This is a genomic window from Microcoleus sp. Pol1C5 (genome assembly GCF_036701115.1).
In the GTDB taxonomy this organism is placed as follows: domain Bacteria; phylum Cyanobacteriota; class Cyanobacteriia; order Cyanobacteriales; family Microcoleaceae; genus Microcoleus.
This window is the reverse complement of record NZ_JAUBQE010000006.1, coordinates 68,228-125,898: the sequence shown is the minus strand read 5'-3', so window position 1 is coordinate 125,898 and position 57,671 is coordinate 68,228. Positions and strand designations below refer to the sequence as shown.

The following is a 57,671-nucleotide window of genomic DNA, read 5'->3' as shown; positions in this document are numbered from 1 at the left end:
AGAGCACTTAGCCGATACCAGTTTGCCTGCGATCGCATGGCCGGTAACTGCGATCGTTTCTTCAAAAGCTTTTTTTGAGGTGTCACTCAAGTTTATTGATATAGATTCTTGATTAATCTGAAATTATTAAAAGTTAAATTATCAATTTTGGCAAGCAGTTATTCATAATTCTTTTGAAAAAAATTGCTCGACAGTCATAAGTTTTATGCTGACTAACAACGGACTAATGCAATCTAGCAACCAATTTTAGAGCTATTCACAGCTTAAAACGAGGGGAACTCCAACAGCGCCCCTAACTCGCCGGCAGTCCGCCAGTGCTGTTTTGCAAAAACCCAAGAAACTTTATCAATAAAAAAATCAATATTTGCTTGACATTAGCAGCAAACATATTTTATTTTGATGAGGCTACTGCAAATAATTAGTGATAAATCACTGGATTGTTGACCGCGACCCGAGTGCATCGTCCCTCATGTCAGGAAACTAGATTGAAACTACGACTACAGATAGCTGCGCCTGTGAGTAACAGGCTTAGTTTCGCTGTTTGTCTAGGTAGGTTTTCAACAGAGTACAAGTGACGGGAGTGCAGCTCAATCGGTGCATTCACTCTTACAGATGGTGTAGCATCTCAAGTTTTTTTAAGTGTGTGGTGTGAAAATGAAACTGTGTCTGCCGTTTTTTTGTGTTGCGCTGCTAAGCGTTGGTATCATGCCAGTAGCAGCAGTTGGGCCAAGGAGTTTCTCTGACGGCGTTAACCCAGACTCTGGTGAAACTGCGCCTGAGAGCGCCCCCGATCCGAGTTCAATAAATCCCTCAAAAGAGGACGATCGCACTCAATGGTGGGCGATCGCTTCTGCCATCGAGCCCCAAAAACCCATCGAAGAAAAGCCCTCATCTGAAAGCGAGGAGTTAGAAGTCAAGCTACCTGTAGAAAACCTAGACCAAAAACCCAATTCTGACTTGACAGTTGCTCCCAAGCAGGCTAGCGATCGCCCTTCTCCTACTCCTAATATTGAACTGGCGACAGCGCAAGCAAAAGTGCCAACAGCAGTAATTCCGCGACTTGACGAAATAGAGAAGCCCAATACCAGTGCCGATCTGCTGTTACATCCGTCGAGAGCAAGTTTGACCAACTTTTCAGATGTTGCGCAAATATCTCAATCAGTCGTACAAGTAACAGGGGTGCGATTGAACCCAACACAGGCAGGTTTAGAAGTCATTTTAGAAACAGCAGATGGGCAAGTCTTGCAAGCGAATACAAGGACTGAGGAAAAAACTTTAATTGCGGATATTGCCAATGCTCAATTAGCCTTACCTGATGGTCAGGAATTTAGGGCGCAAAATCCATTTGAGGGAATTAATTTAGTCACGGTGACTCAGGTTGATGGCAATAGTATCCGCATCAGCATCACGGGTCAAGAAAATTTGCCAACAGCAGGTGTAGTCAGAAGCACCAGCGGTTTAATTCTGAGTGTCAGCACAGAAAAAATTAATATCATTGTCACCGCCGATCAGCAAACTCCCTATCTACAGCCCAACGCTTCCTCCGCCACCCGCACAGACACCCCAATTCGAGATATTCCTCAATCGATTCAAGTAGTACCTCAAGAAGTGCTCGAAGATCAACAAGTCACCCGCTTAGATGAAGCACTCCGCAACGTTAGCGGTGTCGCATTGGGATCACCGCTGACAGGGCGGGGCACCACCTTCGGGCTTCGGGGTTTTGACAATGCCCCTGTCTTGCGAGATGGTTTCAGGCGATATGGTACTTATCAGTCTTTTCCAGAAGTCGCCAACCTCGATCGCGTTGAAGTTCTGAAAGGGCCAGCTTCAATTTTGTACGGCGAGATTCAACCAGGGGGTTTAATTAACTTAGTATCAAAACAACCGCTGTCAGAACCTTTCTACGAAGCAGAACTGCAACTGGGAAACCAGACTTTTGTCCGGCCCCGGTTTGACATCTCCGGTCCCTTAACCTCAGATCGCAGCCTGCTTTACCGCGTCAACGGATTGTACCAAACAAGTGATAGTTATCGGGGCTTTAACCAAGACAATCAGCGGTTCTTTATTGGACCGACGCTGACCTGGAAAATTAGCAATCGCGCCGACTTGACAGTTTCTCTGGAATACACCAACGATCGGCGTGCTGCTGATAATGGATTGCCTGCAATTGGCAATCGAGTGGTTGACGTTCCGCGCGATCGCGTTGGCGGCGAACCCGAGGATAGAGTAGAAACCCAATACTTGAATGTTGGCTACAATTTCGACTACCGTTTCAGTGAAAACTGGAATCTACGCAATGCCTTTCGCTATTCATCCTACGACTACGATTTCAATGTAATCGCTCTGCAACTTGGCTTTGATGATGAAACTGGCACCGTCGATCGCTTCTTTGCTTCTCAAGACGGCCAAGATAAAAACTACGCCTTCCAAACAAACATCGTAGGTGAGTTTGCTACAGGTTCAGTCCAACACACCCTGATCTTCGGTGCAGACATTAGCTACAACAATGAAAGAATTTTCACAGTAGCTGATTTTGAAACACCGACCTCCCTCAATATTTTCAATCCGGTTTACGGACAAATTCCCAGACCAGATGAGGATACACTACCTGGTTTTGGAGGAAATAGGGTAAAGACAAGCCGATATGGTTTCTACGTGCAAGATCAAATTTCAATCTTCGAGAGTTTAAAGCTATTAGCAGGTCTTCGCTATGACACCGCAGAGCAAAAAAACAAAGATCTTCCGGGTGATTCCAGCTCAGAAGAAAGCGAAACAACTCAAAATTACGATGCTTTTACTCCCCGTCTAGGGATTGTTTATCAACCCATCCCAGAACTTTCCCTTTATGCGAGTTATTCGCGCTCGTTTAATCCAGGTTCGGCAACAACAGCCGGCGGCAATATCATCGAGCCCGAAACCGGAAAAGGCTACGAAGTTGGTATCAAAGCGGAGTTGCTTGACAGAAGGCTTGCTGCTACTTTGGCATATTTTGACATTACAAAACAAAACGTTGCCGTCACCGATCCGAATAATTCTTTATTCTCAATAGCCAGTGGAGAACAGCGGAGTCGAGGGCTTGAACTAGATATTTCGGGACAAATTTTGCCTGGTTGGAATATTATTGGTGGTTACGCCTACACTGACGCGGAAGTTACAGCAGATTCTAACCGCGATTTGGTTGGCAACAGATTGTTTAATGCTCCCAAACATAGCGCTAGTCTGTGGACAACTTATCAAATTCAAAGCGGGGAGTTGCAGGGTTTAGGCTTTGGGGTTGGGTTCAATTATGTTGGAGAGAGAGAAGGGGATCTGGAAAACAGCTTTGAAGCAGATAGTTATTTCCTAAGCAATGCCGCAATTTTTTATGAGCGGGATAATTGGCGGTTTGGTATCAACATCAAAAATCTGTTCAATATCAACTACATCCAAGCTGTCACGGGTAGCCGAGCGTTTGGCAATCAGCCTGGTGAACCATTGACAGTAATTGGTTCATTTGCCATAAAGTTTTGAGAATTTTTCATAATTTGGAAACAACTCAATCATGTTCTGAATTTTTCAATGGGGAGATATCCATGAACAATACTCCGGACAGTTTTTGAAACCGAGGCTGAAACCCTCATTCTACCGTTAGCATTTGACCTCACTGAGAAGGCCCAAACCCGAATTCTGCTGTCAGTGATTGAAAACTGTCCGGACTATTGCATGAAACAATTTCAACTTAATGCAATTCTCGTTCTAACTGGGGTAGTAGCGCAGGGCGAACGCATCTAAATTTCATGGGGAGCGTGTCACTTTTGCGATAAGTATAAATTCTCAATAAGAGTAAAATAGTGGCTTGGAGCCATTGTTTAGCAAAATAGGCGAGAATAATAGTGTCTTATTAATGGCGACTGAACCATGACCCCAGAACAGCAATAGGCGATTCAAACACATGTAGAAGCTATTTCTGCAATCCTGTATGCGGATTGTGAACCTGAATCGTTAAAGACATTAGAAGATATCGAGCTAGCAGTAAAAGAAAAAGTGTTAACTCATGTCACACCACAGATCGGAATTTTTTTTATCTACTCAGCTAGCGGGACAAAAGCAGGAAGGATAAAGAAATTAAAAAGTACATTAGGTGATTTAAGTATCACCGAGAAGCAAGCGGAGCTACTAGGGTGTGGTACGGGAAGCAGATTAAGTCCGCATTTAGAAAACTGCTGTTTAAGACTGAGTGGTAATGTTGCTTATGAAAGTGCATCAAAAGATATTAAATACATAACTGGAGTTACTGTACCATCGAAAACACAACTCATATTAGTACATTATCAAGAATTTAATAAACCAGTAGCAACATTAGATATTACTGAACTAAGTGTAGATGGTGGCAAATCTCGGTTAATCACACCTTTCATGAGAAAAATATGATTGGAAAGACTATAAAGCAATTGTTTCAGAGGCGAGAATAGTAGCTAGTTTCGACAAAAATAGTATGATTATTGATTGGGCAAATCAACAACCACTAGCAAACCCAGTAACTTGTCTAGGTGATGGACATGATGGAGTCTGGAATATATTCAAGGAAATTAGTTGTGAACAGAACAGAAGAGAAATCTTAGACTGGTATCATCTGAATGAAAATCTTCAGAAGGTGGGTGGTTCAATTAAGCGGTTAAAGCAAGCCGAAACATATTTATGGCAAGGAAATGTCCCAAGTGCAATAGCACTATTCACAGAGTTAAAGAAAAAATCAGCAATTAACTTCTGTAAGTATTTAGAAAAGCATCAGGAAACAATACTCGGGACAGTTTTTAAGCAGCCAAAGTACCATAAGACAAGACTGAAGGAAGATTAGGGTGATTTAAAATCCAATCCCGGTCTAAATCTAACTTATCAATAAAGGTACAAAGTAGATGCTTATTGAATTCCAGCCGTTTATAAGAGGCCATAGAAAATACAAACGACTTGGCAGATGAATGACAACTAGAGAGTTCATGTTTAGCTAAGTTTAAGGCAATAAGACTGGCATTAAAATGAAAATCAAGCCGTGGTAAATGACGAGCTTGACAATCTGACAATCCCGTAAATTGCTTGGCATCACGAAAAATAAATTCGATCTGGAAGCGAGCCTGATAATATTCAATAATTTGCTCAGGTGGTAGGTGAATATCAGTGCTAAACAATAAAGCATTTTTGATTTTGCCGTTGGCTTGAACCTCAGAGATACAAACCAAACAAATTGGGCAATTTAAACAACAACGACCCACCTGCAATGTATATAAGGAAACTCCCGGTTTTAGGTTTTTAACAAAATTAAGACGACTCAAATCATGGCAGTCAACCTTACCATCATATTTACGTGGAGTTCCCCGTTTCTTTTGTTCACCTGTATAGAAATAGCGCAGGTTAGCATCACTTCTTAACTTGCCAATAAAGTCTAAATTTAAGTCCCGCACAGCATCCCAGAATTGAGAGCGATAGTAATAGCCATCAGCCACCAAATAACGTACAGAAGTTGGGAAGTAACAACGAGTATTCTTTAGATGTTGTGCTCCCGTCATCAACTCTTGTGATGTCAGGCGTTGAGCTTTGAGGCTCCGGTTTTTTGCGAGATTTCTTAGACCAGCAATTCTTCGGATTTTGTGGCAGTTTTTTAACCCGCGTTATGGGAGGACGTGACGGAGTTTGTTGTACGCTTAAGCTATAAGATAAGCGAGTCTCAATTTCGACAATAGAAATCACAGAAATTTCCAACCCCTGTTCCGATTTACCAGCTACACCATTATAAAAGTAAGCTTTACCGTCATTTTTTTTGCCACTTTTTCTTAAAAAAGAACAATCAATAACAGCAATGAGTGTGTTCAGGATTTAAGGCTTTTTCGAGGAAATAGTGATTTAATAGTGAAAAGTTAAATGTTTTGAGAAAGTGACGACGATAAGTTTTTTCACTCAAACAACTATAACGACTGAGATTCGTGAAGTTGATTTTGCCATAGCTCAGTAAAATAGTTGAGAATAAAGTGATTAAAAACTTCTTTTGGGGTTGACTAATCCCCGGCATTTGTTGTAAAATGGATTCAATAATCTTCATAAGGCAATCTGTTAAGCTTGTGTGTTTTTATAGCTTAACCTAAAAAATCGCCTTTTTTTCTGTTCATTTTGGGTTCAGATTGCACTCACTTTTTTCGCTTCTGTGATTTATTGCGTAAGCGTTGCTTGCCGAAGCCATCGCATCTCTCTTGAAAAACGATCCGGAGTATTGTGATATAAAAAAATAAAATTGAAAGTTTTGGTTTTCTTCCTCAACCTAATCTACAATATTAATAATTTGTGTAAGGGGAATGTTTATTACTAACTCTTATTATTCACGACACGGAAGTTACGGAAATACGGATCACTGTTGTTTTTCTGAGTCCTTCTTCTTTCAATGTCCCAATTCCTCGTTACTAATTCCCAAATGACTCGCTTAGCCACAACAATAGAAGCCATACTTTACTTAAAAGGTCAGCCAGTGTCGATCGCAGAAATTGCCGAGATTGCTAAGTGCGATCGAGCCGAAGCCGAAGACGCCATCATCGAACTCATGTCTGACTCGTCCCACCGCGACAGTGCATTAGAAGTCGTCGAAACCCCCACAGGATACAGCCTGCAACTCAGAGAAGAGTTTGCCAGTTTAATGCAAACTTTAATACCTCCAGAATTAGGTGTGGGAGCTTTGCGGACGCTGGCTGCGATCGCCCTCAAAGGCGGCATCGCTCAGCCAGATTTAGTTAACTTGCGAGGTTCAGGAGCTTACCAACAAGTGCAGGAACTTGTAGAAATGGGTTTCGTCCGCAAACGGCGGCCGGCTGAGGGGCGGTCGTATTGGTTACAAGTTACCGAGAAATTTCATCGGTACTTTCAAGTAGACCAACTGCCAAAACAATTGCAAATTGACTTTCAGGCAAATTTGTACCCAAGCAATGACGAGTAGTTTGAAGTAGAATGTAACCAGCCAGAAATTAAGAATCGCCAAATGGTTTTTCACCCTGACTTTGACACATCCAATGCTCAACAAACCGCAGTCAATCCACTGCTGAAGTACCTCCAACACCAATCCCCGGAGGTTCTAGCCCGCGTCGCCAAGTCCGTCAGCCCCGACATCAGAGAAATTATCTCTCATAACGTTCAAGGACTGGTCGGCGTTTTGCCTTCAGAAAATTTTAACGTCGAAATTACCACTGACCGCGAAAACTTAGCAGGTTTGCTAGCTTCAGCGATGATGACAGGCTATTTTTTGAGGCAAATGGAGCAGAGGATGCACCTAGAAGAAAATTTAGCAAGCACCAGCTCGATTCAACCAAACTCGCCCAAAGACAAGTAAAAAGATCAAGGGGTTGGGGAAGCCAGAAAGATGAAAGTTGTTCAGAAAAATCCATAATCCTGAATCATGGAGGCACAGGGAATTAAGAAACCGGGCTGTTAACCGGGTATCCCTCGCCCTACACGAAGGATTTTGGTAAAAAACCCGGTTGCTGCGTCCAGGACTATAAAGCATCAGATTTATCTTTCATCCTCCACCGTTTGCAACTAATAGCAGTTTCCCAAAAGAAAGCAACTGTAGGTAAGCTCCAAATCCTTATCCCGTAAGTCATTCCCAATTTTGTAATCGAAAATCTCAAATGGTATTACCCACCGGCGGAGCTACCCGATAGGGGAAAAGCACCCGGACGTACTTTTATATTCTGAACTTGACCCACACGGTTAATTTCCAGTTCGAGTTCTTTGCCCACAACCGTGTTTTCCACCCGTTCTTGCACGTCACCGGGAGTGTTAACCGCAATTCCGTCAACTTTTTGAATGACATCTCCGGGGCGCAAGTCGGCTTTTTGAGCGGGGGAATTTTCCACGACTCGCGTCACGGCTACGCCTTGATCGAGGGTAATTTTATTATTATCTAGCTGTTTGTTGAGTTCTGCCTTGGTGGCGGCAGTCAAGCTGACCATTTGAATGCCGAGATAGGGATGTTCGGCTTTACCTTTGGCGAATAGCTGATCGGAAACTCGTTTGGCGGTTTCGATCGGAATTGCAAATCCCAAGCCCTGAGCGTCGGCGCGAATGGCGGTATTGATGCCAATTACTTCCCCTTGGTCATTGAGCAGGGGGCCACCAGAATTGCCGGGGTTGATGGCGGCGTCGGTTTGGATGAAGCGGACTCGCTTGTCGGGGATGCCGACTTGGGAACTCGATCGACCCGTAGCGCTGATAATGCCCACAGTCACGGTATTGTCGAGACCTAAAGGATTGCCGATCGCGATCGCCCACTGTCCCGGTACAATATTGTCCGATCGACCCAAAGCCACCTGCGGCAGTTCCTTAGCATTAATCTTAACCACGGCAACATCCGTCAGCGGATCGACTCCCTGCACCTTACCCTCAAACTCGCGGCCGTCTTTGAGCGTCACCTTGACAGTATCCGTCCCGGAGACAACGTGAGCATTAGTAACGATGCGGCCGTCAGGAGTGAGAATAAACCCGGAACCGGTACCTCTCTTGATTCGTTCTTCCGGCTGCGGCAAATTCTCCCCAAAAAACCGGCGAAACAAAGGATTTTTGAAAGCTTCCGGCACTTGATTCGCCACCTTGCTTGATGCGTCAATCCGCACTACAGCCGGGCCAACTTTTTCGGCTGCTTCAGCAATAAAATTGGGATTGCTGCGATCTACCGCCCGATTTTCCAGAACAGGAGGAGAGGGATAGGGGGGGATTTGCTGGCGTACTACTGGCAAAACCAATCCGGTTTCCAGATTGTTTGAGCCTTGCAGATAGCGATTTCCCAACCATCCCATACCTCCGCCGATTGAGAGCAAAGTCACATACAGGGTCGTTTGCTTAAAAGATAAACTCATTTAATAACTCCCGCTAGATACCTCATCCCCGCAGACACGTTCGGAATCAACAAGCGTTTTTGTCTTGGTGACGGGAAGGAAGCGGGGCGGGGCGTACCGCTTCCTCAAGAACATAGCTGTTAACTGGCTGGCGCTGACGGGCATCACAGGCAATTTTGCCGGATTTGCCAAGAGCGACTCTAACTAATAATTCTCATCCTAACTTGGCTTAGGCTGGGATTTACAGTCTGGGGGGTGGCTAGAGGTTGTAAATATGAAGCTTCACAGGATTTTAAAATTGTCAACTGTCCCAAATGAATACTTTTTTCTGTAGATAATGAGGTTTAAACGCTTATTTCCGGTGATTTCTGCACTAATTTGGTCGATCGCACCCGTTGGGAAAACGGCGGCAAATACCGAGATCCCACCTGCAAATCTTCCTTCAGGTATACCTGTAGAAAACCCTGACCCCGCCCGCGATTGCCCGAGTCCGGCTATGTCTCGGTTGCGCCGCCATACTGTGGCCCAGGGCGAAACCATAGAAAGCATCGCGCGCCAGTACAATGTGATTCCTGCGGCGCTGATCGGGATAAATCCGACTTTGCGGGGCGGTGAAGTATCTGCTGGAAGTGCGATCGTCATTCCTCCGTACAGTGGCATCGAGGTAGAAGTGCCTGCGGGCTGGAATTGGCAAAAACTGGCAGAAGCTTACAAAGTGCGCGCAGATTTGCTATTTGAGGCGAACGGGTGCAGGCCTTTGGGGAAAACGGTGTTTGTGCCTGCGGTGAATAGGTCGATCGGGCCTTCTATCAATCCCGATGCAACGCCATCGGTGCAAGGATTTCCGCTGCCCGCCCCTGCTGTGGAAGCTTTGCGTTACGGGCGGCAATTGCATCCGGCGCGGCGCGAATTTTTTTTCCACAGCGGCGTAGATTTTTTGGCGTCGGAGGGTACGCAGGTTTTGGCGGCGGGGGAGGGGACTGTCGCCTTTGCTGGGCCGCAGGGGGATTACGGGAATTTAGTGGTGGTGAACCATCAAGCGGGGAAGCAAACGCGCTACGCTCATTTGAAAGATATTGCGGTAAAAGTCGGTCAAAAAGTGCAGTCTGGAGAAGTTTTGGGAACTGTGGGGACGACTGGAAAACGCGACATTCCGCCATCTCATTTGCATTTTGAAGTTCGGTACAATTCGGGTTTGGGTTGGGTTGCTGAAGACCCGCTGCTTTATTTGCAAGTTACTGTTAAAAAATAGGATTTTTAGTTTGCTTAAAGGGTGACAACCCTCGCCAAATCCATACAGGGCAAGGATTGAGCTGTGTTATGGTAAAAAAAGATAGGCAGCATAATTGTTACACGTTTGCCTATCCAAAAAAATATGTTACCAACATTTGACCAGACTCACTTACAAAAACAAATGACGCAACTCAAGTTATTTTACTCACAATTTTTTTGAAGCTGATACAATCCGAGAAACAAGTAACGATCGCACTAATCGGATTCCCATTAATCACTTATTGGTGAACAACTTATTGCCCGATCGCACATTCCTCTCAAAATCGATCGCCCGATCAACAAAAAACCCGATGTCACATTTCTCTCAAAATCGATCGCCCGATCAACAAAAAACCCGATCGCCCATAAACCCAAAAATCCGATCGTCCCAATCAACACAAAAATTCGATCGCACATTTCTCTCAAATTCGATCGCCCATCCACAAAAATTCGATCGCACATTTCTCTCAAATTCGATCGCCCGATCAACCAAAAACCCGATCGCCCATCCATAAAAAACCCGGGGTTTCAACCGCCGAGGATTTCAAATTAGATCGCCCGAATCGACCCAAAAATCCGATTATCGATCGCCACTAACTCCCTCCAATCGCAGGAAATGCACCCGGCCCGATCGATCGCCCGCTAAAACTGTCACTCCATCAGGGGCGATCGCACAGCAATCAAACCCAGCTTCTCCGCTGAAACTAGCAACCTCTTCACCGCTAAGCAAATCCCAGATTTTCAGGGTGTTATCGTCTGAAGCGGAAATCGCTGTTTTACCGTCTGGTGCGATCGCCACTGCTAGTACCTTGTTACTATGACCCGTGAGAGTTTTCAGTTCCCTGCCTGTCTCGGTGTCCCAGATTTTCAGGGTATGATCGTCGGAAGCGGAAATCGCTGTTTTACCGTCGCGTCCGATCGCCACTGCTAGTACCGCGTTACTATGGCCCGTGAGAGTTTTCAGTTCCCGGCCTGTCTCGGTATCCCAGATTTTCAGGGTATTATCCCATGAAGCCGAAATCGCTGTTTTTCCGTCGGGTGCGATCGCCACTGCCCATACCGAGTTACTATGACCGGTGAGAGTTTTCAGTTCCCTGCCTGTCTCGGTGTCCCAGATTTTCAGGGTTTCATCGTTGGAAGCGGAAATCGCTGTTTTGCCGTCGGGTGCGATCGCCACTGCATTTACATAGTTACTATGACCCGTGAGAGTTGTCAGTTCCCTACCTGTCTCGGTGTCCCAGATTTTCAGGGTATGATCGTAGGAAGCGGAAATCGCTGTTTTACCGTCGCGTCCGATCGCCACTGCATTTACCGCGTTACTATGACCCGTGAGAGTTTTCAATTCCCGGCCTGTCTCGGTGTCCCAGATTTTCAGGGTATGATCCCTTGAAGCCGAAATCGCTGTTTTTCCGTCGGGTGCGATCGCCACTGCATTTACCGAGTCAGTATGACCGACAAGCGTCCGCAGCGCACCTTCCCCAGGCTGCTCTAAATTAGCCTTCAAAGGCCGCAACCAAGGACGATCTTTCGACTGCTTTGCTTGTTCCAGCATCCCCTGACTCTGGGGCATTTCAAAATCCAACAACCTCGCCAACAAATGCCCTGCAAGCTGTGTTTTATCCTCTTCCAAAACGTGCGCCGACTTGCGAATTGCCCCCTGAATCAACCGCAAAGTTTCCGTTTGCCCCTCCGACAGCAACACATCAGAAACTCTCGCCAAATCGTAATCCTCAATTAACGCTTGCACCCCCAACAATTTCAACTTTGCCTCAATAAAACCAAAATCCGTCACCCAACGATAATAACGATCGAACTCTCCCGAAGTTTCCACAAAATCCCTGGGTTGATACTTCAAAAAATATTCTCGATCCGATCGACTTTGCTGCGACAACCACACACCCAAATCGCTCATAGCGGCGCTCCTTTTAACCTGTTATCCATACCTTGCCGGTTGAGCTTTTCAACGTCAATCCCCGCCGCTTGCACCGTTTCATTTTTTGCCAAAAAGTCGCGAAAACTGTTGTGATAGATGCTGTAGCGAATTTCGCCATCAACTTGCTGCTGCCGCAAAAACGACTCCCATTTCTTCAACACCTGCTGCACTTTAAAATCCGTTTCCCCTACCGATTTCGCAATCCAGCCGCGAGAAACAGCTTCCCGCGCTTTCGAGAGCACATAGATAATCTTAACCCTCATCTCCAGCAGCGGATCGTCTTCTTTCCGTCCCATCATTTGCATCCAATGCTTGTCATAATATCCTTCCAACTCCCTCGGCAAATCTTGCAAATTCACATCGCTGTACTTGCCGCTATCGATATCATTCAACACATAGCGCAGGTACATAAAATTATACTGGCTTTTTTCCGCCACCGCCGCCACAAACTGTTCGCGCTGCAAATTTTGACGGTTAATCCAACTCTGAATTGACGCGCTGTGGCTGGTGCGTTTGTCAATATAAAGGTTGACATCCGCCAAACTTTTTGTACTGTACTGCATCAAATCAAAATCCTGATGATTTGGCAAAGGCAGAGATTCCCGTCGCTTCGAGACAATAAAATAAACATTATCAGGCAAAGCATCTGGCAAATACAGGACATTGCTGCCGCGCCCCTGCAAACTCGAATCCACTTCATCCAGGGCATCCACCACCACAATCAACTTTTTGCCGCCCAATTTAGCGCTGACTTCCCCCAACAATCGACTGAGAAAGTTGCCATCTCTGGTCGCATTTTCCGGCAGTTGCGGATAATTTAGTTGATAGCCTCGAATTAACTGAGTGCAGGCATTTTCCAGAAATTGTTCGGCGCGGACAATGCCTTGAGATTGCGAGTTAAAATGCGCGACGCAGCGCCGCTTCAGCAGCAGCACTAACTTTGCCATAATTGAACTTTTACCGACTCCCGGATCTGCTTCTAAAACAAAATAGCCTTTGCGATTGTTCTGCAAAAATTCGGCAATTGCTGCAAACACAAATTGGCGACCGGTAAAGTCTTGAGTCCGATCGGCAATAATCGTTTCGCACTCGTAGGGAAGTGGCAATCGGGGCGCGGAAGTATCAACAAATCGTTCCAGCAAATTCTGAACTTGCGCCAAATCGGATCGGATGCCAATTTCTATGGCTTCCAATTTACCCATCACTTGACAAATCTGCTGCCCAGTCGCCACGGCCTCCAATTTGTGCAGAATTTCCCCATTTTGCAGCCCCAAATCTTTGAGTTCGGCCAAAGCAATTTGGTGCAGATTCAACAGCATCGCGGCAAACTTTTCTCCTCCCTTCGCCGCATCCAGTTTCAGCACTTCGCGGTACGCTTTCGGAAAAGTTGCGTACAGTTTGCCCGCGACAAATTCCACAATTTCCGCATCGAAGGATTTCCCCTCGCGCCGGGCGAATTCGTTGACGAAAGTTGCCCAATCTGCCGTTGTCAATCCGGTAACTCGATCGAACTCCTCGGCATCGGCAGAAAAAATCTTGGTTAACTGGTCTTCGGAAATATTTAAACCCCTTGACAAATCGGCGGTATTAGTGTTAATATCCAGCCAGTATTCAGGAGTTTTCTCGGCTAATTGACAGAGTGCTGTTTCTGGATAAGGCAAATTTTTGGTTTCGGCGATCGCAATTAGGCGATCGGACTTGGCAACCTCTCTCAAAGTATAGCCGATCGCCTCACCAGCCGCCTTAATCAAATCGTGATTATCGAGAATCCTCGGATTTTTGCTCAACCGTTCGGTCATCCGATTTCCGAGGTCATTAGCCGCAATATTCCCCGCTATACCACTAGCAATCGCCGCTAAGATAGAAACTCCCCCAACTGCGATCGGGCCGCCCATCATACCCGCTGCTGCTTGAGTTGCCGGATTGGCGATCGCATTTGAAATAACTTGTCCAATAGCCATCACCGCACTGCATCCAATAACCCTAGTTTTAAAATTAGCTAAGTCCATTAGCGGCATAAAATAAACATTCCTCTTTTAAATAGTTGGTAGTAATTATATCTGGCCGGCTGCCGTTTAGTCCCTTACTGCGAAATTTTCAAGTTGATTTAGAGATTGTCGATCGCGACTAACCCTAGGATATAAAGTAAAATATAATTAATTATCTCGAAGTTCTTTTTCTTGCAAAATTTGGGTAGCCCAAACCCGATCTTCTTCTGATAGAGACGGTACGGGTTCTCGATCGTAATCGATCCGATAATCATAGCCAGCGCGATCGTAAACACCTGCAAATAATTCTGGTAAATTAACAATAGGTTCTACATCTTCCTCTCGCAAGGGAAGCGGAAATATAGGTAAAGAATCGCGGAGATTAAAAGCATAAAGTTCGGCAAACGGACGGCGCTCGCTGGAACTGACTAAAATCCGATAATCGCTTTGAATAGAATTGTTAAGGATGGGCATAGATTCCCATTTTCGTAGTAAATCGATTTCGACTAAATTGGTTAAGCTACCTAAAATAGTCTGGCGTTTTTTGAGATAAGTAATTCTTCCTTCTCCACTACGTTTGTTGACAGGAGAAAGAATTTCAACTGCGGTAACAACTTGTTTCGTTGCCATTTCTCGCACTTCCAGGTAAGTCTGTTTAATTTTTTCAGGAGCAGGCACTTTAACGGTAGTCGGAAGTGTTATACTTACAGTGGCAACTGAACCTGTAGGAATACTCGGGTTATTAGATTGACGCTTAATCGCGACATCGGGGATACCTACTAAAAGGGAGTCGCTGTTACTGTCATTTGGATCGGTAATTTCATAGATGCGTTTGTCGATTGCAACCTCATATTTAGGGCGAATTTGAGGGACTAAGGATGCCGCGATCGCAGAAATTAACCAATGATGAGTTTCCTGCCAGAAATCGGGGTGTTCTAAGTAGGGGTCCATTCCAGGAAAAGGTGAAGGCATAGGACTGTTCTCTGATGTATTGACTTTCAAATCATTTTAGCATTTTTAATTTTGTAGGGTGCGTCGCTGCGAGATTTTCGAGTGTCCCTACAAGACTGACGCACCCTACGGTATCTACAACAATGTCGTAAATATTAACTACAAAACAGCAGCAACACTTGCCATCAACAACCCTTGAAACAATTTCACTCCATCAGTTTCGCCCAACATCGGATCGGAGGCTCGTTCAGGATGCGGCATCATTCCTAATACATTGCCTTGGCGGTTGCAAATACCGGCAATATTATTTAACGAACCGTTGGGATTGCCAGCATCGCTAATTTTGCCCGCCGGAGTACAGTAGCGAAACAGGACTTGCTTGTGCTCTTCTAACTCGGCTAAAGTATCCGCATCAGCATAATAGTTTCCTTCACCGTGAGCGATCGGCAAATCGATGATTTCACCCGTAGTATAAGCCGCAGTCCAACGAGTATTACCCCGCTCGACTTTCAAAGAAGCGCGATCGCAAATAAAATTCAATCCCGCATTCCGCACCAGAGCACCGGGCAACAAACCAGCTTCAGTCAACACCTGAAAACCGTTACAGATGCCTAATACAAGCTTTCCTTGTTTCGCGTGTTCCGCAGTAGCCCGCATCGCCGGAGAAAAACGGGCGATCGCGCCGCACCGCAAATAATCTCCGTAACTGAAACCGCCGGGAATTACAATGATATCAATATCCGAAATATCGGTATCTTCGTGCCAAATCATCCGCGTCGGTTGGTGGAGTAACCCTTGAGTCACCCATACCACATCGCGATCGCAATTTGAACCAGGAAAAACAATAACTCCAAATTTCATAAGCTGAAGGAAAAAGGAAGAAGGAAGAAGGAAGAGGGAAGAAGGAAGAAGGAAGAGGTGTCAACTTAAGACTAAAATCTTAGGTTTCTCTCGCTTGTATCAAAGTCTAGATCCCCCTAAATCCCCCTTAAGAAGGGGGACTTTGAGTGGTTCTAGTTCTTGTGTTTTTAACAAAGACTTTGAAGACTTTTGTCCTCGCCTTTTGAATAGATACTGTGAACACTCTTGTCCCCCCCTTATTAAGGGGGGTTAGGGGGGATCTCCGGGTTTAAAAACACCCTAGGGACGATCGCATTTATGCCGTCGCTGTCTCCACAGCAACAGGAATTTCAGTCAAATCAAAGCGATAATTTTCAATCACTGGATTGGCCAAAAGTTGGTCGCAAACGCGATCGAGTTGTTCGCGGGCCTCCGACTCACCAGCAGCAGTCAGCGTCAATTCAACGTATTTCCCCATACGCACGCGCTCAACATTGTCGTATCCCATGTGTTGCAAGCCAGACTGTACGGCAGTGCCGGCGGGATCTAAAACAGAAGGGCGGAGGGTAACATAGATTTGGGCAAGATATTTCTGAGTCACGGGAATGTTGCGGTAGGTGATGTGAAAGTTAGCCCCATTGTATTCTACAACCGAGCTGCGCGCCGATCGCCATTTGGTTCGCCCAAGTAAGATAGCCTAGAAACAGGGACAGATTTGATTCCAGCAGATTCGAGAAAAAAATTATGAGAACCAACCACACCCGCAGTCAGGAGCGTATTTTACACTTGCTCAAGCACTTGAATCGATCGCTCTCAGCGCAAGATATCTACTTAGAACTGCGTAACAGCGACCAAAGCATGGGCCTAGCAACAGTTTACCGCTCCCTCGACGGTTTAAAGCGAGAGGGGTTCGTTCACGTCAGAACTCTCGCGAGTGGCGAGTCTCTCTACGGTGCCGCCCACCAAGACCAACACCACTTAACTTGTCTGGAATGTGGCGCGTCAATTACGATCGACGAATGTCCAGTCCACCACTTAGAAAGCCAACTACAACAATCTCATTCTTTCAAAATTTATTATCACACTTTGGAGTTTTTCGGATTGTGCGATCGATGTACTTTAGCTCAAGAATCTTAGAGAAGTTATTAGTCATGAGAGATTTCAATTCCGGTTGCACTCATCATAAATGTTGACTGTTGACGGGCGGGTCGAAAAACCGAATAGTTGAGTGGTAACTGTTGACTCGATTTTATGATTCCGATGCAACCGCCAACGATATAGCAATCTTCGGATCATTTATGAATTTCTTACTTTCTCCCCGCGCGTTCGGGGAGGGTTGCGGTAGGGTGCAAAAGTGAGATGATCCCAGTGTTGTTTGTGTAGCGACAGATTTAAACCTGTTGTTTTATTAACTCGCTCAAGGATGCAAAAACTCTAAATGGTCTCCTGGAATCGATCGCAATTTTGCCGCCGATCCTTGCACTTTCAACCTCCCGCGTTCTAACATGATAATCCAATCGGCGCGATCGATCACTCGCGGCCTGTGACTGATAAAAATCGTCGTTTTCCCCTGCCGGTACATCAACAAATTTTCTAAGACTTCCGCTTCGCTTGCGGGGTCAAGCCCTGCGGTAGATTCGTCTAAAATCAATACGGGTGGGTTGTTGAGAATGGCGCGGGCGATCGCCAATCTTTGTCTTTGTCCGCCAGAAATATTTGCTCCAAACTCTCCTAAAACAGTTTGATATTTATCCGGTAATTGGCTGATAAATTCATCCGCCCCCGCAATTTTGCAGACTTTAACAATCTGTTCAAAGCTGATATCTGGGCTGCCCAAACGAAAATTTTCGAGAATCGAACGGCTCCAAAAATGCGCTTCTTGAGGAACCAATACTACCTGCTGTCTGAGACTGTCGAGAGACAAATCCTGCAAGTTGTAACCGCCAATTCTAATATTACCAGATTGCAGCGGGTAAAGACCAGCAATTACTTTAGCTAGCGTACTTTTTCCGCAGCCGGAATGGCCGATTAAAGCAATTGCTTGACCGCCGGGAAACGTAACGGAAAAATTTTCCAGCAAGTCAAGTCTGCCGGGGTAGTGAAAACTAACACTCTTGCAAACAACACCGTCGTGGTTCTGAATAGTTACAAAAGGTTTATTCGTATCGTCTTTAGTTTCCGGTTCAGCATCTATAACTTCCGACAGCCGTTGAGTAGCTGTCTGCACGCGAGTCATCTCATCAGTAAATCCTACTAGCGAATTTACCCAAGTAGTAACGTTTTGATTCATGCTAATAAACGCTAGCAACTGACCTATACTCAATACCTTGTCAATTACCAAACCGCTACCAAGCCACAGCAGAGTAATGCTGCCAGCAGAGGCAACAAAACCAGAAAATATATTGTTGAGAATGCCAATTTGTGTAGTGCGGAAAGTGAGCTTTGCTAAGCGACCGAAGCGGGTTTGAAATTCTTCCCAAAGTTGCTGACCGCTGGTAGTAGTTTTGACCGTCAGCGCGCCTTTAAAAGTTTCTACTAAAACGCCTTGAGTTTCTGCTTCCAGCACAAATAAACTGCGCGTTTTTTGCTGCAATACGGGCAGAAATACCACTGTAGAGGCAGTCATTAAAAGAGCTATAGCTGTAGCTGCTAAAGTCAGTTCCTTGCTGTAAACTAACATAAAAATAAAAGAAACTACAGCTATAAAAAATTGACTAGGCAAGCTGATAGCGACTTGAGAAACTAATTTATTTATTTCTTGGATATCTTGTAATCTACTGACAATTTCGCCACTGCGTCTGGTTTCGTAAAAGCTCAAAGGCAATCGCAGGAATTTGCGCGCAAATTCCATCACCAATCCCAATTCTAAACGCTGGGAAAACTGAGCAATTAAGTTCGACTCTACCAATCCTAAACTGCTGCTAAAAAGGTTCATAACTATAACTGCGATCGCCACACTTGCCAGGAGTTGTCTGTCGCCCCGCACCAGGATGTCGTCAGTGAGCAGTTGAACGAGAAAAGGCGAAGAAATCGACAGCAAACCCAACACCACATTCAGCAAAAATGCTTCCATTAAAATCGGGCGATAAATCCCAATCCGGCGCATCCATTTTTGTAAGGAATTGGCGGGCGGTTGGCCCTCTGCGGCCGCAAAAAACCGCTCAGCATCGGGTTCTACTAGCAAGCACAGCCAATCTGTCCAAGCTGCTGCTAATTCTGCTTTAGAAACATAGCGCATACCGACAGCCGGATCGCCGATCGCATATTTGTCGCCCTGCTTTCCGTACAAAACAACCCAGTGATAACCGCTCCAGTGAATAATTGCCGGTAAAGGCGCTTCCTCAATTTGGTCTAAAATAGCAGCCGCGGCTCGCACGGATCGAGCATTAAAGCCGATCGCCTCCGCACCTTGTTTCAAGCCCAGCAGAGTCGTCCCTTTTTGGCCGGTGCCCGCACATTCTCGCAAGCGGCTAATAGTAAAATTTTGTCCGTAAAATTTCGCGATCGAAGCCAAACAAGCCGCCCCGCAATCTTCTTCGCTCTGCTGGAGAACAACCTGATATTTCTTAAACCTGTTAACTTGTCCGAATAATGGCATTTTGCCGATCAAAGGGATGTTCTTTAACATTTTGCAAAATGAATAATGGTAGAGCATAAAGAAGATTACTCATCACCAACTACCCAATCAGCAAAAAGCACCCATAAAGTTATGGGTGCTTTCTCGATTCCACAGTTATAGATCTGAATTGACTAGCACTAAACTTTAGTAGTAGGCGTAGCGGACTACTCTTCTGTATGAACCGTCGCAATTCCGGCGATACACGACCCAACTGCGCCGCTGCCGGTGACAATTGTATCGATTGGCATAATAGTGACCGCCGTTGACGCTAGCTGATTCTTCAGGGGTGAGTTCAGCAAACAGTGAATTGTCCTTTGTTTCTTTCATGATTTGACTCCGTTTAAGTTGAGAAAAGCGAAGGGAAGCTAGAAATCTTATCTAATTTCTAGAGCCTCGTGTAAATACTGACTAATACTTCTTGTAGTGCTGTGGAGCCTCCGGAATATTACGGAAAAATTTTCAAAATTTACTTGATGGCACAACTTGACTCAGCTATCTAAACCACTAGGGTTTTGTAACCGCGATCGAGGTTTGGATTGTACAGATAAAGCTGACTAGGCTGCGGCAGGAAAAACAGCATAGTGAGACCCTCGCGGCTGCTGTTATCCGTCTCGCTGTTGCTTTTAGCACCGCTAACACCGCTGGTAATATTGCCACCGTTGACAGTAGCAGATTCTCCATCGGTTACTTCGATGAAGAGTGAACCTTGTTGACTTTCTGACATAAATAACTCCTATTAATACCTATGTACTTACTTACTACCTACGCATACAGTAAAAACCCGGTAACAGCGCCAAAAGTTATGGCAAAAATCCCATATTTTCCTGGCTGTAGCCCGCTGGCTTCACTCGTCTTGATATTTGGCGAAGTTTGTGGGTGGGAACGGCAAAGCTGTGCGGATTTTTACCTTTACCCTGTGAATTTTGATTTAGACTTCTAAACCTATGCTTGGTTTCCGGAAAGCTGATCGTAAAAGTGACAAAACAAATCAGCGATCTCTCCCTCCCCCTAACTCAAAACTCAAAATTTCCAACTATTCCCCTCTCCCCCTTGCCGCCATGTCTCTCACTCCCGAAGCCACACCCCCTGAAACCTTTGATAACGACCAGTTTTTGCCCCCTGTCAGCCGCTGGACAACTTTGGGGGGCATTTTGATGGTGGCGACGTTTGGCGGGGCGATCGCCCTCGCTAGCGTCACCAAATACAGCGCTACAGTCAAAGCAGATGCGATCGTCCGTCCCGCCGGAGAAGTGCGCCTCGTGCAAGCAGCCACAGAAGGAACCGTCGAAAGCATTGCTGTCAGCGAGAATCAGACAGTAAAAGAAGGAGATGCGATCGCAGTTATAGACGCTTCGCGTTTAAGCGATCAAAAAAAACAGTTACAAGAAATAATTAATCAGTCTCAACCAGCAGCACAGCAAATCAACCAGCAACTGCGCGACTTAGAAAATCAAATTTTGGCCAGCGCCCAATTTAAAAGCATCCAAAGTGAAAGTTCCGCCCAACAGGAATTAATCGAATCCGCTTTAGTAAAATTCGCCACATCGCTGCCAGATGTCGCCGAGAGACTGGGCCGAAGTCGGCGGGTTTTGCTCGTCAAACAAGCCTCCATTCAACAACAATTAATTCAAGCTAAAAAAGAACTAAATCAAATTGAGTTAAAACTCGAAAATAGCGTGATCCGCACGCCCACGGATGGTACAATTCTCAGATTGGAAGTACGAAATACTGGTCAAACCGTACAAGCCGGCAGCGCGATCGCCCAAATCGTCCCCAGCGACGTACCCCTAGTAGTCAAAGCCAAGGTGACATCCCAAGACATCGCCCGAATCCAAATCGGCCAACCCGTACAGATCAGGATTTCGGCTTTGCCTTTCCCCGATTACGGCACATTAAAAGGAACTGTCAGCGAAATCGCCCCAGATGCGATCGCCCCTCAAAATCCCACTAATAATTTAGGTACAGCTTATTACGAAGTGGGAATTAAGCCCGAACAAACTTATTTAACAAAACTCAAATCCGCCAACGGCCAATTCTTCGGAAACTCCCAGGCTAATGTCCCCCGCCAGTATTCGATTCAATCGGGAATGGAAGGCAGAGCCGATATTATTACGGGCGAAGAAACTGTTCTGACATTTGTTCTACGCAAAGCAAGGTTGCTGACAGATTGGTAATTGCTTTCAAGCCCATTTCTTAAATGCTACGGCTAAGGACACTGGCTTGCCGTCTCCCTACAGATGTTTAAAAAAGTAACGAGACGGCAAGGTTATGTCTCTACAGATGTCTTAAAAGTGGAACGGGCTTCTAGCCCGTTGCTGACAATGGTGCAAGATCTGAGTTTCAACCAAGAGTATCTTAAATCAAAATAACGTGTCAATATAGAAATGTGACTTCAATTCTATTCTTTCCTCATGGGCAAACAGCGCGTTCTTTCAGGAGTTCAGCCAACAGGCAATCTTCACCTCGGTAATTATCTCGGTGCAATTCGCAACTGGGTAGAAGGTCAAAGTCAGTACGAAAATTACTTCTGCGTAGTCGATTTGCACGCAATTACCGCACCGCACAATCCAGCAACTCTAGCCTCCGACACTTACACGATCGCCGCACTCTATTTAGCTTGCGGCATCGACTTAGAATATTCTACTATTTTCGTGCAATCCCACGTCTCGGCGCACACAGAACTAGCATGGCTGCTAAACTGCATTACGCCGATTAACTGGCTCGAAGATATGATTCAGTTTAAAGAAAAAGCAGTTAAACAAGGCGAAAATGTCAACGCAGGGTTGCTAAATTATCCCGTGTTGATGGCAGCAGACATCTTGCTTTACGATGCCGACAAAGTGCCAGTGGGAGAAGACCAAAAACAGCATTTGGAACTCACCCGCGATATTGTCATCAGATTAAATCACCAATTCGGCACACCCGAAAAGCCAGTATTGAAACTTCCCGAACCCTTAATTCGGACTGACGGTGCGAGGGTAATGAGTTTGACTGACGGCACGCGCAAAATGTCGAAATCTGACCCTTCCGAACAAAGTCGAATTAATTTATTGGATTCGCCAGATACGATCGCCAAAAAAATCAAGCGCTGTAAAACAGATGCCGTGCGGGGTTTGACGTTTGACGACCCCGATCGCCCTGAAGCTAGAAATTTGCTGACACTTTATCTCCTGCTTTCCGGCAAATCTAAGGAAGAAGTAGCAACGGAGTGTGAAAACATGGGTTGGGGAGATTTTAAACCCTTGCTGACAGAGACGACAATTAATGCCCTCAAACCAATTCAGGATAAATACAAGGAAATAATGGACGATCCGGGATATTTAGAGTCTGTACTACGTCGCGGAAGAGAACAAGCAGAAGCTATTGCTAATCAAACTCTAACTAAGGTGAAGACAGCTTTCGGTTATTCTTTACCTGTTTAGTTGTTAGTTGTTAGTTGTTAGTTGTTCTTGGTTACTTGTTAAGAATGACAACTGCCAACAGCCCACTAACAACTGCTAACAGTCCCCTGCCAACAGTCAACAGTCAAATAACAAATAACCAATAACAGACAAATAATCATGAACCGTTTTCGCACAGCCTGCACCACCCCCGGAGAATTTATAATTACCGCCGAAGTTGCCCCACCAAAAGGTGGCGACATAACTCACACAATTCAAATGGCTGAACGCCTCAAAAACCGAGTGCACGCCATTAATATCACCGACGGGAGTCGCGCAGTTTTGCGAATGTGTCCGCTAGCAGTTTCGGCGATTTTAGTGCAGCACGGAATTGAGCCAATTTGTCAAGTTGCTTGTCGCGATCGCAATCAAATTGGCCTGCAAGCGGATCTCATGGGAGCCCACGCTTTAGGCATTCGCAATGTATTAGCACTCACAGGCGATCCCGTCAAAGCGGGCGACCATCCTAAAGCAAAAAGCGTATTCGATTTGGAATCAGTTCGGCTATTGCAAGTTATTCAAAAAATGAACGGTGGCCAAGACTGGAATGACAAACCTTTAACCGACGGAGTTACTGATTTATTTGTAGGTGCAGCAGTCGATCCGCAATGCCCCAGTTGGTCTGGTTTGCAAAGTCGATTCGAGAAAAAAGTAGAGGCTGGAGCACAGTTTTTTCAGAGTCAATTAATTACAGATTTTGAAGTTTTCGATAAGTTTATGCACCACATTGCTGCGGGGTGCAACAAGCCAGTTTTAGCAGGAATATTTTTGTTTAAATCAGCTAAAAATGCTGAATTTATTAAAAAATACGTGCCAGGAGTTCACATTCCGCAAGAGACGATAGACCGTTTAGCAAAAGCTCCGGAACCCTTGCAGGAAGGCATAAAAATTGCTGCCGAACAAGTCAAGCTAGCGCGGCAGATTTGTCAAGGAGTTCACATGATGGCTGTCAAACGAGAAGATTTAATTCCTCAAATTTTGGATTTGGCAGGAATCGAGCCGCTGAGCTAAACTTAAACGTAGGGGCGGGTTTTACCAATTATCAATTCCTAAAACTAACGATTTCGTAAAATCATAAACCCGCCCACTCCCGCGCTACCATTTTGAACATCAATAAAACAATCATGCTTCAAACTGTAGACAATCCAACCGCTTCTCCCGCAATCGAACAACGTTTCACTTGGCGCGGTGTGACATGGCATCAATTCAAAGCCATTCAAGCTGGCTTTGAAAACGTGGGGAATATACGCTTATTTTATTGTGATGGAGTTATAGAAATTGTGGGAATCAGTAAACCTCACGAGGCAACTCGATGTCTGATTGCAGCGCTACCGATAAAATTTTTTCAATTTAATAGAATACAATTTTTTCCCAGCGGCAGTTACAGTCAAATTGTTGAGGGGAAAGTGGAGTATCAAGCAGATTTGTCTTATTGTTTCGGAACAGATAAAGAGGTTCCCGATCTGTGTATTGAGGTAGTTATCACTAGCGGTAGTCCGATTAAACTTCAGAAATACCGACTGATGGGAGTCCCGGAAGTCTGGTTTTGGGAAGATGGCACTTTAGAGCTTTACCATCTGCGAGAGGAAGGTTACGATCGCATTACTAGCAGCGAAATGCTGCCTGAGTTAGATTTATCTTTGCTGAAACGCTGCATTTTATTTGCTTCGCCTTTGGATGCGCTTGAGGAATTTTCTAGAGGAATGGGCGATCGGGAAAATTGACCAATAAATTACTTTTGAAATTCCTCGATCGACTAAACGGTTATTAAATAGGAGCAACTAACAATGACTGACTCAGAAATACTTAATTCTGATACCATTAAAACACTAAATACTAGCATATCCGAAGTTACAGTTTACACCGATCGCGCTTTGGTGACGCGGCGCGGTACGGTATCTCTGACGGGAAACGAGCGAGAATTGGCGATCGCTTCTGTTCCCGCAACCCTCGAAACAGAGTCAGTCAGGGCCACGGGTGCGGGTACAGTTGCAGTGCGATTGCTGGGAGTGCGAACCGAAACAGTGTTTAGCAGCGAACCAGTGGGCGATCGCACTGCCGAATTAACCCAACAAATTCAAGAATTACAAACCCAAAGACGGGGAATTAACGACAAAATAACCGCCCGAAAAATTCAGCTCAAATTTGTGGAAGGTTTGAGCGAAAAAAGCGTCGGTTTCTTTTCCAGCAGCATCGCCAAACAGCAGGTAGGTTTAAACGAAACTGGCGAATTGCTCAACTTTTTAGGAACTAATTACGTAAAATATGTAAGTGCGATCGCCCAGCACGAAAAACAGCAGCGCCAATTAGATAAGCAAATAGAAGCTTTGCTGCAGCAGTTGCGGCAAGTACAAACTCCCCATTCCCAGCAAAGTTTTAACATCATTGTTGCCATAGAACCCAGTGGCACCGGCAATTTTGAACTAGAAGTTTCCTATGTAGTCATGGGAGCCCGCTGGACTCCCCTTTACGACTTGCGAGTCAACACTACCAACAACCAAATTAATCTCAACTACTTAGCCGAAGTCAATCAAAATACAGGCGAAGATTGGATGGGAGTAGGGCTGACTTTATCCACAGCAAAACCGGGAATGGGAACTTTGCCACCAAAACTCGAACCCTGGTTTATCGATACTGTTTACCCAAAATCTCCTCAAACCCGAGAACTTATGATGACACGCAGCCGACAGCCTGCGGAAGCAGAAATAGCACTAGATTATACAAACTTAGAGTTTGAAGAAAATGGGCCACCTGCTGGCGCCGCACCCCAACTCATAGCAGCTCAAACCGCGACCACACAAGTATCGAAAGAAGGCGGCACCGTCTCATTTCAAGTAGGGGGAAATACCAAGATTCCCAGCGACGGTACACCGCACAAAGTGACGATTTTTAGCGAAAATTATCCGTTTAAACCAGAATATATAGCCGTCCCGCGATTAGTCAGTTTTGCCTATTTGCAAGCAGTTGTTGTTAATCCGCTGACTGGTGCAACTCTTCTGCCCGGTAAAGCAAATATCTTTCGCAACAACACTTTTGTCGGCAGTGTGCAGTTAGAAAATGTTTCCCCCGGGCAAGAATATAAACTAAATTTAGGAATAGATGAAGGGCTAAAAATAGAGCGGGAATTAGTAGAAAGACAAGTAGATAAAAAACTGATCGGTCAGCAGAGGCGCACGAGTTACGCTTATCGCTTAAATGTGACAAACTTGCATCAGGTGCAGGTACACCTGACACTAAAAGAGCAATTGCCAGTCAGCCGCAATGAACAAATTAAAGTGCGATCGACTCTCACTAATCCGAAGATAGTAGCAGGTGAAATGGGAGTGCTAGAATGGATAATGTCTCTGCCCCCGCAAGCAAAGCAAGAGTTATATTACCAGTTTGTTGTCGAACATCCTCCCGACTTAACAGTCACGGGTTTAGATATTTAATACCAACCCGTTGTCAGTTGTCAGGTGCCAGTTCTCAGGAATTACCTCTTCCTTCTTGCGGCTTCCATCGGGCTTCTTCCTTCGGCTATAAAGCAGCTTATTTCTTCCCGCCACACGCAACCAATTTTTTCTGTATACACAACTGTTGAAACACTAAATCTGCTATTGATTCGTAAGCTAGGGCTGTGGGGTGTACGCCATCCCGAAAATAACTTTCTACCCTCGTTTTCGGCAATTTTGACCAGGCTGCATGAGTGTCTATGACTGGAATTTTTAAAGCTTTTAGCCGCTCGACAAACTCGGATTTAAACTTCGGCTGATTCGGTACGGGCAGTAAATCCGCTCCATCGCAAGTATACAACACAAACAACGGAATATTCTTAGCTCGCACCAAAGCAACTATTTGCTCCAATCGCTGCATATTTTCCATAAACTGTTGTGATTCCGACACCCGCACTCCCGCCGCAGGATAATTCGATACAAAAACACTTGATAATTGGCGCATAATGTGTCTTTGAAACACTTCTTGAATTGCCAATAACGGTTTACGATTCGGCATCAGCGGGTCATTTCCCACCCCCGCGCTGCTGCTTGGAGGTTGTAGCAAATCGTGAGTACCAATTTGCAAAATCACAGCGTCGCTTTCAAAAGTGCCAAACTTGCGAATATATCCCAATTGATTGCCAATTCCCCAAGAACCTGCAGAAGCATTCAGCAGCTCAACTTCCTTTTTTATGCCCAACAAACGCGCTTCAAACAATTCTGGAATAGTTTCTTGCTGATCGGTGGTATTATTACCGTTGAGAACCGAATCTCCTATCATCAAAATTCTGAGAGTACCTTCAGGCTTTGCTGAATCGATTTGTTCAGAACGCTGAGAAAATTGATTGTACTCAAGTCTATTGCCAAAGCGATATACAAGTTGATTTGGTGCAAATATATAGCCAGCATTGGCATCAGCTTGGAGCAAGGCAGGATTTCCGAATCCGAGCAAGCGCAAGGCAAGTTCTATCGCACTCAAAGATGCGATCGCACAACCGACAATCCAATACTTAGCTTTCAAAAATTTACCTGTAATTGGTAAACTGCAAAGCCACGGGATAGTCTTCTTGCTTCAAGCGTTGAATCACCAACTGCAAATCGTCCTTATCCTTAGCAGAAACCCGCACTGCATCGCCTTGAATCGAACCTTGAATCTTCTTAAATTCATCGCGAATCAATTTAGTAATCTGTTTCGCGATTTCCTGACTAATTCCTTTTTTTAGTTTAATTTCTTGACGCACGCGACTGCCGCTAGCAGGTTCAACTTTCCCGTAATCAAAAATTTTCAAAGATAAATTCCGCTTGGCGGCTTTAGTTTGCAAAACAGTGTGAATTGCATCTAGAGTAAATTCGCTGTCCGTATTGACCGTAATTGATTCTGCGCCCAATTCCACGGTAGTTTTGGTATCTTTCAAGTCGTAGCGGCTTTGAATTTCCCGCACAGTTTGGTCAACAGCGTTAACTAATTCTTGCCGATCGAACTCGCTGACAATATCAAAGGAATAACTAGCAGCCATAAATTAGTAATTGGTAATGGGTAATTGGTAGTTGGTAATCGGTAATTGGTAGTTGGTAGTTGGTAATTAGTCATTAATTAAGCGTCTCTTAACTAATGACTAATGACTAATGACCACTGACTAATAACAATTAACCATTAACAGCCATTAAACTGAAATAGAATAAAGTAGCTGTGCAAGAAGAACTAATCGCAAACATGAGCGATCGCCCCAGCGGCACATTCAGAATATAGAAAACCGAAAACAACAACCGGGCGATCGTAAAAGCGATCGCAGCCCAACCCGCCGGTTCCGAATCTACCCCCGTCACAAAAGCCATCAAAGCCGCCGCTGAAAACAGCATAAACGTCTCAAACGAATTTTGGTGAGCCCAAGTTGCCCGCTGAGCGTAAGCCGGCAACCTCTCAAACATAGCGCGGGGGGCTGCTTGGTCGTAGCCTAGCTGCAAGCGGGCGAACGCAACCACCAAAAACGGTGCGTAAACCAGCGCAGCAGCAGCAGCTATACAATCAAGCAGAATAACCGACACAGGTAATCCCAACAGCATCATCCGCCTCGCAGTTCAATCAAAATAGAACAGAGTAACTACCTTGCGCTGTTCCTCCGCATCCTGGCAAGTTTTCAGCAAAGTGTGGCTTTCGTGAAAAGCAAAACATATCAGTTGCTGGCAGCGTGAAATAATCTCCTGATTGCACATGGCGCTTGCTTCCGGGAGAGACAAGCTATCATTTTTGGGATTTTCTACCAAATGTATCACTTGTTCGAGTTGGTCGCGAGACTCCCGAGGCTGGCGGCTCATGCTTTGTGGCAAAATCACCGTCAGCAGATTTGGATCTGCTCGCATTGCTCCCCGAATTGCTGCTGAATTGGTGCCTGTTGCACCAGAAGTGATGAGCTGATTGCCTCCCAGAACTATGGCGTAGCTCAGCATCTCAATTAGCTGCTGGTGGGTAATAGGAACGTGGCGAGAACCCAAAAGAGCAATCCGCTTGGAGCTGGTTTGCTGGATCGCCGCAAGTTCTTGTAAAAAATCATCTACTCTGGGTAGCTCAATTGATTGACTCAAAGAATTTATTAAATTAAATAAAACTACGTTGTGGATTTTAGCAGACTCACTAGCCATTGCCGCCAAAAAGAAGTTAAGAATTGCTGATTTACGGGTTCAGACTAGAGGATCTGGAGATTTGAGGAAGCCCGAAGGCAGAATGTCTTCAGACATCCGGCAGCCGGAGCTCAAGGTAGAATTCAAGAAAAATTGAGAATTTAAGAATTTTGGCTTTTTATTTATTTAAACAAAAAGTTCTCTCTGCCGAATACCTTCTTCCCTCAGCTCCGGCTCTGTTACTAATGGACTCGATCGCTCAGACCCAAGGATGCCATCAGACCCTCAAGGTCAAAATGTTCTGCCATTAGCTGAGTAACGCATTCCACCTTGATCGGTTCGTGCAGGCGCACGCTGCCAAAGGTGCTGTCGATAATTTCTACCGTGGTTAAGGTATCCAAATCAACAGACAAAACCGGAATTTCCATTTCTTCTGCCCTGCCAATCACTAGGGGAGAAGGAGGCAAGTGACCTGTCAAAATTAAGCACTGAGTCGAGCTCTCCAGAGCTGCTAGCTGAATGTCCGTGCGATCGCCCCCCGTCACCACCGCCATATTTCTCGCTTTGCGGAAATACTTCAGAGCTGAACTAACATTCATCGCGCCAATTGTCAAGGTTTCCACCATCAAGTCCAAACGGTCTCGACGGCACAGCACGTCAGCTTTCAATTGGTGTACCAATTCTTTGACGCTGACACTTCGCAGCAAAGCACTTCTCGGCAGCATTCCCAAAACAGGAATACCTGCAGCCTCCAGAAAAGGCCGCACAGTCGCCGTTACGGATTCTAGTTTGTCGGAGGGAACGTCGTTGAGTACCACGCCCAGCAACCGCGAACCCAAACGCTGTTTAGCAGACAGCAAATCGTCTATATAAAGATCGATCGGGCGGGCTACCAACAGTACAGAGGCATCAACTGCCTCAGCGACTTGAGCCAAAGACAAGTCAAACAGACTGCCTTCCTCCAAATTAGCTGGGCCTTCTAACAGCACCAAGTCTCCGCTGGGAGCTTGCAAATATTGTGCTAAAGACTGGCGGTAATCTGTCTTGTCTTCTCTCCGCAAACGCTTGTGAACCGTCTCTTCATCCAAATACAGCAGTGTTGACGGCATCTGACTTTCTGAGAGCTTCAGCGTCTCTACCGCGAACCGTACATCGTCGTCCTCGATCCCAGCTCCCTCGGAGCTGAAACAGGTTCCCAGAGGTTTGCCGTAGGCGATGGCCAGTCCTTTTTCCCGGAGTCCGAGTGCCATCCCCAAGGCGATGGCAGACTTGCCACTGTAAGCTTTTGTGGAACCGATCAGCAAATATTTAGTCAATTTGGGTACGCCTTCAATCCTCAATTTGCACCTGTCTATTTCAATAAATTTAGTTTTTTCTACAGTATTTGTGAACTGCGACTCAATTTGGCAATACTATTATACTCGATTTTGTCGCTTTTGGGAAGATTGTTTTCTTACGGAAAACTATTATTCACATATTCGCCACCCTTTTCTTCCCATTCTTTTTACTTGATTTGGGGAAAGGAGTTTTTTAATTGTTTGTTTTACCAGCCGTTTTTAATAATTATTTATCTACCCTAATTTCTTTAAAAACCGATTTTATTGGTAAGGTTTTTAGTCCTTATTATTGCCCACATTAAATCCCAGAAATTATACGAATAAAAACAACCAGATAAAAATGAATGATAGCTGTTACCTAACACCCCTATAAATAGGGTTTAGAAAACTTTTTATTGGCTAAATAGAGGACTGTCTAGGAAGAAAGCACGGTGCTTGCATAATCATTTTTGCATATCCATTGAAAATGGATAAATATTATTAGTTATTAATTATTACTGCGCTCGCCCCCGTTCAAACTGATATCTGGCAATGCGAGCAATAAGCTTGTTACGATCGCGCTTCTAGCATATAAACACATACATTGTCGGGCGGCGTCGGCTGGCATTTCGGCAGCCTAAAGGCTGATTGCCATAAGCCCGATCGCAGTTCAAGGGCTGTAGATTGATTTTCCTTGGGCGGATCTACAGCGCTTTCCTCTCATCTACCGAGTCGCAAAATTTGAACGAAATCGGACGGCGCGATTCGCCTAACGGCAGATAGCTTTGCTTCACGCACTCGCACAGCACCAATGTCCGAAATAGGCTTTTGGGGTTGTTCCACAACAAATACAGCAGTTTTCAATTAGATGAAATACAGGTAGGGACTCAGCCTTTGCCTGAGTCCCTACGCGAAATCTGTATCACCATCAACTGACAATTGCGGTTGATTTACTTTAGGAATGGGGATAAGTGCTGACCCCCAAAGGGATTATTGAGAATGATCAAACAACTCACTTACTATTTCCGCTTCTCAAATAGGGCTGGCGCACCAATCATGTAATGTCGCCGTCGAGGCGTTACACTATTGGTGCGCCAGTTATAGCGCCCGTCAATCGATTTTAGATTTTAGATTTTAGATTTTAGATTGAAGAAAGCGACCCCACTGATAAATCCGGGGGCTGGCGATCGGGATTCGGAGCTTTTTTCTCGATCGACGAATCAATCCGGGTGTTCCGGATTAAATTGCTTGATTGTCAATTGCGGACTTTCGGGAGTGCGGCTGCGGTGAAAGTTATTCATCCATTCGCATCAGCTTGCGGTAAAACGTTTTAGAAAAATCGACAGTACGAGTTCGCTGAAAAGTCAGGAGTACCTCAATTAAGCAACTAACAAACTCAGAGCTTTGCATAGTCACTTCGTAGCTGAGTTCAGCATTGCCGTCAAACAACACCCGACAGCGGGTTAAATCGATCGGCAGCGACGAGATATTCCAACTAGCGACAAACGGCACGCTCTCCCCACCGTCAATTTTTCTTGCCCCCTCCAAGCTTTTGAGCTTGTAGAGACCAATAGCGTGCGGTAAAAACTTGCGCCTGGGCTCTTGACAGAAAGGCGCGTAGACTTTCACTTCTTTGTCATCGGCTGGCTTGAGTTGAGGAATAGACATATTTCCACCTCAGACAATTATTACTAACAGATAGTTTAGATCCCCAGAAAAAACTAACAGATATTCCTGGTCGATCGCAAGCAAAAGCCAACCAAAATACTCGATGCAGTACCCGTTTACCAGGGTAGTACAAGCACCGAACCCGCTGGTTGTCCTCCCGTCCGCTTTCGACAAAAGTCCAGAAACTGATACAGTAGATGCTTATATCTAAAATCAAAAACTATTGGTGGTTGAATCAAGTAACCTATGCAGGAGAGTTCTTGGCCAGAAAACGACGCTCGCAGCGAGCTTAACTTGGACATCTCTGATTTAGCTCAAGAAGAGCTCAAGAGTTTGACCTCGCACTCGAAGCTCAGCAAAGTATTTGCTATACCAGACATTGGCGACAGGGTGTTTGACGCGGAAACAAAAGCAGAGCTCCCGGTGGCGGTGTCTGTGCCGGGAACTCCCTCTTTTCCTCAAAATCTGTACCGGGGACGCCGCAGAAAAGCCGCCGCAGTGCTGACTGCGATTTGGGCCGGCACGATCGCCCTGCACTTGATTTCTTGGGGTGCGTGGGTAGTGTGGGGGTTGACGGGACTGCTGTGGATGCAAGCATTTCGAGTGTTGTTTGCGGAACCCAAGCCCGCACTGCCGCCTCTTGCCGATGAAAGTCGAGAGGATTGGCCTTACGTGTCGCTGCTGGTGGCGGCGAAAAATGAGGAAGCGGTGATTGCCCGATTCGTAGAATCCATCTGCAATGTAGATTATCCGATCGACCGCTACGAAGTTTGGGCGATCGACGATCACAGCAGCGACGCCACGCCGCTAGTATTGGAACAGCTAACCAAAAAGTACCCCCAGCTCAAAGTATTTCGCAGAGGACCAAATGCCAGCGGCGGCAAGTCGGGAGCCCTGAATCAAGTGTTACCGCTGACTCGCGGGGAATTTGTGGGAATATTTGATGCCGACGCGACGGTAACGCCGGATTTGCTGCGCCGGGTGCTGCCAGTGTTCCATGGAGAAAAGGTAGGGGCTGTGCAAGTCAGAAAAGCCATCGCCAATGCTTCGGTAAATTTCTGGACTCGTGGCCAAGAAGCAGAAATGGCTCTCGACAGTTTTTTCCAGCAGCAGCGGATTGCGATCGGCGGCATTGGAGAATTGCGCGGTAACGGCCAATTCATGCGCCGCACCGCCTTGGAAAGCTGCGGAGGCTGGAACGAGGAGACGATTACCGACGACCTGGATTTGACGGTGAGGCTGCACCTAGACCGATGGGACATTGAATTTCTCGCTTTCCCAGCCGTGTCAGAAGAAGGAGTCACTAACCCTCGCGCTCTGTGGCATCAGCGCAATCGCTGGGCAGAAGGCGGCTATCAGCGTTATCTTGACTACTGGCGGCTAATTTTGCGGAACCGCATGGGAACTGGGAAAACTTGGGATTTATTTGGATTTTGGGTATCTCAATATTTCTTACCCACAGTAGCGCTACCCGACTTTGTGATGTCAATTGCGCTGCGCCGGATGCCGATCGCCAGTCCCATAACTTTTATGACCCTTACATTGTCGGTGGTGGGAATGTTTGTCGGTTTGCGCCGCACTCGCAAAGAGACGAAATTTGACGTAAGGCGAGTTTTTGTCACCTTGCTGCAAACGCTGCGGGGTACTGTGTATATGTTCCACTGGCTGCTGGTAGGGACTGTGACGGCTCGGATTGCGGTACGGCCTAAGCGACTCAAATGGGTCAAAACCGTCCATCAAGGTGCTGCTAATAGCATCAAGTAAACAATTCGCAGAAATATCTAGGCACACTATCGCCGAACGTCCGAAGATTTTCCGAGGCCAAAAAACACCAACGCTCGCCAAATACCTGCCCGCCATATCCTAAGAGTAAAATTTGGCAATTCCGAGAAAAAAACACTTTGAAACAGCTTAGGTAATAGGTAATCGGCGAGCGGTAAGAGCGAATAAGTAATCGGCAATACAAAAGTCGAAAATTAAAAGATAAAAGCGATAATTTTTAACTTTTAACTTGACAAAAAACCAATTACTATCTATTAATTATGAATTGCCAATTAGGACGAATTGCTTGTTGCCAACTACCCGTCACCCGTAATTGATAATGGATTTGTTAGAGTACCAAGCTAAATCTTTATTTCGCCAGATGGCAATTCCGATTTTGCCGTCGCAGCGGATTGACAATCCCGCCGACCTCAAAGGATTGAAAATTCCCTACCCAGTTGTACTCAAATCGCAAGTGCGGGCTGGGGGACGGGGCAGGGCGGGCGGTATCAAGTTTGTGGAAAATACGATCGATGCAGTAGCAGCCGCTCAAACAATTTTTAATTTGCCGATCGAGGATGAATATCCCCAAGTTCTACTGGCAGAAGCAAAGTACAACGCTGACCAAGAATTGTACTTAGCGGTACTCCTAGACCCCGTAGCCCGTCGCCCGGTGCTTCTGGGTTCGAGACAAGGAGGTATGGATGTCGAAGGGTCGATCGAGCAAATGCAGCAAGTTGCCGTAGATCAAGAATTTTCCCCATTCTACGCGAGGCGTCTCACGCTGAAAATGGGATTGCAGGGAGACTTGATTCAATCGGTGAGCACCATTGTCGAAAAAATGTACCGGCTGTTTGTCGAAAAAGATTTAGATCTAGTAGAAATCAATCCTCTCGGCATCAGTCCGACGGGAGAGGTAATGGCTTTAGACGGTAAAGTCACCGCCAACGACGATGCCTTGGGGCGGCATCCAGATTTGGCCACACTCTCAGGGAAGAGGCAAAGCAGCGGGTTGGCACGGGAAAGGAGAAGCCCCCATACCTCTGGCGATCGCTCCCATTCCCACTCGAAGGTTCAGCAGTTGCCGGAGTTTGACCCCAAATCTAACTCCCCAATTTCGAATTCCGAATCCCTGCAATTAATCGAACTAGACGGGAATATCGCGATTTTGTGCAACGGAGTGGGCTTGACAATGGCAACTCTAGATGCAGTAACCCACCAAGGAGGAAAACCAGCTAATTTTGTGAATATTGGTTCCCTAGACCGCTACGATGCAGCAAATGCGCTGCGCGATCGTGCGGAATTGGGTCTTGAGTTAGTCGCTCAGGATAAAAGCGTTAAGGTGATACTTGTAAATATTTTGGGCAGCGCCTCCAAGACAGAGGAAATAATCGCTGCAGTAGCCGGCTATTTGGAACGGAAAGCTCGCGCTAACCGCCACATCCAAGTTGTGCTCCGGCTGGTAGAGATCGATGCTGATGCTGTTAAAAAGCGTTTGGGACAGTTGCCGGTGCAGTTAGCTAGCACTTTGGATGAGGCCGCGGCCGCTTCTGTATCCTCCGTCAAGTAGCGGCAGTCGATCGGCAAACAACGAGATTTCTGTACAGATGAAGGCCTTCTGCTTTTTACAGATCGAGTGTCAAGTGGGAAAAAATGAATTTAACTCCTGAAAGCAAAGTCCTAGTACAGGGCATTACAGAATCTCCCGCGTCCACCCGCGCCGCCCTGATGATGAAAGCATACGGCACGAATGTAGTCGCCGGTGTTAGTCCCGGTCGGGGGGGGCTGGAAGTGGAGGGAATTCCGATTTTTGATTTGGTAGAACAAGCAGTGGCGGCAGTGGGTCACGTTGACACTGCGGTAATTTTGGTAGACGCTTACTCGGTGCTGGATGCTGCTTTAGAAGCGATCGCCGGAGGAATTCGGCAAATTGCGATCGTTACTGGGGGAGTGCCTCCTCTGGATATGGTGCACTTAGTCAGAAAAGCAGAAGCCACCGAAACTTTGGTAATCGGGCCCAACAGTCCGGGGATTATTGTGCCCGATAAACTCCTGCTGGGAACTCACCCCAAGGAATTTTACACTCCCGGCCCGGTGGGAGTGATCAGCCGCAGCAGCACTTTGACTTACGAAGTTGCTCTAGAACTGACGGAAGCTGGGTTGGGACAGTCGATGGCGGTTTGTATTGGCTGCGACGCGATTGTCGGTTCTTCTTTTATGCAGTGGCTGCAAATTTTGGACGAAGACGACAGTACCGAAGCGATGGTTTTGGTGGGGGAAGTTGGCGGCTGGAGTGAACAAGCTGCTGCTTCTTACATCGCTTCGGCGATCGACAAACCCGTGGTTGCTTATCTGGCCGGCCGCTACGCTCCCAAGGGGCCGTCTTTGGGCCACGCCGGCATCCTGATCAGTTCTCGGGCCGCTGCCCAGAAAGCCTTTGGAGTTACGGCCCCAAACAAAATGGCTGCCTTTGAAGAGGCGGACATACCTGTGGCGGCTCGACCTTCAGAAATTCCTAAGTTGCTCAAAAAATTGCTAAAGAAAAATTGATTGCTTTGGGAGTTTCCACAAAAGTCCTAACCCTTTTGGGGGTTGGGATAGGGGTAGGTCGGGGGCGGGTTTGGTCTCAAAAGTGTCAATAGAATGCCACAACAGCCGTTTCAAGCCGCCTTTAGGACACATTTATGATTTTTTTACCAAAGCCCTCTGATCGGCGTCACGGGCTGCGGTGCGGGTGCTGGCAAGGGCGCGGCGCGGCGCGGCGCTGGAGGCGGAGTTGTTGGCTGCACGCTGCGGCGAGGTTCGATCGGACTTTCGGTGCGAGTTGTTTCACTTGTGCGAGTTGTCGATCTCGTCACATCTTGAAGCAGGCTTCGCAGAGTTCCGGCTATACTCTGAACTTTCCCAACAGCGGTGCGAAGGCTGGCAACATCTACGTAAACCTCCTTGAGAGGGTACTTTTTCAGGATTTCTAACAGCGATACCTTACCGTCATCCCCGGATGCCAGGATCACCGCTGCCCGCAGAGCTTTTCCGCTTTCTGTGCGGCGTTGAGTCCGAATTGCTTGACCGATGTCGTCAGTGATTTTTTCTCCTGGGGTGCTGTAAACTACCCTCGCCAGATTAGCAGGCTTTAAACCAATTTCTAAACCCATGAACCCCCGCAGCATTTGCGCGTCCATTTTGGAGAACCGGATAATTTGTTGGAGGGTTGGCGTCGTCGTGCCGTTTTTAGCAAAGTCTTCTAAATCGCTGATATTGATGGCTTGTCTGATCGGGCCAAAGGTGAGGACAACTTTTTCTGCCCCTAATGCTCTACTGCTGCTAGATAATATGCTCCCGCTTGCTCCTAAAAGTACGGCAATGCCGATCGATACAAATTTTGTTAATTTCATATTCACCGCTACATTAAAATTATTTTTTCTAGATTTGTACATTTTTGTACATTATAGATGCAGCAGTTATATTTTACAAGGTCGCCTGTCTAATTTGTGCCCGCGTCACACCGACAATCTCGACCAAGAATTTTTCTCGATCTTGACTTTAAAAATAAGTAACCACATCTGCCGAAATCTTTTGGCTTCTATTCCTTCTGTCTTCTACCTTAGACATCTCCAGCCTTCTACATCAGAGTGTCTTCTGCCTTCAACATAAGTGCCTTATAAAATTTTTAGGAACTGCCGTGACGGGAGGAGGTTATTAATTGCACAAACATAAGGGGTCGATTGTTTCTTCTTTCTCTCTTAGGCAACTAAATCCCTCTTCCTTCTTCCCTCCTTCTTCCTTCTTCCCTCTTCCCTCTTCCTTCTTCCTTCTTCCTTCTGCTATATGCTGAAAACCAAGCGCAAATCCAAGAAATCCAAACACAAGCACAGCGAAAAAACAACAGCGCTCAGCAAAAAAGAAGTAGCTGCACAAAAACGCAAAATTTCAGAAAAGCGCAATGAATTGGTGCAGGCGATCGCCATAAGCTGCTTAGTCACCGTTGCTCTCAGCCTCCCCCTGTTGTTCCTAGCCGGCCCTAAGATTGCTATTGCAGGAGGCACAGCCGCAGGCATCTTGCTGCTTTCCTACAAATACCCCCGCCAAGCTTTGTGGACTTTTCTAATTTACCTGCCTTTCAGCGGTACAATTACTTATGCAATTGGTGGCGGGAATGCTGCATTTCAAGTAGCCAAAGATGCTTTCTACATACCAGCTCTCATCGCCCTAATTCAAAGCTGCAAAAAGAAACAGTTGCCCCTGTTCATTCCCAAACAAATGCTTTCTACCTTCAGCATCCTGTTGATGATGGCAATGCTGACTTTAATTTTTGTCAACGGGGAGATGCAGCTCAACCCTAGGGCGGGCGACAAACCAATTCTGCAAGGAATTCTCGGCTTAAAAGTATTGATAGGTTACATACCGCTGATTGCTTGTACCTATTATCTGCTCCGCACTAAGAAGGATTTGGTATTTTTTAGTCGAATGCACATCGTTTTGGCGATCGTTTGCTGCCTTCTCGGTTTGATTCAGTACCTGTTGCTGCAAAGTGGAAAGTGTGCGGGAACCAGAGGAATGACCGGAGCAGAATTATATAAAGCAACGCTGGAAGCCAGATGTTTTGTCGGCGGTTCTTTGGTGTTCAGTCCAGAAGTCAAGATGGTCCGCTTGCCGGGAACTTTTGTCGCGCCTTGGCAGTGGGCGTGGTTTTTAATTTCTAATGCTTTTTTAACCTTTGCCTCTGCTTTTTGCGATCCTTCATTCTGGTGGAGAGTTATCGGTTTATTTGGCATGGCATTAGTATTTGCCAATGCAGTTATTTCCGGTCAAAGAGCTGCTTTAGTTATGGTTCCCGTTGCTACAGCAATCCTGCTAGTTCTCACCGGTCAATTAGTTAATTTAAAACGATTTATTCCCGTCGGTGCAGGACTGGCGATTCTGCTGTTTGTCGGTGCAGCTATTAACCCGGGAATTGTCGAGCAGCGGTGGGAGAGCTTTGTTCGTCGCTGGAATGCTGCACCGCCCCAGCAGTTTCTCTTTAATCAGTTCGAGCAGAGCAACAATTTTATCATTGACAAACCTCTCGGTAGAGGTGTGGGACGAGCCACTAATTCAACGCGAATATTTGGTGCCACGCAGCTAATTGAAACTTTCCAACCTAAGTTGATATACGAACTCGGTTATCCGGGAATGATTAGTTTTCAGATCATGCTTTTACACTTAGCTTTTTTAACTTTTATAGCTTACAGATCTGTCAAGGACAAAAGTTTGCGGAGTTACGGAGCTAGTTTTTGGGTGTTTGTTGCATTTATTACGATCAATACTCAATACTATCCGCTGGATGTAGATCCAGTGTGCGTGTATTATTGGGTTTTAGCTGGGGCGATTTTAAAGTTGCCCAAAATTGATAAACAGGTGCAGGATGAAAAACACCAGGAAGTTGAGTCTAATGAATTGCAAGTTCACCAGCCATTAAAGGAGAAAAAAATTATTGCCTCTTCCCCAATTTGAAAATATTTTTGAGTGTTTATTTTGGTTGGTTCTTTCTTGTTCAGTAACCCGCTTTCGGTCCAAGGTGGTGCAAAGATAGCCCGCCCTTCTGGGTTTATCTGTGCTAAAATCCACCCCTAGAGTATATTTGGGTTTTTAAGTTTACTGCGGTTGCCAAACCGGATGGCTAGCATTCAAATCCTGGTCGTTTGTCAATTTAGTCAATGCCGAACCGTCCCGATTAATTACATACAAGTTGCTTTTGTATCCTTGGATTTCATTAAATATAAAAGCAATTTGCTGGGTGTCAGGAGACCAAGCTAATTCTGAAATTACCGACGGTTTTAGCCGGGTAGCTAGTTGATTTAGCTGGTTCCCGTCAGCATTGATTGTGTAGAGTTTTTGATTGTTGAACTCTCCGGCGACGAAAGCAATAAATTTGCCGTCAGGCGACCACGAAAGTTCGCCGTAGTTTCTGGATTTTTGGGTGAGATTCTTGGCTGTCCCCCGGTTAATGTCGAGCAGGTAGATATCTTGCTGTTCACCTGATGAATCGCCGGGTTTATTGTAATAGTAAGCAATGTGGCTGCTGTCTGGCGACCAAAATAGTTTGATGTTATAAACCTCATTTTGCGGGTTGTTCGTCAAATTTTTGATGTTAGTGCCATCGGCATTAATTGTGTAAATTTGCTGTTTCGGATAAGCGCCGAACAGGAAAGCAATTTTTGTGCGATCGGGCGACCAAACAAGTTCACTTCCGCCGGATACATATTCTCCTGGACTTTTAGTTAGTTTGGTCATGCCCGAAGCGTCGGCATTCATTTTGTATATATTTCTATCCTTGACAAATGCTACCTGCTGGCCGTCGGATGAAATGTAAAATTCAGATGAAATTTCTGTTTTAGGGGGATATCCTCCTACTTCCAAATTTCTAACTAATTTAGTTCCTAGGATGCCAGAACTATCGCTTGTATAAAGTGATTGACTACCCGGAGTATCAGAGGTAAAACCGTCGCAAGAACGGGCAAAAATAAAGTTCTGACTATTGGAAAACCAAGCTATTTTAAAATTAGCTGCTTTGCAAGTATCTCCAGCAAACTGTTTAGTTAGTCGGTTACCGTCAGCATTAACTGTATAGATATCGGTGTCTCCACTCACGAAAGCCAGTCGCTGCCCGTTGGGCGACCAAACTAGGGTAGGACTAACATCTATATTGGGTGCAAGTTCGCGGCGGGAGGAACTGCTAGCATTGAGGGCAAATAAAGTGTTTCTCACGTCGCTGCCGCGCCTTTGGAGGGCAGTAAACGCCAGTATCCTTGGTTTTTGGGCGGCGGTTGTGGGAGGGCTGTGAAGGCTCAAAAACAAGCAGATTAAAAGTGTTAGTGAAAATACGCCGATCGCACTTATCGGCCATAATTTATGGAAGCTGAAAAGTTGCAGAATTTGTAACCAGCTTTTCAGGGGCGGCCAAGATGCCCACACCACACTCAACTTCACCTCTTGTGGAACAGGCTTTTGTGGAACGGGCATCTTGCCTCTTCCATATTGCAGCGGGAAATGCAAGTTAAAACGCATTTTATCGATTCATCTGCTAATTTTTAAAGTGTTTGTCTGTCTATATGCCGCGACAGCCTCAAACTCTGTTTAATTCTGCCAATAATTAACTCGAACATTTTTTTGCGGGACGGATTCTTGCTGCTGGGCGGCATCCCTAACTCGCAACACATCAAGTTCAAGTCAGTTGCACTCATTGCCAACAACTTTTGCCTCACCTCTTCTTCATTACCATTCTTAGCTTGTAAACGCAGTTCTTCATAAACTTCTAGAACATTGGCAGCGGATAAATTAACAGGTTTATTAACATCAGCACTCCTGGCAATATCCGAAGTTTTTGAGCCAGCAGAAATCACTCCCCGCTTGACTTGAGTCTCAAGCCGGGTTAATTTTCGAGCAACATCCCGCAAGATCTCCTTAAGTTCGCCAATTTCCTCAACTAACCCCCCGCTTTCTTGTTCGGAAGCAGCCAAAATTTCTTTTTTACTCATTTCAGATACTCCTCACACTCGCGCCATAGTTTTTCAAATTCTCTAACTAATTCTCGCGGCAGTTCACCCTCATTAATCGCCCGTTTTAGCCCGACGCTTTCGCGAATCGTCGATTCTAAAAATCTAACTTCTATGTTATTATCTTTTGATATCTCATCGCAAAGTCTCTTTACTTCTCTCATGTAAAACTGAACTTCATTTGTCAGCAATCCTCCATAGATTTTAGCTTTATTCATAAACACTGCAATCTTGGGAAAAGGATAAGGCTCAATCCGTTTTTGAAGCGAGTTTAAAACTAAACTCAATCCCCTAGAACCAAAATAATCTGGATTGACGGGAATCAATATTAAGTCGCAGCAAGAGAGTACGCTGTAGGTGAGGAGACTGAAGGAAGGCGAACAGTCAAAAAGCATTAAGTCGTATTTGGGGAGATTGGCAGAGTTGGCGATTTTGCCGATAAATCTGCGGATGAAGTCTTTAACACTTTTTCCCTCAAATCCATCGATATCTAACCAATACAATTCTTCAACTGAAGGGACAAAATGCAACTGTTCGTCAATCTGATAAATGGTGTCGAAACCAACGGGAAATTTAAAGTTTTGTCCGGCTTTTTTAAAGACTTCTAGAGCGTCGTAAATTGTAAGTCTATGCTTGAGGGATTTTTCGTACCACTTACCAAACTTGTCATCTAAATGACCTGTATTTTCGTTAAGTCCGATCGCCTCTGTGAGCGACATTTGCGGATCTAAGTCTAACATCAAGACTTCTAAGTCTGTTCCTTGGGATATAATATTTCCCAGACTCCAAGTGACGGTGGTCTTTCCGACACCGCCTTTGAAGTTGATTACGGCTATTGATTTAGGACTCATGGCTGGCTTTGTTTGGATTTTGCTCAAATATAAATTAAAACATATTGTGGCGGTTAGTCGATCGCGCGATCCGGCATCAGCCCGCTCTGCCAATTGACAGAAAAGGCAGACTATGATATAGAAATCAATAATAAAATAAATAGCCCATTATGTAAAACCAACTGAGTCATTTGCAAATTATTCTGATATCAACCATATAGATTATAGCCAATTAGTTAGATTGGAATTTTGCAACCGCAGATATTAGCGGATGAACACAGATGGACGCGGATCGTGTTTTATCTGCGTTTATCTGTGTTTATTTGCGGTTAAAAAACATTCTTATTGTTTCTGGTTGCTATGGATATATAAAGATGCTGAAAGAATTGGACTCCCAGCAAAAGATTACTTCAAAAAGCCATGTACTTTGGATAATATATAATTTTTTTAAGTTCTGGCAGGTTTTTTGCCATAAAAAATAAGGTGCGCAATACGCACCCTACAATATATTTTGCCTATAAAATGTAAGGTGCTATTCGGCGCACCCTACAATTTGTTTTAGCGTTTTACCAACTTCTTAGAAACCTTCCGTAAGCGAATGGATTTCGGTGTTACTTCCACTAATTCATCCTGGCCGATGTACTCCAAAGCGCGTTCCAAACTCATATCGACTGGCGCTTGCAATTGTGCCAATTCTTCACCGCCAGATGCGCGGTGGTTTGTCAACTGCTTCGACTTGCAAATATTCAGCTCCATGTCTTCATCTCGGTTGTTTTCGCCGATAATCATCCCTCTGTAAACCTTGGTTCCGGGGGTAATGAAAAATACGCCACGGTCTTCAGCATTTTTCAGTGAATAAGTAGTTGCAATTCCTTCTTCAAAGGAAATCAATACTCCGTTGCGACGGGCGATAATTTCTCCACCGAGGGGGCGATAGTCGAGGAAGCTGTGGTTCATAATTCCAGCGCCGCGAGTCAAGCGCATGAACTCGCCTCGGAATCCAATCAAGCCGCGAGCGGGGACTGAAAATTCGATTTGGGTGCGGCCGGTGCTGCTGACGTGCATATCTTGCATTTCTGCTTTGCGCTGACCGAGGCGTTCGATACAGCCGCCGACTGCTTCTTCGGGTACGTCTAACACCAAACATTCAAAGGGTTCGCAGGGACGACCGCCGACTTCGCGGAAGATTACTTGCGGTTGAGATACTTGGAATTCGTATCCTTCGCGACGCATATTTTCGATCAGGATTCCGAGGTGGAGTTCGCCGCGGCCGGATACGAGGAATTTGTCGGGAGATTCGGTTTCTTCGACGCGCAAGGCGACGTTGGTTTGGAGTTCTCGCATTAGCCGATCGCGAATTTGCCGCGATGTTACCAAACTACCTTCTTGACCGCAGAACGGCGAATCGTTCACAGAGAAAGTCATCTGCAAAGTTGGTTCGTCTACTTTAATTAAAGGTAGCGCTTGCGGGTCGTTGGGACAGGTAATTGTCTCGCCAATATACGCATCAGCAAAACCAGCAACGGCGACAAGATTACCAGCAGAAGATTCTGGGATATCAATCCGCTTCAGGCCTTCAAAGCCCATCAATTTGGTAATTTTTGATTTGACAAGCGCGCCGCTTTCTGTGATTAAGACTGCTTGTTGACCGATTCTAATCGTGCCGTTGTGGATGCGGCCGATGACGATGCGACCGACGTATTCTGAGTAATCTAAGGTGGTTACTTGCAGTTGTAGTGGCTTGTTGGGGTCGCCGACGGGGGGTGGTACGTGGTCGAGGATTTCTTCAAAGAGAGGCTTCATATCTACCCCTTCGTCTTCGAGGTGTTTTTTGGCGTAACCGCTTAAGCCGGAACCGAAGAGATAGGGAAATTCGCACTGATCGTCGTCAGCACCTAGCTCGAGGAACAGATCCAAAACTTTATCGACGGCTTTGTGGGGGTCGGCTCGCTCGCGATCGATCTTATTCACAAAGACGATCGGGCGCAGTCCTTTTTCTAGGGCTTTTTTGAGCACGAAGCGGGTTTGTGGCATCGGGCCTTCATTGGCGTCTACGATCAGCAGACAGCCGTCAACCATGCCGAGAACTCGTTCGACTTCTCCGCCGAAGTCCGCGTGTCCGGGGGTATCGACGATGTTGATCAGGGTTTCTCCGTACCTGACGGCGGTGTTTTTGGAAAGGATGGTAATGCCACGTTCGCGCTCGATGTCGTTCGAGTCCATGACGCAATCTGGGATTTCTTCCCCTTCGCGGAAGATCCCGGACTGTCTGAGGAGAGCGTCCACAAGGGTGGTTTTGCCGTGATCGACGTGAGCAATGATGGCGACGTTGCGAATGGGAAGACTCATAATGCGTCTGGAACGTTAAACGGATCTAACTAAAGATTTCTTAATAATTGTAGCGCATGGAGTCAAGGGCCGATCGGGCGCGGCTGCCAGATTGGAGTGCGATCGTCGCTAAAATCAAGATTATGGAAGCGCAAGCGAGGGAAATGGAGCGTTACACCCCGCCTGACCGCAGAGTTTTTTTCGATCGGTAATTTTGAGTTGGCCCAGGTGAAGAAGCTTGGATACGGGTCGATCGCCGATATTAAGATGAGGGTGCAAGTACGATCGACCTTATGGAAGTACAACCCAGAGATATTCAGCGTTACAGCACGCCAGACGGCAAAGTTCCTTTCTCGGAGTGGTTAGACTCCCTGCGGGATCTCAAGGCAAAATTTAAGATTGAGCGGCGACTCGATCGAGTTGGGACTGGAAATTTCGGAGATTATCGCTCAGTCGGAGAAGGTGTCTATGAGTTGAGGATAAATTACGGCCCCGGCTATCGGGTCTATTTTGGACAAGTAGAAGAAACAATTGTACTTTTGTTGATAGGCGGGGATAAAAGCACTCAAGAGCAAGATATCCGCAAGGCTAAAACATACTGGACAGATTACAGGAGTTAAGACAATGACAATGCCTAAGAGCTTACCTTATCACCCCTATAAAATCTCAAATCTCAAAGATCCGGCATATTCTGCTGGCTATCTTACAGAGATTTTTGAGGAGGAAGAAGGAGATTTGGAATTAAAAATCATGCGAAAAGCACTTCGAGATGTATTTGAGGCTCTGGGCGAACCAAATATGTCTGCAGAAGATGCTAAATTGCAGTTGGAAAAATTAGATGTTTTGTTGTCGGGAGAAGGAAGTGCGACAATTTATGCTTTGGCAAGTTGGCTGAAGGCTATGGGATTGAAGTTATCTGTTGCGGTTGATGAAGGGGATCAAGGGGAAGAGAAAGATTCTGTTAGTGCTGCTGAGTTGGCGGAAGTTGGTAATATTTGATGAGGCGGCAACTTCCCAAACATGGCTTTTTAATTCTTTTTGATTTGAGAGTAGCACTATGTCAGAAACCGAACTAGATTTAGTATCAATAGCCACGAGAGTATTGCAGCTTGAAGAAGAGCAAGTTATTCTGAAAAAATATCTAGCCAAACTTAAGAGGCAGTTAGAGGCACAGGAACAGCGATTTAACGATCGCCCTGAACCGCAAATGCTAGAAATTTTGACTGCTGAAATTGCGTCCCTGCAACAGCCGTGTGATTTGGGAAATGGCGATATGTCTGTCATTGCCGATCGACCGATCGAGCTTGACACCGAGACAGAAAAGCAAAAGTCAGACTTTCAGTATCAGTTAGTATGCGATCGTCCTAACAGTCGTGCTGTCTTGATGGAAGCCCTATCACTAGCTCAAGAGCGGCTGATTATTGTTTGCCCTTGGCTCAATTGTAACAGCATTAATGATGAATTGCTGCAAAAATTTAGGGATTGCTTGAACCGAGGATGTTTGATAAATATTGGGTGGGGTTATCTGGGAGACAGGCAAAATATCGGCAAGGGATGGCGCTACAATGCTTTGGCAGATTTGCAAGAATTAGCCAGCGAATATCCCGCTCAATTTTGTCTCTATTTATTGGGAACTCACGAAAACTTTTTAGTCTGTGATTCTAGTTTTGCCATGTTGGGTAGCCATAATTTTCTGACTAACAGCGACCAAAGTGCAGAAAAAGAAGTGGGAGTTCGCACAAGTGATGACCAAATCATCAAGCAATTAATTGAGCGATTTGACAGGAGCGAAGTATTAAACGAGGACGAGATAGAAAGGCGGTTTGTAGCGAGTTCGGATTACCTGGATCAACGAGCAGATTATTTGGAATTATTGGCTGCGGATGCTGAAGATATTGCTTTAGAGGATTGCTGTGAGGATGTGAAGGATGAGTCTGAGGAATGTCTGGAACCTGTGGTTAGTGTTGAGGAGTTTTTGCGGCGTTACAGTGAGGGAGAAAAGGATTTTACAGGGATTAATTTAGCTGGTGCTGACTTGAGCGGAAAACTTCTAACTTCTGGTGGTATTAATTTGAGTAATGCTAATTTGAATAAAGCAAATTTGAAGGGAGCAAATTTGCAAGGTGTAAATCTTAGGGGGGCAAATTTGAAGGTAGCAGATCTGAGAGATGCTTTTTTTAAGAACACAAATTTTACTCAGGCTAATTTATGCGGTGTTAACCTTTCTAAGGCTAATTTATCCAGCGCAAATCTGCATCAAGCAAACTTGGTAAATGCCAACCTTTCTCAGGCTAATTTAGTCAATGCCAATCTGAATCAAGCAAACTTAGCCAATGCTAACCTTTCTCAGGCTAATTTATCCAGCGCAAATCTGAATCAAGCAAACTTAGCCAATGCCCACTTTTCTCAGGCTAATTTATGCTCAGCTAAATTAGAAAAAGCCAATTTAAGGAAGGCAATTTTAAGAGGAGCGAACCTGGAGAATGCAAATTTCAGTGAGGCTGATTTGAATGGTGTAAACCTCAGCGGAGCTCAAATCTGTCAAGATTACCCAACAAAATTCACAACTGCAAACCTGGCTGAAGCTAACTTAAGCGGGCTATGCTTGAGGGAAGCAGACATGAGAAATGCTGATTTGACGAATGCAAATCTGAGCAATACTGACCTGTTACAAGCAAATCTTGATGGAGCAAATCTCAAGGGAGTTCAGCTTCAAGGAGCGATTTGCAATCAAGCAACTTTATTTCCTGTTGATTTTGATCCTGTGAAAGCTGGTGCTTATTTACTTGCTCCTTATGTATCGCTGCAAAATGCCGATCTAACTGGTAGGGACTTGAGCAGGGTTAACTTGATGGGAGCCGATTTACAAGGAGCTAATTTGACTTCGGCACAATTGAATAGTTCCGATTTGAGGGATGCGAATTTGAGTGGGGCCAAACTTCAGGGAGCAAACCTTTATTACACTAATTTGAGCCGAGCTAATTTAAGACAGGTTAACTTGAATGATGCAGAATTATCTGAGGCTGATTTAACCACAGCAGACTTAACCGAAGCTGATTTGCGACAAGCATATTTAGATCTTGCAAAACTGCGTGGTGCTGACCTAATTTCAGCAGATATCCGCGCAGCAAACTTAACAGATGCAGACTTATCTGGCGCTAACTTAACGGGTGCAAAAATAGGGGGAGCGGACTTTCAAGATGCTACGCTCACTGGTGCAATTATGCCAGATGGCTCTACTCACGAATAAAATAAGTTAAGGGGTTTGCTAAAAAAACTCTACTCAAAAAGCGTGAATACACTCTTTCCCCAGAAAATAAATATAATGAGAGGCTGTCTAAAAAAGTGATTGCTCTTCAGTTTCTGAGGCCGGGGGACGATCGCCCTTTAATATCTAATTACTTAAATTCACAATACTTGCCCTTTGTCAAGCAGGGGATTGGTGAGGTTGCGGATTCGAGAGTTGGCTGCCGAGAACGGTTGGACTCTGACAGAGGTTGCCACTCGATCGGGCATTCACTACAGCACGCTGAAAAGTTATGCCCGATCGCCCGGTATGGCAATGGCTGACATCAGTGCTCTGCTAAAATTGGCCCGGACGTTTGATGTGTCGATCGAAGAATTATTGGATTTTGTGGAACAGTAACAAATTACACTTAAAATAAACCAGCGCTACCAGCGCCAACCAGTTCGGCCTCGCAGGGACGATCGACTGTGGGCCCAAGCAACAGATTCGAGAGTTGGCGGATGGGACAGGGCGAGGTCAGAAAGAGATGATATATTCTCAGCGCGAATTGTAGCTGTTCGATCGCCCATATCGGTCTACAATTTGTAACGTTGAGCCTTATTGAAGTGCAGGAGTGGAGCTGGCTTGGATAACGCTAGTCTGTCAAGAAAACCCCCGCAAGCCTCAGAGCTTGTCGCCGACGAAATTCCAGAAGCAGTGCGAGACCATCCATACCCAGAAGCAGGGCAGAGTCAGTCTAAGAAAAAAGGGCTGATTTGGAAACTGCTAGGGTTGGCCGCACTAGCCTGTGGGGTCAGCATCTGGCTGCACCTCAACTTTAACTTGTTCCCAGCCACCAGTCAGGCAGAGCAAACTCAACAAAACCCAGCACCGGTGAGTTCGCCGTCTGCATCGGTCGCGAGTCCAGCTACCAACCCCAAAGCCACCGCCCCCGCAACCCCAGACAACCTGTTGGGACACTTGCCCTACCCAGAAGCACCAGCAAAAGACTTGGTAGGCGTCACCCCCGACGGTAGCATCAAACTCCGCTCCTCAGCAGCAGCAAAATATCAGGAAATGGCCAACGCCGCAGCGGCATCAGGCATCTACTTCGCTCCCATATCCGGCTTTCGCTCCCTGCAAGACCAACAGCACGTATTTTTTGACGTGAAAGCCGAACGCAGGCAAAACGCCAGCAAGCGAGCCGAAGTCAGTGCCCCTCCAGGTTACAGCGAACACCACACCGGTTATGCGATCGACATCGGCGACGGCAGCGCCCCGGAACACAACCTCAGTGCCAGTTTTGAAAATACCGAAGCATTCAAGTGGTTAGAAGCCAACGCCGTCGCCTTCAGCTTTGAAATGTCCTTCCCCAAAAACAATCGCCAAGGCGTCAGTTATGAGCCTTGGCACTGGCGGTTTGTGGGCGACAAGCAAAGCCTCGAAACTTTCTACAAAGCTCATTCCATGAAAAAGTAGAGGGAAGAAGGAAGAAGGAAGAGGGAAGGAGGAAGATTTTCCACATCTCCGGCTTTGCCACTCTCCCATTCTCCCACTGCCCCACTCTACCCACTCTCCCATTCCCCCACTCCTCCACTCCTCCACTCCCCCCCACTCCGTTGAGCCAAACTCGTGATTGCAATCTATCCAGGCAGCTTTGACCCCATTACCTTCGGTCACGCAGACATTATTGAGCGGGGATCTAAACTGTTCGATCGGGTAATTGTTACGGTAGTCAGAAACCCCAGCAAAACCCCTCTCTTCACCGTAGAGGAACGGATCGAGCAGATCCTGCGCTCTACCGAACACTTGCCAAATGTAGAAGTAGACAGTTTTGAGGGTTTGACAGTAAACTATGCTAAGATTCGACAAGCCAAAGTGCTGCTGCGGGGGCTCCGGGTATTAACAGATTTTGAAATGGAACTCCAGATGGCCCACACCAATAAAACCCTTCTGGGTGAAATTGAAACAGTTTTTTTGGCAACTTCTAACGAGTACAGCTTTTTAAGTAGTAGTGTAGTTAAAGAAATAGCCAAGTTTGGTGGCTCCGTAGATCATCTTGTTCCGAAACACGTCGCCCTAGATATTTACAAATGTTACGCCAGCAGGAACCAACTCGCATCGAACCCGACAGTACCGGACGCGGCACTGAGAACGAATCGCCTCAGAACACATCCGCCTTCGGAGACCCCACCCGAACCGCAGGAGTAGACATCCAGCGGGAATTGAACCGGCTTGAGGAAATTGTTCTCGACAGTCCACGAATTCCCATGACCAGACGCACTCTGGTGGATGAAGAACAGTTGCTCGATCAGTTAGACTTGGTGAGGCTAAATTTGCCGATCGCCTTTCAGGAAGCCGAGACAATCATCCGGCACAAGGACGACTTGCTTCAAGAGGCGGAACTTTACGCTCAGGAAGTGATAGAAGCAGCAGAACAGAGAGCAGCAGAAATTTTAAACGATATGGGCCTGCTTCAGCAGGCCAAGATAGAGGCAGATCAGTTGCGCCAGCAAGTTTTGCTCGACTGCGAGGCAATTCAGCAGGCCACGCTGGCGGAAGTCGAACAAATTCGCTACCAGGCTCAAGAGGAATTGGAAGAGATGAGAGTCAGGGCGATGGCTGAATGCGAGGAAATTCAAAACGGAGCCGATGATTATGCCGACCAAGTGCTCGATAATATCGAGCACAAGTTGAGCGATATGCTGCGCGTGATCCGCAACGGGCGCGATCAGTTGGATAGTGTTTCTACGTCGCACATCCATCACAACAACGGTTAGCCAACAGTGAACTCATTGCTTGAAAATTTCTAAAAGTCTACCTAATTGAGGTAGATTTTTTTTCGCATTTTATCTAGCTAGCATTTGGGAATATTACCTGATAAGTGGACTTAATTCGGAGGGATGGTTTCTCCGCTCTTTTTTTTAAATATCTTCTCAAAGATACGCAATTTTGTTCGTATTGTCCATCCTCGCATTTTCTAAGAGTATCGCACTTTTCTGTAGATAGAGTATCTGGGTTAATCACAATATTGTCTGCTTATTCATTACCTTTATATCTCCTGGATTAGACGGTAGTGAAATAGGTTTTGTTAGCGTTTTATAAGTTTATTAGCCTCGTATCTCCGCTGCTGAAACTCTGCTTTTTAGTGAGAGGTCATTTGTACGGTTGTTGGGCGATTATTTATCTGTTGTAGAAAGTTATGCCCAAAAATTACAGCCAGTACATTCTGGGAATTTAATCAAATTTTGTGTTTCAGCGGATGTCTTCATAAAACTGCTTGAGATAGCGGGGAGAAACGCCAAAACCCCACAAAAAACCAATGGAAAGATAGATAGCAATAGCTTTAAATTCGCCCCAATTCGCCACTCGACGATCGCTACTTTCCACTACCCGATTGACTAACTTAATTTTCCCCCGTCGCACTAACTTCAAACACAAATCCGCTTCCTCCATAATTGGCAGCGCTGCATCGAAACCGGCGCATTCCCAAAAATCGGTACGGCGACAAAAAATAACTTGGTCGCCAAACAGCAGGCGCAATCCTTTGAAAAATAAATGAGGTCGAAATAACAGCGGCGCGTAATAAGTTTTCAGGTAATTGTGGAGGGAAAAACCCCACCTTATTTGCTGCGAACCAGCCATCAGGGAGATAAACCCGCCGCCGGAAATTTCGGCATCGGACAAAGTTTTCTGGATGACTGCTACAATGTCGTCGGGAACTAAAGTATCGGCGTGGAGAAAGCACAGAATTTCACCGGTGGCTACTTGAGCACCTAAATTCATTTGCAGGGATCGTCCGGCTATACTGCTAGAAATAACGCGGGTGGCGGCGGAAAGTGCGATCGCCACTGTTTCGTCTTGACTGCCGCCGTCTACCACCAACACTTCCCAAGCGGGAGGATTAAGGATGCTGAGTTGGCGGAGGGTGCGTTGCAGACAAGTCGCTTCGTTGAGGGCTGGGATGATAATAGAAACGCGATCCATCTGGTTGAAATTTATGCCAGAGCTATTATAATAAAAAACTGTGGCGATTCACAACTAACGATAAAATAGAAGTTACGCGCGCGGATTCAGGAACCTGGTGTCTGCCTGCGAATTTGTCACGAAACCTCGGTTTTTTTACAAAAATTAGGTGTATAGGCGTCCTATAAAATCCCGCAAATGTGCAATCGCCATATATATTTTCCACTAATCAGGACTGAGAAAATCGTGCAGAAAACAGAAGTAAAAAATGATTTAGAATTTTATGATGAAAATGCCGATAATTGGTGGGACGAAAATGCTAAAATTTATGCTTTATACCACCTAAACAAACCCAGATTTGAGTTCTTCGACAAACACGCGACTAACTGGCAAGGGCTGAAAACCTTAGATGTCGGGTGCGGCGGCGGCTTTTCTTGCGAGTTTATGGCCGAGAGAGGCGCTATTGTTTCTGGAATAGATCGATCGGACAAATGTATTGTAGCAGCTCAAAATCACGCAGTTACCAGCGGTTTTGAGATTGACTACAGGCAAGGCTTTGCCGAAAATATGCCCTACGACGACAATACCTTTGATGTTGTAATCTGCGTGGATGTTTTGGAACACGTGGCCGATTACAAAAAAGTTGTGTCTGAGGTGCACAGGATTCTGAAGCCTGGGGGACTGTTCTTTTTTGATACAATCAACCGAACTTTTTCCTCGCAAATTGTGATGATAGGACTGATGGAAAATATTTTGCAGGAAATTAGGCGGGGCGTTCACGATTGGGAAAAATTTATTACCCCGGAGGAACTATCTGTGGTAATGCAGGATATTGGTTTTGGCAATATTCAAATTAAAGGTTTTGATATGTTTGGCGAAATTGGCGCTATGTTAGCCACAATGCACGGGTTTTGGGAAGATTTTACACGCGGCAAGCAGGTGTTTCCTTCGGCGGGTATTTTAAAACAAGTATCTCAAACTCTAACATCTAATCTAGCTAACTATATGGATTACAAAAAATCAGGGTTGTTTAAAATCCAAATTAATGAGGATAAGTCGATTATGTATGTTGGCGTTGGGGCGAAGAAGTAGTGTGTTGACTGTTGACTGTTGGCGGTGGGCTGTTTGTTAACTGTTGACTGATGTAGAACTTACGGATAAATACTAAAGAAACCGGGTTTTTCATCAGTGTCAAAGGCCGGGATGCAATATTTTCGTCGATCAAACCCGGTTTCTGCGTAAGTCCTATGATGACTGATGAGTGTTTTAAAGTTAAATGATAATTATTAGCAAGTATTTTGGCGTGAACCGAATCGCCAATCGCAGTTTGTTTGACCCAAATGACCGCTCTGTCTCAATTTACGGGTGCAAAGGCTGCTTTTCAACCCAGATACACGACCGGTCGCAACAAAACTTAATGTTTAACTGTTGACAATTTATCTAGATTGCATGGTAGCTTATTGAATATTAATTGCAATAACTGCCGGAAGTTAACAGTACCTGGAGGTCAATCACCGTGACAGCAGCAATAGTTTCCGCGTCAGCCTCGCCAATCAGCGACGGACAACCAGCCGACAGCCAAAAACTGATGAGTTTGGGTAAAAATTCCGAAATACCTGACCTCGATAAGTTTAAAGATGTAACCATCGCCGTCTTAGAAGGAGTGGGAACTCTCACGGTGTGCGATCAAACAGTCACTTTAACACCGGGAGTATTTGTGTTTGTACCCGCCGGCATCCCGCGCAGTCTAAAAGTACAAACGACGCTGAATTTGTTACTAATTGACTGCGAACCAGACCCCGATCTGAGTGAGTCAGCTTGGTTAATGAATTTTCAACTTTAAGTAGATGAAAAAACAGTGTCCTTGCTGCCTCGACTCCCTAATTTCTCAGGTTCGCCACAACCGTGTCTACTGTTTTTGTCTGAATTGCAGGCAGGAAATGCCAAATCCTGACTCAAAAAAAATAATTTTCAAGCACTATCAAATTTCACCTTCGGAGTAACAATGTCGAAATCAATTGGTCTTTTCTACGGAACTACAACTGGGAAAACTGAGTCTGTAGCTGAAATGATTCGAGATGAATTTGGTGGCGATATCGTGACCTTGCACGATATCGGCAGCGTTGAAAATGATGATTTTGCGGAATACGAATGTCTGATTATCGCTTGTCCGACTTGGAATATCGGCGAATTGCAAAGCGACTGGGAAGGTTTTTGGCCTGAACTTGATGATATTGATTTTAGTGGCAAAAAAGTAGCTTACGTGGGAACTGGCGACCAAGAAGGCTACCCGGATAATTTTATGGATGCAATGGGGATTTTGGCTGAAAAGATTTCTGAACAGGGCGGTGAAACAGTTGGTTATTGGCCGATAGATGGCTATGATTTTAATGAGTCTAAAGCTGTAGCTGATGGCAAGTTTTTGGGTCTTGCTATTGATGAAGACAACCAATCCGATCTGACGGAATCGCGCATCAAATCTTGGGTATCTCAACTCAAGAGAGAATTTAGCTTGTAGACTTCACGGTAGGGCGGGTTTGGCAATTAGATGATGTGCGAAAATCAAAATTACGCACTCAACCCGCCCCGAAAATCTAGCAAATACAGCGGTTCTCAAAAAAGTGAGGTATGCCCTATGTCATATGCCCTATAGTACCTCATCTTTCTGAGAACGGCTATAAATTATAATTGTGAATAACTCGATATCCAACTTAAAATAAATGAAGTTTAGTTCAGAAGACGTGCTTTGGTTAAGTGTAAGTCCGAGTTTGCAATTCTTCGATCGAACGCTGCTTTCCTACTTAAATGATTCTGTACCCGTGCAGATATGGGAATACCAACAAACTGAAGACGAAGCTTGCTCTTTAGATATGGCTGTTGAACTTTTGCACGATTTTTTAACATTGCGCGATCGCCCAATTCATCTCATGGGCCACAGTACCAGCGGATTAGTTGGTTTAATGTATGCGCGCCGCTATCCTCACAAAGTACGTTCTTTGGGACTTTTATCTGTGGGTTTGCCATCTGCTATTAATTGGCAAGCACATTACTATACGTATCTTTCAGCTTTTCCCCGGAGTCGCAAACAAGTTTTGAATCAAATAGTAGGCGATATGCTGGGATGCCAAAATCAAATTATCCATCAAAAATTCATATCATATTTTGAGAATGACTTAGCCTGTTCTCCTTGTCCTCACTCCTTATTTAGGATTAGTAATTCCCACGATGAAGGTGTAGAAGTACCTTTGTTAATATGCAGCAGCAAAACTGATTTTCTGGTATCTCCTGTTGTCATGCGTCGCTGGTCGAAATTTCTTAAAAAAGGCGATATGCTTTGGGAATGTCAAGACGGTAGACATTTCTTTCACCACTTCTATCCTGAACAAGTGGGCGAAAAAATACTCAACTTTTGGCTATATGTACACAGCCACCAACCAATTTTAAATTTTAAGTTTTAGGTGAAGCTTGCTATTCGTTGTTCAATTTATCGAAACTTAATGTGGCAAATACTAGATTAATTTCCGTAATTCATGGCAATTTTTGCATACAGGCTTCGACTTTTTTGGCGCAGTTGTTCCAGTCCATGCTGCCAATTTTATTTGCTAGGATTTTGAGGTATGGACTTTGAGTTATCCTCAGTCTCTTTTTGATATTTTAGAATAACTGTAAAAAATATTTAAAATATATTCAGATGTTTGAGTAAATGGTAGGCTAATTTTATTATATTTGTCAATTAGTTTTTGTGAATAAACTGCAGAGACGGTCTTAACGCAGAGGAAGGTAAGGGTAGATTAAACAGCAATTATTAACAACGATTATAAAATATTTTAACATCTTGTTAACAAACTCAGCCTTAAACTGGGCTGAAGGATACTGAGTATCGATCGAATTTTAAGGACTTGCCCGAACTCCTAAAATAGCGATCGAGCAAACATATATACTTAAATGTTAGGGCGGACAGAGTGGCATCGCCCCTACCGATTCACAATTTATCAAGAATTATGCCAGCAAGTTTTCTGCCAAAATCGATCGCACAACTCACAGAATCTACCTCAATTGCCTTAGCCCAAAGCATTCAGCGAGAGGCCATTACAACTCCCCTATCTTCTGAGCCAATTGCCACAACCTACGTGCGCCAAGGCAGGGGCAACACACCGATTTTGCTAATTCACGGCTTCGACAGTTCCTTGTTTGAATTCCGGCGCCTGTTGCCGCTGCTAGCTGCTGAAAATGAAACTTGGGCGGTTGATTTGTTAGGTTTTGGCTTTACAGAAAGAGCGGCTGGTTTGGCATTCAGCGCGAGGGCAATTGAAAGTCATCTTTACTATTTTTGGAAAACGCTAATTTCGCAGCCTGTAATCTTAGTCGGTGCTTCAATGGGAGGTGCAGCAGCCATTGATTTCACTCTCAATTATCCCGAAGCTGTGAAACAATTAGTGTTAATAGATAGCGCAGGTTTTGCCATCAGTTCTAATAAGGGAAAGTTTTTAATTCCTCCTTTAGGGTATCTGGCAACTTCATTTTTACGCAATCCCAAAATTCGCCAGCGAATTAGCGTCAATGCTTATTTCGATAAAAATTTGGCTTCTCAAGACGCTCAAACTTGTGCTGCTTTGCACTTGGAAATGCCCAACTGGAATCAAGCTTTAATTGCGTTTACCAAAAGCGGCGGTTACGGAGGTTTTGGGGAAAAATTATCGCAAATTCAGCAGCAGACTCTGATTTTGTGGGGAAAACAAGACCGGATTTTGGGGACGGCGGATGCGGAAAAGTTTGCAAGGGCGATCGCAAATTCTCAACTAATCTGGATACCCGACTGCGGGCACGTTCCCCACTTAGAAAAGCCACAGACTACCGCGCAGCATATTTTAGAATTCATCACCCAAAGCGGACTCACGCAAAAAAATTAAACCTAGGGTGCGCTGCAGCGCACCTTAAATATATGTTTTCCCTCGAACATTTGGTATAGTTTGAGGTCAAATAGACAGGTTTCAAACTTTCGGCAAATACTTTTGTACGATCGTCCATCCTGTGAGCAACACAGTCACAAATCCCCCAAACAAAGCCAAATTAGTGCCGATGTGGAGGGGACGCGCCCAAGGATGTTTAGGACCAATTTGCAGCCCGCTTCCAACAGAAACCAACACCAAAGCCACAACAGCTAACCCGGCAGGTAAATGAGCCGAGTGACCCAAATTGCCGTAGTATCCTAGCGTACCGACTACACCAATTCCCAGCAGTAAAATTACCAAAGTCGCCATCCCCGCACCAGTGGCTAAATGAAAGGGACGCAGCCATTTTGGGCGCGGTTGTTTGGTACTCCTAGCGGCAAACATCCACGTTCCAGTAACGGCCAGCAACAGGTAAGCCAACAGGGAAACACCCATTGACCAAGCCGCGATTTTCCACAACCACAAGAAAGAAGGCAGATTCATCGGTTGCATCCCTAATTAGGATTTTCCACAAAAGGTTTCTTTCCGATTTTACCTGGACTTGAAAGCAAAAATGAATTATTTTGAGATAAAGTGCGATCGGACTATCCACAGATGGCATCAGTCTTGCCTGGAAGCCAAACGCACTTTCTCTGATACTCAGCTTAATTTACGCTAGAGATTTGTCGCTGCCATTTTTAGGAGCCACCTTCCCATTTTAGATTGGTGGTTTTGCTGTCCATGAAAGGCATTTTATAAAACCCTAATTTTTGTTCTAAGATTAATCGGAAAAAAGGCAAACCTTCAATCAAATATCTTTTCCACAACCTTCTCGGTTCACTTAACAGTCGGTACGCCCATTCTATGCCGACTTCGCTCATCCATTTGGGAGCTCTTGCTTTGCAACCAGCTTCAAAATCGATGGTTGCACCTACGGCTAAGAATATTTTGACGTGTGTTAATTTGCTCTTGTATTTAATCAACCACTTCTCTTGCTTGGGAGCTCCCACTCCTATGGCGAGAACAGTAGCTCCTGATTTATTTATCTCGTCAATTATTTTTTCACATTCTTCTTCATTTTTTTCAAAGCCAAAAGAAGGAGAAAGTGCTTCAACTACTATTTCTC

General features: G+C 45.4%; 56 protein-coding genes (2 of these 56 running past the window's edge). 30 read left to right on the top strand and 26 right to left on the bottom strand.

Going from position 1 to position 57,671, the window contains the following annotated elements; all coding sequences use genetic code 11:
- The 4 genes from QUA23_RS05415 to QUA23_RS05400 form a co-directional block, all read left to right on the top strand.
- Positions 1-78, top strand: partial view of a hypothetical protein gene (locus QUA23_RS05415; RefSeq protein WP_333074606.1) — the 3' portion only. It extends 162 nt beyond the left edge of the window; the window shows 78 of its 240 coding nt (coding positions 163-240); its start codon lies off the left edge, out of view; its stop codon occupies positions 76-78.
- Between the two features lie 627 nt (positions 79-705).
- On the top strand, positions 706-3,510 hold the full coding sequence (locus tag QUA23_RS05410) for a TonB-dependent siderophore receptor (protein ID WP_333110310.1): 2,805 nt from the start codon (positions 706-708) through the stop codon (positions 3,508-3,510).
- 513 nt (positions 3,511-4,023) lie between these two features.
- The gene (locus QUA23_RS05405) at positions 4,024-4,410 is read left to right on the top strand and encodes a hypothetical protein (RefSeq protein WP_333074603.1); all 387 of its coding nucleotides are present in this window, start codon (positions 4,024-4,026) and stop codon (positions 4,408-4,410) included.
- Positions 4,411-4,474: 64 nt separating this feature from the next.
- Positions 4,475-4,837 (top strand): hypothetical protein, encoded by a 363-nt coding sequence (locus tag QUA23_RS05400; RefSeq protein WP_333074602.1) that lies wholly within the window; start codon positions 4,475-4,477, stop codon positions 4,835-4,837.
- Here the strand turns inward: QUA23_RS05400 and QUA23_RS05395 are convergent.
- The gene (locus tag QUA23_RS05395; protein WP_333074601.1) at positions 4,794-5,543 is read right to left on the bottom strand and encodes a transposase; all 750 of its coding nucleotides are present in this window, start codon (positions 5,541-5,543) and stop codon (positions 4,794-4,796) included. The genes QUA23_RS05400 and QUA23_RS05395 overlap by 44 nt on opposite strands.
- 896 nt (positions 5,544-6,439) lie before the next feature.
- On the opposite strand from QUA23_RS05395, the gene scpB reads away from it, so the two are divergent.
- The gene (gene scpB / locus QUA23_RS05390) at positions 6,440-6,955 is read left to right on the top strand and encodes an SMC-Scp complex subunit ScpB (protein ID WP_006635908.1); all 516 of its coding nucleotides are present in this window, start codon (positions 6,440-6,442) and stop codon (positions 6,953-6,955) included.
- Positions 6,956-6,997: 42 nt separating this feature from the next.
- Complete coding sequence (locus QUA23_RS05385) at positions 6,998-7,345, top strand: DUF760 domain-containing protein (RefSeq protein WP_006635907.1); 348 nt, start codon at positions 6,998-7,000, stop codon at positions 7,343-7,345.
- Positions 7,346-7,649: 304 nt separating this feature from the next.
- Here QUA23_RS05385 and QUA23_RS05380 read toward each other — a convergent pair whose 3' ends face one another.
- Positions 7,650-8,870 (bottom strand): HhoA/HhoB/HtrA family serine endopeptidase, encoded by a 1,221-nt coding sequence (locus QUA23_RS05380; protein WP_333074599.1) that lies wholly within the window; start codon positions 8,868-8,870, stop codon positions 7,650-7,652.
- Positions 8,871-9,186: 316 nt separating this feature from the next.
- Between QUA23_RS05380 and QUA23_RS05375 the strand changes: the two genes are divergently transcribed.
- Entirely contained in the window at positions 9,187-10,101 is a 915-nt protein-coding gene (locus QUA23_RS05375) for a M23 family metallopeptidase (RefSeq protein ID WP_333074598.1), read from the top strand.
- Positions 10,102-10,352: 251 nt separating this feature from the next.
- Here the strand turns inward: QUA23_RS05375 and QUA23_RS05370 are convergent, their stop codons facing one another.
- The 6 genes from QUA23_RS05370 to purS form a co-directional block, all read right to left on the bottom strand.
- Entirely contained in the window at positions 10,353-10,634 is a 282-nt protein-coding gene (locus QUA23_RS05370; RefSeq protein WP_333074596.1) for a hypothetical protein, read from the bottom strand.
- Between the two features lie 67 nt (positions 10,635-10,701).
- Positions 10,702-12,033, bottom strand: a complete 1,332-nt coding sequence (locus tag QUA23_RS05365) for a beta-propeller domain-containing protein (RefSeq protein WP_333110309.1) — start codon at positions 12,031-12,033, stop codon at positions 10,702-10,704.
- Positions 12,030-14,072 (bottom strand): ATP-binding protein, encoded by a 2,043-nt coding sequence (locus QUA23_RS05360; RefSeq protein ID WP_333093826.1) that lies wholly within the window; start codon positions 14,070-14,072, stop codon positions 12,030-12,032. The genes QUA23_RS05365 and QUA23_RS05360 overlap by 4 nt, the downstream gene beginning before the upstream one ends.
- Before the next feature lie 138 nt (positions 14,073-14,210).
- Positions 14,211-15,014, bottom strand: coding sequence for a DUF4058 family protein (locus QUA23_RS05355; protein WP_333074591.1), 804 nt, complete (start codon positions 15,012-15,014; stop codon positions 14,211-14,213).
- A gap of 138 nt (positions 15,015-15,152) precedes the next feature.
- Complete coding sequence (gene purQ / locus QUA23_RS05350) at positions 15,153-15,854, bottom strand: phosphoribosylformylglycinamidine synthase subunit PurQ (RefSeq protein ID WP_333074590.1); 702 nt, start codon at positions 15,852-15,854, stop codon at positions 15,153-15,155.
- A gap of 295 nt (positions 15,855-16,149) precedes the next feature.
- Entirely contained in the window at positions 16,150-16,434 is a 285-nt protein-coding gene (gene purS, locus QUA23_RS05345; protein ID WP_333074588.1) for a phosphoribosylformylglycinamidine synthase subunit PurS, read from the bottom strand.
- Between the two features lie 143 nt (positions 16,435-16,577).
- On the opposite strand from purS, the gene QUA23_RS05340 reads away from it, so the two are divergent.
- Complete coding sequence (locus QUA23_RS05340) at positions 16,578-16,970, top strand: Fur family transcriptional regulator (protein WP_333042008.1); 393 nt, start codon at positions 16,578-16,580, stop codon at positions 16,968-16,970.
- A 280-nt stretch (positions 16,971-17,250) separates the two neighbouring features.
- Here QUA23_RS05340 and QUA23_RS05335 read toward each other — a convergent pair whose 3' ends face one another.
- From QUA23_RS05335 to QUA23_RS05325, 3 genes are all read right to left on the bottom strand, one after another.
- The gene (locus QUA23_RS05335) at positions 17,251-19,461 is read right to left on the bottom strand and encodes a peptidase domain-containing ABC transporter (RefSeq protein ID WP_333074586.1); all 2,211 of its coding nucleotides are present in this window, start codon (positions 19,459-19,461) and stop codon (positions 17,251-17,253) included.
- A gap of 135 nt (positions 19,462-19,596) precedes the next feature.
- Positions 19,597-19,779, bottom strand: coding sequence for a hypothetical protein (locus tag QUA23_RS05330; protein ID WP_333074584.1), 183 nt, complete (start codon positions 19,777-19,779; stop codon positions 19,597-19,599).
- A gap of 169 nt (positions 19,780-19,948) precedes the next feature.
- Positions 19,949-20,176 carry a secretion protein HlyD gene (locus QUA23_RS05325; RefSeq protein ID WP_333074582.1) on the bottom strand — a complete coding sequence of 76 codons (228 nt, stop codon included), beginning with the start codon at positions 20,174-20,176 and terminating at the stop codon, positions 19,949-19,951.
- Positions 20,177-20,510: 334 nt separating this feature from the next.
- Between QUA23_RS05325 and QUA23_RS05320 the strand changes: the two genes are divergently transcribed.
- From QUA23_RS05320 to QUA23_RS05300, 5 genes are all read left to right on the top strand, one after another.
- Positions 20,511-21,626 (top strand): HlyD family efflux transporter periplasmic adaptor subunit, encoded by a 1,116-nt coding sequence (locus QUA23_RS05320; protein WP_333074581.1) that lies wholly within the window; start codon positions 20,511-20,513, stop codon positions 21,624-21,626.
- Positions 21,627-21,863: 237 nt separating this feature from the next.
- A complete protein-coding gene (trpS, locus tag QUA23_RS05315; protein ID WP_333067839.1) occupies positions 21,864-22,874 on the top strand; it encodes a tryptophan--tRNA ligase in 1,011 nt (336 codons plus the stop codon).
- Positions 22,875-23,012: 138 nt separating this feature from the next.
- Positions 23,013-23,903 carry a methylenetetrahydrofolate reductase gene (locus QUA23_RS05310; RefSeq protein ID WP_333074580.1) on the top strand — a complete coding sequence of 297 codons (891 nt, stop codon included), beginning with the start codon at positions 23,013-23,015 and terminating at the stop codon, positions 23,901-23,903.
- Positions 23,904-24,016: 113 nt separating this feature from the next.
- A complete protein-coding gene (locus QUA23_RS05305) occupies positions 24,017-24,616 on the top strand; it encodes a Uma2 family endonuclease (RefSeq protein ID WP_333074579.1) in 600 nt (199 codons plus the stop codon).
- 63 nt (positions 24,617-24,679) lie between these two features.
- Positions 24,680-26,323, top strand: coding sequence for a mucoidy inhibitor MuiA family protein (locus QUA23_RS05300; RefSeq protein ID WP_333074578.1), 1,644 nt, complete (start codon positions 24,680-24,682; stop codon positions 26,321-26,323).
- Positions 26,324-26,420: 97 nt separating this feature from the next.
- On the opposite strand, the gene QUA23_RS05295 is transcribed toward QUA23_RS05300, so the two are convergent.
- The 6 genes from QUA23_RS05295 to ebsA form a co-directional block, all read right to left on the bottom strand.
- Positions 26,421-27,386 carry an SGNH/GDSL hydrolase family protein gene (locus tag QUA23_RS05295; RefSeq protein WP_333074576.1) on the bottom strand — a complete coding sequence of 322 codons (966 nt, stop codon included), beginning with the start codon at positions 27,384-27,386 and terminating at the stop codon, positions 26,421-26,423.
- Between the two features lie 4 nt (positions 27,387-27,390).
- Entirely contained in the window at positions 27,391-27,882 is a 492-nt protein-coding gene (locus QUA23_RS05290; protein ID WP_333074574.1) for a YajQ family cyclic di-GMP-binding protein, read from the bottom strand.
- Positions 27,883-28,012: 130 nt separating this feature from the next.
- Positions 28,013-28,429, bottom strand: a complete 417-nt coding sequence (locus tag QUA23_RS05285) for an MAPEG family protein (RefSeq protein WP_333042012.1) — start codon at positions 28,427-28,429, stop codon at positions 28,013-28,015.
- 15 nt (positions 28,430-28,444) lie between these two features.
- Positions 28,445-28,948 carry a hypothetical protein gene (locus tag QUA23_RS05280; RefSeq protein ID WP_039887610.1) on the bottom strand — a complete coding sequence of 168 codons (504 nt, stop codon included), beginning with the start codon at positions 28,946-28,948 and terminating at the stop codon, positions 28,445-28,447.
- A 278-nt stretch (positions 28,949-29,226) separates the two neighbouring features.
- Positions 29,227-30,324, bottom strand: coding sequence for a phosphotransacetylase family protein (locus QUA23_RS05275; protein WP_333074572.1), 1,098 nt, complete (start codon positions 30,322-30,324; stop codon positions 29,227-29,229).
- 1,269 nt (positions 30,325-31,593) lie between these two features.
- Entirely contained in the window at positions 31,594-31,968 is a 375-nt protein-coding gene (gene ebsA / locus QUA23_RS05270) for a type IV pilus biogenesis protein EbsA (protein ID WP_006634686.1), read from the bottom strand.
- Positions 31,969-32,214: 246 nt separating this feature from the next.
- Here ebsA and QUA23_RS05265 point away from each other — a divergent pair, with 246 nt between their 5' ends.
- The 3 genes from QUA23_RS05265 (at position 32,215) to QUA23_RS05255 (ending at position 36,279) form a co-directional block, all read left to right on the top strand.
- On the top strand, positions 32,215-33,732 hold the full coding sequence (locus tag QUA23_RS05265; protein WP_333074571.1) for a glycosyltransferase family 2 protein: 1,518 nt from the start codon (positions 32,215-32,217) through the stop codon (positions 33,730-33,732).
- A 337-nt stretch (positions 33,733-34,069) separates the two neighbouring features.
- On the top strand, positions 34,070-35,299 hold the full coding sequence (locus tag QUA23_RS05260; RefSeq protein WP_333074570.1) for a succinate--CoA ligase subunit beta: 1,230 nt from the start codon (positions 34,070-34,072) through the stop codon (positions 35,297-35,299).
- An 83-nt stretch (positions 35,300-35,382) separates the two neighbouring features.
- Positions 35,383-36,279, top strand: coding sequence for a succinate--CoA ligase subunit alpha (locus tag QUA23_RS05255; protein ID WP_190737145.1), 897 nt, complete (start codon positions 35,383-35,385; stop codon positions 36,277-36,279).
- A 143-nt stretch (positions 36,280-36,422) separates the two neighbouring features.
- Here QUA23_RS05255 and QUA23_RS05250 read toward each other — a convergent pair whose 3' ends face one another.
- Positions 36,423-37,124, bottom strand: coding sequence for an alpha/beta hydrolase (locus QUA23_RS05250; RefSeq protein WP_333074568.1), 702 nt, complete (start codon positions 37,122-37,124; stop codon positions 36,423-36,425).
- A gap of 433 nt (positions 37,125-37,557) precedes the next feature.
- On the opposite strand from QUA23_RS05250, the gene hpsL reads away from it, so the two are divergent.
- On the top strand, positions 37,558-39,222 hold the full coding sequence (gene hpsL / locus QUA23_RS05245) for a hormogonium polysaccharide biosynthesis protein HpsL (protein WP_333074567.1): 1,665 nt from the start codon (positions 37,558-37,560) through the stop codon (positions 39,220-39,222).
- A 141-nt stretch (positions 39,223-39,363) separates the two neighbouring features.
- Here hpsL and QUA23_RS05240 read toward each other — a convergent pair whose 3' ends face one another.
- From QUA23_RS05240 to typA, 4 genes are all read right to left on the bottom strand, one after another.
- Positions 39,364-40,731, bottom strand: a complete 1,368-nt coding sequence (locus QUA23_RS05240; protein WP_333074566.1) for a hypothetical protein — start codon at positions 40,729-40,731, stop codon at positions 39,364-39,366.
- A gap of 68 nt (positions 40,732-40,799) precedes the next feature.
- On the bottom strand, positions 40,800-41,246 hold the full coding sequence (locus QUA23_RS05235; protein ID WP_333074565.1) for a hypothetical protein: 447 nt from the start codon (positions 41,244-41,246) through the stop codon (positions 40,800-40,802).
- Positions 41,243-42,115 carry a ParA family protein gene (locus QUA23_RS05230; protein ID WP_242725262.1) on the bottom strand — a complete coding sequence of 291 codons (873 nt, stop codon included), beginning with the start codon at positions 42,113-42,115 and terminating at the stop codon, positions 41,243-41,245. The genes QUA23_RS05235 and QUA23_RS05230 overlap by 4 nt, the downstream gene beginning before the upstream one ends.
- A 537-nt stretch (positions 42,116-42,652) precedes the next feature.
- Positions 42,653-44,443 carry a translational GTPase TypA gene (gene typA / locus QUA23_RS05225; protein ID WP_333074563.1) on the bottom strand — a complete coding sequence of 597 codons (1,791 nt, stop codon included), beginning with the start codon at positions 44,441-44,443 and terminating at the stop codon, positions 42,653-42,655.
- Positions 44,444-44,499: 56 nt separating this feature from the next.
- On the opposite strand from typA, the gene QUA23_RS05220 reads away from it, so the two are divergent.
- From QUA23_RS05220 to QUA23_RS05200, 5 genes are all read left to right on the top strand, one after another.
- Positions 44,500-44,634, top strand: a complete 135-nt coding sequence (locus QUA23_RS05220; protein ID WP_333074562.1) for a hypothetical protein — start codon at positions 44,500-44,502, stop codon at positions 44,632-44,634.
- 81 nt (positions 44,635-44,715) lie between these two features.
- The gene (locus tag QUA23_RS05215) at positions 44,716-45,042 is read left to right on the top strand and encodes a type II toxin-antitoxin system RelE/ParE family toxin (protein WP_333074561.1); all 327 of its coding nucleotides are present in this window, start codon (positions 44,716-44,718) and stop codon (positions 45,040-45,042) included.
- 4 nt (positions 45,043-45,046) lie between these two features.
- Positions 45,047-45,421, top strand: a complete 375-nt coding sequence (locus tag QUA23_RS05210) for a transcriptional regulator (protein ID WP_333093827.1) — start codon at positions 45,047-45,049, stop codon at positions 45,419-45,421.
- Between the two features lie 58 nt (positions 45,422-45,479).
- The gene (locus QUA23_RS05205) at positions 45,480-47,672 is read left to right on the top strand and encodes a pentapeptide repeat-containing protein (protein WP_333074559.1); all 2,193 of its coding nucleotides are present in this window, start codon (positions 45,480-45,482) and stop codon (positions 47,670-47,672) included.
- A 174-nt stretch (positions 47,673-47,846) separates the two neighbouring features.
- Positions 47,847-48,068 carry a helix-turn-helix transcriptional regulator gene (locus tag QUA23_RS05200; RefSeq protein ID WP_333074558.1) on the top strand — a complete coding sequence of 74 codons (222 nt, stop codon included), beginning with the start codon at positions 47,847-47,849 and terminating at the stop codon, positions 48,066-48,068.
- A 26-nt stretch (positions 48,069-48,094) separates the two neighbouring features.
- Here QUA23_RS05200 and QUA23_RS05195 read toward each other — a convergent pair whose 3' ends face one another.
- Entirely contained in the window at positions 48,095-48,238 is a 144-nt protein-coding gene (locus QUA23_RS05195) for a hypothetical protein (protein WP_333074556.1), read from the bottom strand.
- A 55-nt stretch (positions 48,239-48,293) separates the two neighbouring features.
- Between QUA23_RS05195 and QUA23_RS05190 the strand changes: the two genes are divergently transcribed.
- The 3 genes from QUA23_RS05190 to QUA23_RS05180 all read left to right on the top strand — a co-directional run bounded on the left by QUA23_RS05190 (position 48,294) and on the right by QUA23_RS05180 (position 50,428).
- Positions 48,294-49,127 carry a M15 family metallopeptidase gene (locus QUA23_RS05190; protein WP_333074555.1) on the top strand — a complete coding sequence of 278 codons (834 nt, stop codon included), beginning with the start codon at positions 48,294-48,296 and terminating at the stop codon, positions 49,125-49,127.
- 153 nt (positions 49,128-49,280) lie between these two features.
- Complete coding sequence (coaD, locus tag QUA23_RS05185) at positions 49,281-49,859, top strand: pantetheine-phosphate adenylyltransferase (protein WP_333040577.1); 579 nt, start codon at positions 49,281-49,283, stop codon at positions 49,857-49,859.
- Positions 49,742-50,428, top strand: a complete 687-nt coding sequence (locus QUA23_RS05180) for a DivIVA domain-containing protein (RefSeq protein ID WP_333067804.1) — start codon at positions 49,742-49,744, stop codon at positions 50,426-50,428. Before coaD ends, QUA23_RS05180 begins: the two co-directional genes overlap by 118 nt.
- A gap of 475 nt (positions 50,429-50,903) precedes the next feature.
- Here QUA23_RS05180 and QUA23_RS05175 read toward each other — a convergent pair whose 3' ends face one another.
- Positions 50,904-51,635, bottom strand: a complete 732-nt coding sequence (locus QUA23_RS05175; RefSeq protein ID WP_333074553.1) for a TIGR04283 family arsenosugar biosynthesis glycosyltransferase — start codon at positions 51,633-51,635, stop codon at positions 50,904-50,906.
- A 225-nt stretch (positions 51,636-51,860) separates the two neighbouring features.
- On the opposite strand from QUA23_RS05175, the gene ubiG reads away from it, so the two are divergent.
- The 5 genes from ubiG (at position 51,861) to QUA23_RS05150 (ending at position 56,524) form a co-directional block, all read left to right on the top strand.
- Positions 51,861-52,706, top strand: coding sequence for a bifunctional 2-polyprenyl-6-hydroxyphenol methylase/3-demethylubiquinol 3-O-methyltransferase UbiG (ubiG, locus tag QUA23_RS05170; RefSeq protein WP_333074551.1), 846 nt, complete (start codon positions 51,861-51,863; stop codon positions 52,704-52,706).
- A gap of 424 nt (positions 52,707-53,130) precedes the next feature.
- Complete coding sequence (locus QUA23_RS05165) at positions 53,131-53,457, top strand: cupin domain-containing protein (RefSeq protein WP_333059683.1); 327 nt, start codon at positions 53,131-53,133, stop codon at positions 53,455-53,457.
- 162 nt (positions 53,458-53,619) lie between these two features.
- Positions 53,620-54,132 (top strand): flavodoxin FldA, encoded by a 513-nt coding sequence (gene fldA / locus QUA23_RS05160; RefSeq protein ID WP_333074549.1) that lies wholly within the window; start codon positions 53,620-53,622, stop codon positions 54,130-54,132.
- Between the two features lie 202 nt (positions 54,133-54,334).
- A complete protein-coding gene (locus QUA23_RS05155; RefSeq protein WP_333040565.1) occupies positions 54,335-55,072 on the top strand; it encodes an alpha/beta hydrolase in 738 nt (245 codons plus the stop codon).
- A gap of 543 nt (positions 55,073-55,615) precedes the next feature.
- Entirely contained in the window at positions 55,616-56,524 is a 909-nt protein-coding gene (locus QUA23_RS05150) for an alpha/beta hydrolase (RefSeq protein WP_333074548.1), read from the top strand.
- Positions 56,525-56,605: 81 nt separating this feature from the next.
- Here QUA23_RS05150 and QUA23_RS05145 read toward each other — a convergent pair whose 3' ends face one another.
- Both QUA23_RS05145 and QUA23_RS05140 read right to left on the bottom strand, forming a co-directional pair.
- Positions 56,606-57,049, bottom strand: a complete 444-nt coding sequence (locus QUA23_RS05145; protein WP_333067855.1) for a DUF4079 domain-containing protein — start codon at positions 57,047-57,049, stop codon at positions 56,606-56,608.
- A 194-nt stretch (positions 57,050-57,243) separates the two neighbouring features.
- Positions 57,244-57,671 carry the 3' portion of a WecB/TagA/CpsF family glycosyltransferase gene (locus QUA23_RS05140; RefSeq protein ID WP_333074546.1) on the bottom strand. The gene runs 367 nt beyond the window's last position, so only the last 428 of its 795 coding nucleotides appear in the window; its start codon lies off the right edge, out of view — the gene reads right to left on this strand; the stop codon is at positions 57,244-57,246.

What these genes read in the sequence shown, in the direction of transcription:
- QUA23_RS05180 (WP_333067804.1), top strand. Translation starts at nt 49,742, where the DNA reads ATGTTACGCCAGCAGGAACCAACTCGCATCGAACCCGACAGTACCGGA.
- QUA23_RS05330 (WP_333074584.1), bottom strand. Translation starts at nt 19,779, where the DNA reads ATGAAAGAAACAAAGGACAATTCACTGTTTGCTGAACTCACCCCTGAA.
- purQ (WP_333074590.1), bottom strand. Translation starts at nt 15,854, where the DNA reads ATGAAATTTGGAGTTATTGTTTTTCCTGGTTCAAATTGCGATCGCGAT.
- typA (WP_333074563.1), bottom strand. Translation starts at nt 44,443, where the DNA reads ATGAGTCTTCCCATTCGCAACGTCGCCATCATTGCTCACGTCGATCAC.
- QUA23_RS05375 (WP_333074598.1), top strand. Translation starts at nt 9,187, where the DNA reads ATGAGGTTTAAACGCTTATTTCCGGTGATTTCTGCACTAATTTGGTCG.
- QUA23_RS05335 (WP_333074586.1), bottom strand. Translation starts at nt 19,461, where the DNA reads ATGTTAAAGAACATCCCTTTGATCGGCAAAATGCCATTATTCGGACAA.
- QUA23_RS05260 (WP_333074570.1), top strand. Translation starts at nt 34,070, where the DNA reads ATGGATTTGTTAGAGTACCAAGCTAAATCTTTATTTCGCCAGATGGCA.
- QUA23_RS05370 (WP_333074596.1), bottom strand. Translation starts at nt 10,634, where the DNA reads ATGGATGGGCGATCGGGTTTTTGGTTGATCGGGCGATCGAATTTGAGA.
- QUA23_RS05400 (WP_333074602.1), top strand. Translation starts at nt 4,475, where the DNA reads ATGATTATTGATTGGGCAAATCAACAACCACTAGCAAACCCAGTAACT.
- QUA23_RS05410 (WP_333110310.1), top strand. Translation starts at nt 706, where the DNA reads ATGCCAGTAGCAGCAGTTGGGCCAAGGAGTTTCTCTGACGGCGTTAAC.
- QUA23_RS05255 (WP_190737145.1), top strand. Translation starts at nt 35,383, where the DNA reads ATGAATTTAACTCCTGAAAGCAAAGTCCTAGTACAGGGCATTACAGAA.
- QUA23_RS05215 (WP_333074561.1), top strand. Translation starts at nt 44,716, where the DNA reads ATGGAAGTACAACCCAGAGATATTCAGCGTTACAGCACGCCAGACGGC.
- QUA23_RS05340 (WP_333042008.1), top strand. Translation starts at nt 16,578, where the DNA reads ATGAGAACCAACCACACCCGCAGTCAGGAGCGTATTTTACACTTGCTC.
- QUA23_RS05310 (WP_333074580.1), top strand. Translation starts at nt 23,013, where the DNA reads ATGAACCGTTTTCGCACAGCCTGCACCACCCCCGGAGAATTTATAATT.
- trpS (WP_333067839.1), top strand. Translation starts at nt 21,864, where the DNA reads ATGGGCAAACAGCGCGTTCTTTCAGGAGTTCAGCCAACAGGCAATCTT.
- QUA23_RS05290 (WP_333074574.1), bottom strand. Translation starts at nt 27,882, where the DNA reads ATGGCTGCTAGTTATTCCTTTGATATTGTCAGCGAGTTCGATCGGCAA.
- QUA23_RS05320 (WP_333074581.1), top strand. Translation starts at nt 20,511, where the DNA reads ATGTCTCTCACTCCCGAAGCCACACCCCCTGAAACCTTTGATAACGAC.
- QUA23_RS05365 (WP_333110309.1), bottom strand. Translation starts at nt 12,033, where the DNA reads ATGAGCGATTTGGGTGTGTGGTTGTCGCAGCAAAGTCGATCGGATCGA.
- fldA (WP_333074549.1), top strand. Translation starts at nt 53,620, where the DNA reads ATGTCGAAATCAATTGGTCTTTTCTACGGAACTACAACTGGGAAAACT.
- QUA23_RS05155 (WP_333040565.1), top strand. Translation starts at nt 54,335, where the DNA reads ATGAAGTTTAGTTCAGAAGACGTGCTTTGGTTAAGTGTAAGTCCGAGT.
- QUA23_RS05235 (WP_333074565.1), bottom strand. Translation starts at nt 41,246, where the DNA reads ATGAGTAAAAAAGAAATTTTGGCTGCTTCCGAACAAGAAAGCGGGGGG.
- QUA23_RS05285 (WP_333042012.1), bottom strand. Translation starts at nt 28,429, where the DNA reads ATGCTGTTGGGATTACCTGTGTCGGTTATTCTGCTTGATTGTATAGCT.
- QUA23_RS05195 (WP_333074556.1), bottom strand. Translation starts at nt 48,238, where the DNA reads ATGGGCGATCGAACAGCTACAATTCGCGCTGAGAATATATCATCTCTT.
- QUA23_RS05300 (WP_333074578.1), top strand. Translation starts at nt 24,680, where the DNA reads ATGACTGACTCAGAAATACTTAATTCTGATACCATTAAAACACTAAAT.
- QUA23_RS05385 (WP_006635907.1), top strand. Translation starts at nt 6,998, where the DNA reads ATGGTTTTTCACCCTGACTTTGACACATCCAATGCTCAACAAACCGCA.
- QUA23_RS05360 (WP_333093826.1), bottom strand. Translation starts at nt 14,072, where the DNA reads ATGCCGCTAATGGACTTAGCTAATTTTAAAACTAGGGTTATTGGATGC.
- QUA23_RS05355 (WP_333074591.1), bottom strand. Translation starts at nt 15,014, where the DNA reads ATGCCTTCACCTTTTCCTGGAATGGACCCCTACTTAGAACACCCCGAT.
- QUA23_RS05305 (WP_333074579.1), top strand. Translation starts at nt 24,017, where the DNA reads ATGCTTCAAACTGTAGACAATCCAACCGCTTCTCCCGCAATCGAACAA.
- QUA23_RS05210 (WP_333093827.1), top strand. Translation starts at nt 45,047, where the DNA reads ATGACAATGCCTAAGAGCTTACCTTATCACCCCTATAAAATCTCAAAT.
- QUA23_RS05150 (WP_333074548.1), top strand. Translation starts at nt 55,616, where the DNA reads ATGCCAGCAAGTTTTCTGCCAAAATCGATCGCACAACTCACAGAATCT.
- QUA23_RS05145 (WP_333067855.1), bottom strand. Translation starts at nt 57,049, where the DNA reads ATGAATCTGCCTTCTTTCTTGTGGTTGTGGAAAATCGCGGCTTGGTCA.
- QUA23_RS05250 (WP_333074568.1), bottom strand. Translation starts at nt 37,124, where the DNA reads ATGAAATTAACAAAATTTGTATCGATCGGCATTGCCGTACTTTTAGGA.
- QUA23_RS05205 (WP_333074559.1), top strand. Translation starts at nt 45,480, where the DNA reads ATGTCAGAAACCGAACTAGATTTAGTATCAATAGCCACGAGAGTATTG.
- QUA23_RS05325 (WP_333074582.1), bottom strand. Translation starts at nt 20,176, where the DNA reads ATGTCAGAAAGTCAACAAGGTTCACTCTTCATCGAAGTAACCGATGGA.
- hpsL (WP_333074567.1), top strand. Translation starts at nt 37,558, where the DNA reads ATGCTGAAAACCAAGCGCAAATCCAAGAAATCCAAACACAAGCACAGC.
- QUA23_RS05395 (WP_333074601.1), bottom strand. Translation starts at nt 5,543, where the DNA reads ATGACGGGAGCACAACATCTAAAGAATACTCGTTGTTACTTCCCAACT.
- QUA23_RS05380 (WP_333074599.1), bottom strand. Translation starts at nt 8,870, where the DNA reads ATGAGTTTATCTTTTAAGCAAACGACCCTGTATGTGACTTTGCTCTCA.
- QUA23_RS05230 (WP_242725262.1), bottom strand. Translation starts at nt 42,115, where the DNA reads ATGAGTCCTAAATCAATAGCCGTAATCAACTTCAAAGGCGGTGTCGGA.
- scpB (WP_006635908.1), top strand. Translation starts at nt 6,440, where the DNA reads ATGACTCGCTTAGCCACAACAATAGAAGCCATACTTTACTTAAAAGGT.
- QUA23_RS05240 (WP_333074566.1), bottom strand. Translation starts at nt 40,731, where the DNA reads ATGCCCGTTCCACAAAAGCCTGTTCCACAAGAGGTGAAGTTGAGTGTG.
- QUA23_RS05220 (WP_333074562.1), top strand. Translation starts at nt 44,500, where the DNA reads ATGGAGTCAAGGGCCGATCGGGCGCGGCTGCCAGATTGGAGTGCGATC.
- QUA23_RS05265 (WP_333074571.1), top strand. Translation starts at nt 32,215, where the DNA reads ATGCAGGAGAGTTCTTGGCCAGAAAACGACGCTCGCAGCGAGCTTAAC.
- ebsA (WP_006634686.1), bottom strand. Translation starts at nt 31,968, where the DNA reads ATGTCTATTCCTCAACTCAAGCCAGCCGATGACAAAGAAGTGAAAGTC.
- QUA23_RS05175 (WP_333074553.1), bottom strand. Translation starts at nt 51,635, where the DNA reads ATGGATCGCGTTTCTATTATCATCCCAGCCCTCAACGAAGCGACTTGT.